This is a genomic window from Crossiella sp. NPDC003009 (assembly GCF_053591555.1).
The window spans coordinates 1-55972 of record NZ_JBSFUA010000015.1 but is presented as its reverse complement, the minus strand read 5'-3'; the positions used below and the strand labels follow the sequence as shown (position 1 = coordinate 55972).

58 protein-coding genes (1 of these 58 cut by a window edge) are annotated in these 55972 nt (G+C 71.6%); 20 read left to right on the top strand and 38 right to left on the bottom strand.

Going from position 1 to position 55972, the window contains the following annotated elements:
- The 4 genes from ACWDY5_RS18500 to ACWDY5_RS18485 form a co-directional block, all read right to left on the bottom strand.
- On the bottom strand, positions 1–1213 hold the 5' portion of the coding sequence (locus tag ACWDY5_RS18500; protein WP_449723399.1) for a DNA polymerase IV. 71 nt of this gene lie to the left of the window's left edge; 1213 of the gene's 1284 nt are visible here — the first part of the coding sequence; its start codon is at positions 1211–1213; the stop codon falls past the left edge of the window.
- 184 nt (positions 1214–1397) lie between these two features.
- A complete protein-coding gene (locus ACWDY5_RS18495; protein ID WP_449723398.1) occupies positions 1398–1937 on the bottom strand; it encodes a hypothetical protein in 540 nt (179 codons plus the stop codon).
- An 858-nt stretch (positions 1938–2795) separates the two neighbouring features.
- Positions 2796–3932: a methyltransferase domain-containing protein gene (locus ACWDY5_RS18490; protein ID WP_449723397.1), complete on the bottom strand. Its 1137-nt coding sequence runs from the start codon at positions 3930–3932 to the stop codon at positions 2796–2798.
- A gap of 33 nt (positions 3933–3965) precedes the next feature.
- Entirely contained in the window at positions 3966–5465 is a 1500-nt protein-coding gene (locus ACWDY5_RS18485; protein ID WP_449723396.1) for a diguanylate cyclase, read from the bottom strand.
- Positions 5466–6064: 599 nt separating this feature from the next.
- On the opposite strand from ACWDY5_RS18485, the gene ACWDY5_RS18480 reads away from it, so the two are divergent.
- From ACWDY5_RS18480 to ACWDY5_RS18460, 5 genes are all read left to right on the top strand, one after another.
- A complete protein-coding gene (locus ACWDY5_RS18480; protein ID WP_449723395.1) occupies positions 6065–7345 on the top strand; it encodes an FAD-dependent oxidoreductase in 1281 nt (426 codons plus the stop codon).
- Positions 7346–7375: 30 nt separating this feature from the next.
- Positions 7376–8182 carry a LytR/AlgR family response regulator transcription factor gene (locus tag ACWDY5_RS18475; RefSeq protein ID WP_449723394.1) on the top strand — a complete coding sequence of 269 codons (807 nt, stop codon included), beginning with the start codon at positions 7376–7378 and terminating at the stop codon, positions 8180–8182.
- 170 nt (positions 8183–8352) lie between these two features.
- Positions 8353–8736 carry a hypothetical protein gene (locus ACWDY5_RS18470; protein WP_252480791.1) on the top strand — a complete coding sequence of 128 codons (384 nt, stop codon included), beginning with the start codon at positions 8353–8355 and terminating at the stop codon, positions 8734–8736.
- Entirely contained in the window at positions 8733–10445 is a 1713-nt protein-coding gene (locus tag ACWDY5_RS18465; RefSeq protein ID WP_449723393.1) for a sodium/solute symporter, read from the top strand. Before ACWDY5_RS18470 ends, ACWDY5_RS18465 begins: the two co-directional genes overlap by 4 nt.
- Positions 10442–11650: a histidine kinase gene (locus tag ACWDY5_RS18460; protein WP_252480789.1), complete on the top strand. Its 1209-nt coding sequence runs from the start codon at positions 10442–10444 to the stop codon at positions 11648–11650. Before ACWDY5_RS18465 ends, ACWDY5_RS18460 begins: the two co-directional genes overlap by 4 nt.
- On the opposite strand, the gene ACWDY5_RS18455 is transcribed toward ACWDY5_RS18460, so the two are convergent.
- Positions 11644–11943, bottom strand: a complete 300-nt coding sequence (locus tag ACWDY5_RS18455) for a hypothetical protein (protein ID WP_449723392.1) — start codon at positions 11941–11943, stop codon at positions 11644–11646. The genes ACWDY5_RS18460 and ACWDY5_RS18455 overlap by 7 nt on opposite strands.
- An 85-nt stretch (positions 11944–12028) precedes the next feature.
- Positions 12029–12748, bottom strand: a complete 720-nt coding sequence (locus ACWDY5_RS18450; RefSeq protein WP_449723391.1) for a class I SAM-dependent methyltransferase — start codon at positions 12746–12748, stop codon at positions 12029–12031.
- An 81-nt stretch (positions 12749–12829) separates the two neighbouring features.
- On the opposite strand from ACWDY5_RS18450, the gene ACWDY5_RS18445 reads away from it, so the two are divergent.
- Genes ACWDY5_RS18445 through ACWDY5_RS18430 form a run of 4 tightly spaced genes read left to right on the top strand, consistent with a single transcriptional unit; the run spans position 12830 to position 15761 of the window.
- On the top strand, positions 12830–13714 hold the full coding sequence (locus ACWDY5_RS18445) for a ParA family protein (protein ID WP_449723390.1): 885 nt from the start codon (positions 12830–12832) through the stop codon (positions 13712–13714).
- Positions 13711–14352: a LysE family translocator gene (locus tag ACWDY5_RS18440; protein WP_449723389.1), complete on the top strand. Its 642-nt coding sequence runs from the start codon at positions 13711–13713 to the stop codon at positions 14350–14352. The genes ACWDY5_RS18445 and ACWDY5_RS18440 overlap by 4 nt, the downstream gene beginning before the upstream one ends.
- Positions 14353–15183, top strand: a complete 831-nt coding sequence (locus ACWDY5_RS18435) for a DNA-formamidopyrimidine glycosylase family protein (protein ID WP_449723388.1) — start codon at positions 14353–14355, stop codon at positions 15181–15183.
- Entirely contained in the window at positions 15180–15761 is a 582-nt protein-coding gene (locus ACWDY5_RS18430) for a Uma2 family endonuclease (protein ID WP_449723387.1), read from the top strand. Before ACWDY5_RS18435 ends, ACWDY5_RS18430 begins: the two co-directional genes overlap by 4 nt.
- A 110-nt stretch (positions 15762–15871) precedes the next feature.
- Here the strand turns inward: ACWDY5_RS18430 and ACWDY5_RS18425 are convergent, their stop codons facing one another.
- The 9 genes from ACWDY5_RS18425 to ACWDY5_RS18385 form a co-directional block, all read right to left on the bottom strand.
- Positions 15872–17320, bottom strand: a complete 1449-nt coding sequence (locus ACWDY5_RS18425; RefSeq protein WP_449723386.1) for a uracil-xanthine permease family protein — start codon at positions 17318–17320, stop codon at positions 15872–15874.
- Between the two features lie 89 nt (positions 17321–17409).
- Entirely contained in the window at positions 17410–18207 is a 798-nt protein-coding gene (gene pspM, locus ACWDY5_RS18420) for a phage shock envelope stress response protein PspM (RefSeq protein ID WP_449723385.1), read from the bottom strand.
- A gap of 8 nt (positions 18208–18215) precedes the next feature.
- Positions 18216–19040 carry a PspA/IM30 family protein gene (locus ACWDY5_RS18415; RefSeq protein WP_252480781.1) on the bottom strand — a complete coding sequence of 275 codons (825 nt, stop codon included), beginning with the start codon at positions 19038–19040 and terminating at the stop codon, positions 18216–18218.
- A 288-nt stretch (positions 19041–19328) separates the two neighbouring features.
- Positions 19329–19784 carry a helix-turn-helix domain-containing protein gene (locus ACWDY5_RS18410; RefSeq protein ID WP_449723384.1) on the bottom strand — a complete coding sequence of 152 codons (456 nt, stop codon included), beginning with the start codon at positions 19782–19784 and terminating at the stop codon, positions 19329–19331.
- Positions 19785–19895: 111 nt separating this feature from the next.
- The gene (locus ACWDY5_RS18405; protein WP_449723383.1) at positions 19896–20387 is read right to left on the bottom strand and encodes a CinA family protein; all 492 of its coding nucleotides are present in this window, start codon (positions 20385–20387) and stop codon (positions 19896–19898) included.
- The gene (pgsA, locus tag ACWDY5_RS18400) at positions 20384–20992 is read right to left on the bottom strand and encodes a CDP-diacylglycerol--glycerol-3-phosphate 3-phosphatidyltransferase (RefSeq protein WP_449723382.1); all 609 of its coding nucleotides are present in this window, start codon (positions 20990–20992) and stop codon (positions 20384–20386) included. Before pgsA ends, ACWDY5_RS18405 begins: the two co-directional genes overlap by 4 nt.
- Complete coding sequence (gene rimO, locus ACWDY5_RS18395; RefSeq protein WP_449723381.1) at positions 20989–22434, bottom strand: 30S ribosomal protein S12 methylthiotransferase RimO; 1446 nt, start codon at positions 22432–22434, stop codon at positions 20989–20991. Before rimO ends, pgsA begins: the two co-directional genes overlap by 4 nt.
- 60 nt (positions 22435–22494) lie before the next feature.
- Entirely contained in the window at positions 22495–23013 is a 519-nt protein-coding gene (locus tag ACWDY5_RS18390) for an RloB family protein (protein ID WP_449723380.1), read from the bottom strand.
- Positions 23014–23073: 60 nt separating this feature from the next.
- Positions 23074–24420, bottom strand: a complete 1347-nt coding sequence (locus tag ACWDY5_RS18385; RefSeq protein WP_449723379.1) for an AAA family ATPase — start codon at positions 24418–24420, stop codon at positions 23074–23076.
- A 226-nt stretch (positions 24421–24646) separates the two neighbouring features.
- On the opposite strand from ACWDY5_RS18385, the gene ACWDY5_RS18380 reads away from it, so the two are divergent.
- A complete protein-coding gene (locus ACWDY5_RS18380; protein WP_252480777.1) occupies positions 24647–25177 on the top strand; it encodes an amino-acid N-acetyltransferase in 531 nt (176 codons plus the stop codon).
- A gap of 141 nt (positions 25178–25318) precedes the next feature.
- Positions 25319–25762, top strand: a complete 444-nt coding sequence (locus ACWDY5_RS18375; protein ID WP_374213065.1) for a phospholipase — start codon at positions 25319–25321, stop codon at positions 25760–25762.
- Between the two features lie 68 nt (positions 25763–25830).
- Here the strand turns inward: ACWDY5_RS18375 and ACWDY5_RS18370 are convergent, their stop codons facing one another.
- On the bottom strand, positions 25831–28302 hold the full coding sequence (locus ACWDY5_RS18370) for a DNA translocase FtsK (RefSeq protein ID WP_449723378.1): 2472 nt from the start codon (positions 28300–28302) through the stop codon (positions 25831–25833).
- A 126-nt stretch (positions 28303–28428) separates the two neighbouring features.
- Here ACWDY5_RS18370 and ACWDY5_RS18365 point away from each other — a divergent pair, with 126 nt between their 5' ends.
- Together ACWDY5_RS18365 and ACWDY5_RS18360 are read left to right on the top strand one after the other, a co-directional pair.
- A complete protein-coding gene (locus ACWDY5_RS18365) occupies positions 28429–29265 on the top strand; it encodes a lysophospholipid acyltransferase family protein (RefSeq protein ID WP_449723377.1) in 837 nt (278 codons plus the stop codon).
- A gap of 81 nt (positions 29266–29346) precedes the next feature.
- Positions 29347–29634 (top strand): hypothetical protein, encoded by a 288-nt coding sequence (locus ACWDY5_RS18360; RefSeq protein ID WP_449723376.1) that lies wholly within the window; start codon positions 29347–29349, stop codon positions 29632–29634.
- Between the two features lie 4 nt (positions 29635–29638).
- On the opposite strand, the gene ACWDY5_RS18355 is transcribed toward ACWDY5_RS18360, so the two are convergent.
- From ACWDY5_RS18355 to thyX, 5 genes are all read right to left on the bottom strand, one after another.
- Positions 29639–31333, bottom strand: a complete 1695-nt coding sequence (locus tag ACWDY5_RS18355) for a ribonuclease J (protein WP_449723375.1) — start codon at positions 31331–31333, stop codon at positions 29639–29641.
- Positions 31333–32244, bottom strand: coding sequence for a 4-hydroxy-tetrahydrodipicolinate synthase (gene dapA / locus ACWDY5_RS18350; RefSeq protein ID WP_449723374.1), 912 nt, complete (start codon positions 32242–32244; stop codon positions 31333–31335). The genes ACWDY5_RS18355 and dapA overlap by 1 nt, the downstream gene beginning before the upstream one ends.
- Before the next feature lie 93 nt (positions 32245–32337).
- Positions 32338–32955 carry a TIGR03085 family metal-binding protein gene (locus tag ACWDY5_RS18345; RefSeq protein WP_449723373.1) on the bottom strand — a complete coding sequence of 206 codons (618 nt, stop codon included), beginning with the start codon at positions 32953–32955 and terminating at the stop codon, positions 32338–32340.
- Between the two features lie 22 nt (positions 32956–32977).
- Positions 32978–33538 carry an N-acetyltransferase family protein gene (locus ACWDY5_RS18340; protein ID WP_449723372.1) on the bottom strand — a complete coding sequence of 187 codons (561 nt, stop codon included), beginning with the start codon at positions 33536–33538 and terminating at the stop codon, positions 32978–32980.
- Between the two features lie 5 nt (positions 33539–33543).
- Positions 33544–34296: an FAD-dependent thymidylate synthase gene (gene thyX / locus ACWDY5_RS18335; protein ID WP_449723371.1), complete on the bottom strand. Its 753-nt coding sequence runs from the start codon at positions 34294–34296 to the stop codon at positions 33544–33546.
- Positions 34297–34395: 99 nt separating this feature from the next.
- Here thyX and ACWDY5_RS18330 point away from each other — a divergent pair, with 99 nt between their 5' ends.
- Positions 34396–34956, top strand: coding sequence for a toxin-antitoxin system HicB family antitoxin (locus tag ACWDY5_RS18330; protein ID WP_449723370.1), 561 nt, complete (start codon positions 34396–34398; stop codon positions 34954–34956).
- Between the two features lie 19 nt (positions 34957–34975).
- A complete protein-coding gene (locus ACWDY5_RS18325) occupies positions 34976–35902 on the top strand; it encodes a DUF4097 family beta strand repeat-containing protein (RefSeq protein WP_449723369.1) in 927 nt (308 codons plus the stop codon).
- 46 nt (positions 35903–35948) lie between these two features.
- On the opposite strand, the gene ACWDY5_RS18320 is transcribed toward ACWDY5_RS18325, so the two are convergent.
- Positions 35949–37184, bottom strand: coding sequence for a winged helix-turn-helix domain-containing protein (locus tag ACWDY5_RS18320; protein WP_449723368.1), 1236 nt, complete (start codon positions 37182–37184; stop codon positions 35949–35951).
- A gap of 202 nt (positions 37185–37386) precedes the next feature.
- On the opposite strand from ACWDY5_RS18320, the gene ACWDY5_RS18315 reads away from it, so the two are divergent.
- Together ACWDY5_RS18315 and ACWDY5_RS18310 are read left to right on the top strand one after the other, a co-directional pair.
- The gene (locus tag ACWDY5_RS18315) at positions 37387–38148 is read left to right on the top strand and encodes a S1 family peptidase (protein ID WP_252480767.1); all 762 of its coding nucleotides are present in this window, start codon (positions 37387–37389) and stop codon (positions 38146–38148) included.
- A gap of 197 nt (positions 38149–38345) precedes the next feature.
- A complete protein-coding gene (locus tag ACWDY5_RS18310) occupies positions 38346–39140 on the top strand; it encodes a S1 family peptidase (RefSeq protein ID WP_449723367.1) in 795 nt (264 codons plus the stop codon).
- 70 nt (positions 39141–39210) lie between these two features.
- Here the strand turns inward: ACWDY5_RS18310 and ACWDY5_RS18305 are convergent, their stop codons facing one another.
- On the bottom strand, positions 39211–40248 hold the full coding sequence (locus tag ACWDY5_RS18305; RefSeq protein ID WP_449723366.1) for a methyltransferase: 1038 nt from the start codon (positions 40246–40248) through the stop codon (positions 39211–39213).
- A gap of 80 nt (positions 40249–40328) precedes the next feature.
- On the opposite strand from ACWDY5_RS18305, the gene ACWDY5_RS18300 reads away from it, so the two are divergent.
- Positions 40329–40889: an N-acetyltransferase family protein gene (locus tag ACWDY5_RS18300; RefSeq protein WP_449723365.1), complete on the top strand. Its 561-nt coding sequence runs from the start codon at positions 40329–40331 to the stop codon at positions 40887–40889.
- A gap of 71 nt (positions 40890–40960) precedes the next feature.
- A complete protein-coding gene (locus tag ACWDY5_RS18295) occupies positions 40961–41440 on the top strand; it encodes a VTT domain-containing protein (RefSeq protein ID WP_283666308.1) in 480 nt (159 codons plus the stop codon).
- Between the two features lie 22 nt (positions 41441–41462).
- Here ACWDY5_RS18295 and ACWDY5_RS18290 read toward each other — a convergent pair whose 3' ends face one another.
- The 11 genes from ACWDY5_RS18290 to ACWDY5_RS18240 all read right to left on the bottom strand — a co-directional run bounded on the left by ACWDY5_RS18290 (position 41463) and on the right by ACWDY5_RS18240 (position 52985).
- A complete protein-coding gene (locus tag ACWDY5_RS18290) occupies positions 41463–41903 on the bottom strand; it encodes a hypothetical protein (protein ID WP_449723364.1) in 441 nt (146 codons plus the stop codon).
- Positions 41904–41913: 10 nt separating this feature from the next.
- Entirely contained in the window at positions 41914–42699 is a 786-nt protein-coding gene (dapB, locus tag ACWDY5_RS18285) for a 4-hydroxy-tetrahydrodipicolinate reductase (protein ID WP_449723363.1), read from the bottom strand.
- Positions 42696–43958 carry a M16 family metallopeptidase gene (locus tag ACWDY5_RS18280; protein WP_449723480.1) on the bottom strand — a complete coding sequence of 421 codons (1263 nt, stop codon included), beginning with the start codon at positions 43956–43958 and terminating at the stop codon, positions 42696–42698. Before ACWDY5_RS18280 ends, dapB begins: the two co-directional genes overlap by 4 nt.
- Positions 43959–44074: 116 nt before the next feature.
- Complete coding sequence (locus ACWDY5_RS18275; RefSeq protein WP_449723362.1) at positions 44075–46324, bottom strand: polyribonucleotide nucleotidyltransferase; 2250 nt, start codon at positions 46322–46324, stop codon at positions 44075–44077.
- A gap of 282 nt (positions 46325–46606) precedes the next feature.
- Positions 46607–46876, bottom strand: a complete 270-nt coding sequence (gene rpsO, locus ACWDY5_RS18270; RefSeq protein ID WP_086785274.1) for a 30S ribosomal protein S15 — start codon at positions 46874–46876, stop codon at positions 46607–46609.
- A 133-nt stretch (positions 46877–47009) separates the two neighbouring features.
- Positions 47010–47447, bottom strand: coding sequence for a 2'-5' RNA ligase family protein (locus ACWDY5_RS18265; protein WP_449723479.1), 438 nt, complete (start codon positions 47445–47447; stop codon positions 47010–47012).
- Between the two features lie 182 nt (positions 47448–47629).
- A complete protein-coding gene (locus tag ACWDY5_RS18260) occupies positions 47630–48109 on the bottom strand; it encodes an XRE family transcriptional regulator (RefSeq protein ID WP_449723361.1) in 480 nt (159 codons plus the stop codon).
- Positions 48110–48235: 126 nt separating this feature from the next.
- Complete coding sequence (locus tag ACWDY5_RS18255) at positions 48236–49195, bottom strand: bifunctional riboflavin kinase/FAD synthetase (protein WP_449723360.1); 960 nt, start codon at positions 49193–49195, stop codon at positions 48236–48238.
- 28 nt (positions 49196–49223) lie between these two features.
- On the bottom strand, positions 49224–50132 hold the full coding sequence (gene truB, locus ACWDY5_RS18250; protein WP_449723359.1) for a tRNA pseudouridine(55) synthase TruB: 909 nt from the start codon (positions 50130–50132) through the stop codon (positions 49224–49226).
- Positions 50133–50143: 11 nt separating this feature from the next.
- Positions 50144–51427, bottom strand: a complete 1284-nt coding sequence (locus ACWDY5_RS18245; protein WP_449723478.1) for an MFS transporter — start codon at positions 51425–51427, stop codon at positions 50144–50146.
- A 199-nt stretch (positions 51428–51626) separates the two neighbouring features.
- Positions 51627–52985 (bottom strand): MATE family efflux transporter, encoded by a 1359-nt coding sequence (locus tag ACWDY5_RS18240; protein WP_449723358.1) that lies wholly within the window; start codon positions 52983–52985, stop codon positions 51627–51629.
- Between the two features lie 27 nt (positions 52986–53012).
- Here ACWDY5_RS18240 and ACWDY5_RS18235 point away from each other — a divergent pair, with 27 nt between their 5' ends.
- A complete protein-coding gene (locus tag ACWDY5_RS18235; RefSeq protein ID WP_449723357.1) occupies positions 53013–53540 on the top strand; it encodes a CGNR zinc finger domain-containing protein in 528 nt (175 codons plus the stop codon).
- Positions 53541–53605: 65 nt separating this feature from the next.
- Here ACWDY5_RS18235 and ACWDY5_RS18230 read toward each other — a convergent pair whose 3' ends face one another.
- The 4 genes from ACWDY5_RS18230 to ACWDY5_RS18215 all read right to left on the bottom strand — a co-directional run bounded on the left by ACWDY5_RS18230 (position 53606) and on the right by ACWDY5_RS18215 (position 55823).
- The gene (locus ACWDY5_RS18230) at positions 53606–53788 is read right to left on the bottom strand and encodes a hypothetical protein (RefSeq protein ID WP_449723356.1); all 183 of its coding nucleotides are present in this window, start codon (positions 53786–53788) and stop codon (positions 53606–53608) included.
- A 94-nt stretch (positions 53789–53882) separates the two neighbouring features.
- A complete protein-coding gene (locus tag ACWDY5_RS18225) occupies positions 53883–54908 on the bottom strand; it encodes a DHH family phosphoesterase (protein WP_449723355.1) in 1026 nt (341 codons plus the stop codon).
- Positions 54909–55004: 96 nt separating this feature from the next.
- A complete protein-coding gene (rbfA, locus tag ACWDY5_RS18220; protein WP_252480753.1) occupies positions 55005–55490 on the bottom strand; it encodes a 30S ribosome-binding factor RbfA in 486 nt (161 codons plus the stop codon).
- A 36-nt stretch (positions 55491–55526) separates the two neighbouring features.
- On the bottom strand, positions 55527–55823 hold the full coding sequence (locus ACWDY5_RS18215) for a DUF503 domain-containing protein (RefSeq protein WP_252480752.1): 297 nt from the start codon (positions 55821–55823) through the stop codon (positions 55527–55529).
- Positions 55824–55972 lie beyond the last annotated feature (149 nt).

Below are 55972 nucleotides of genomic sequence, written 5' to 3'. Positions count from 1 at the left end.
TGATCGCCGCCCCGCCGAACTTGGCGCGGGCGGCGTCGGCGGCTTGGTCAGCCTCGCGCCAGCCGCGTTCGGGTTCGTCGAAGGTCAGCTGGTCGCCCGCGCCGCCGTGGTCGTCCAGCTGCTCCACCCGCACCCCGATCAGCCGGACCGGTCCTGGCGGGGTCTGCTCCTCCAGCAGTTGGCAGGCCAGGCGGTAGATCTCCTGGGTGACGTCGGTGGGCAACGGCAGCGTGCGGGCACGGGTGATCGTGCTGAAGTCGGCGAACCGCACCTTGATCGACACGGTCCGTCCGCGCAGTCCCCGGCTCCGCAGCGAGGCCGCCGTCCGCTCGGAGAGCCGGAGCAGCTCCCGGCGCAACACCGCGCGGTCGTGGTGGTCGACCTCGAAGGTCTCCTCGGCGCCGATCGACTTCTCCGGCGACTCGGGCACCACGGCGCGGGTGTCATGCCCGTTGGCCAGCGTGTGCAGGTGCTCGGCCTGGGCGTTGCCGACGATGCGGCGCAGCCGGGGCAGCGGGGTCTCCGCGAGGTCGGCCACGGTGTGCAGACCACGGTCGACCAGGCGTTCCTCGGTGCGCTTGCCGACGCCCCACAGCGCGGAGACCGGCAGCGGCCGCAGGAACGCCAGCACGTCCGTCTTGGGCACCACCAGCATGCCGTCGGGCTTGCACAGCCCGGAGGCGAGCTTGGCGACGAACTTGGTCGAGCCGACCCCGACCGAGCAGGTGATGCCGTGCTCGGCCTCCACCCTGGCCCGGATCTCCTCGCCAATGCGGCCGGGGGTCATCCGCAGCCTGCGCAGCGCGCCGCGCACGTCGAGGAACGCCTCGTCCAGGCTCAGCGGCTCCACCAGCGGGGTGAAGTCGCGGAAGATCGCCATCACCCCGGCTGAGACCGCCGTGTACAGGGTGAAGTTCGGCGGGATGAACACCGCCTTCGGGCACAGCGCCCTGGCCCGGCTGGTCGGCATCGCCGAGCGGACGCCGAAGGTGCGGGCCAGGTAGTTGGCCGAGGACACCACGCCACGGTTGCCGGTGCCACCGACCACGACCGGCACGTCCTTGAGCTCAGGCCGCTCCCTGATCTCGGCCGAGGCGTAGAAGGCGTCCATGTCCACATGCAGGATCGGACAGCCGGTGTCCTCCGGCCAGGCGCCGTCACGCGCCTTGTACTTGTCGACCAGACCGCGCGGCAGGTCCCCGCTCCGGCCCATCCGGCACCTCCCCACCTGCACCGATCCGGGTCTCGAACGGGCGTTCGAGGCGTGGCTCGAAGTCTAGACAGCCGGTCCGACATCGCCGCTCGGACTGACATGGGACAACACCAGGCAGTTGTGTCGATCGTTCCGGTGACTCCCGAAGCCGGGCGATGCCGAACCTGGCCTGCCCTGCTGAAGTTCAGGACCAAGACTCGCGTTGCCTGGCCCACCGCGTGATCTGACCATGCATATCAGTGACCTCGGCCGGCCTTTGCCCAGCACCGGCAGTGAGCCGAGGGCTGGGCCAGAACTGCACGAGAAAATGCTCCGTATCCTGGTTTGATTCATCACCGGACACGAGCCCGTCAGACCTGGTCCGGAATGCGCGAACCCAATAACGGCCAGGCAAGCTAAGTTCAAGTGGATCACCGGTGGGATACCCTGCGGTCACCCCAAACAACTCTATCGTCGCCGAGGTCAGTAGCACCTCCTCTTCGGTCTGGTCATCCCACATACCGTGCGGATGCGACGGCTCGGCGTCCCACGCCTCCAACCGAACTGTCGAGTACTGACCGCTGACCAACTTGCTGGTCAGCGCAATCGCATCGTCAACGCAATGCAGCAGACCAGGCTCGGCGAACGAGAATCGCGGGGGATCGACAAGCCCCCGCGACCAGATCTCAAAGAAGCCGTGCGATATTCCTATCGTTGCCTCGACGGACCCGTGCATCTTCGCCATGGTTGAACCATAACACTATCCAGCCCGCACATAGAAGGCATCAAGGTCTCCGTACAGAATTCGGTCGGCCGAATCTTCTTTCACCAAAACGGTAGAGCAGATGTGGAATGACGTCGGTGAAGACGCACGCCTTTGGGTTGAACCTAAGTAGTCGGCCGAGTCACACATCGGATGCCGTGCCGGGCACCGCAGGCAGGAACCGTGACTGCCCAGCGATGTCAACGGCTTGACCAGTGAAGGCCCAGAGATTGCGCAGCACCTTCTCCGGCCGCTGAGCAGACTGGGTCTCATCGGAGTTGATGACCCAGTCATGCCACTTTCCGTCTTTCCAGTCGCCGATCTGCTTGGCAACCCATTCGTTGCCGACTGAACAGCCGACAGTTCAGATAGGGTGCACCCGTCAGAGATAAGACACCCCCTGACAGGACCCTTAAATGGATCGGATTGAACTCCTGCGGCATGGCCTTGCATGCTCGCGATGAGCGCAGCTGCGCATACAGAAGCAACTACAGACATTCGTCGAATCGAAGATGATGTCATGCAGCGCCCACTTATTATGTTGTTGTTCCCCCGGCGCCGCTAACGCGCCCAGTTGGCACTGGTAACGAGTCACACAGATGGGCTACTCCGCCGAACGGACTATTTTCCAGCGAACGGGCAGAACCATCAGTCAAGCCTCATGGCAGTCCACCTCGGAGAACCACACGCCTTGTGCGGAGAAAGCGCGACAGGCTGCTCCCCAGCTAAGACGAGATGATCGAGATGTGTTCCTCGAACGTCGGGGCTGGTGACGCCGGTGCTGGGCGGAGTGGGTGCGATGGCCCACGGTGCTGGAGCAGACGGTGGCCGCCGCGGACGTCAGATCGGGTTCGACTCGCGGTCCAGCCACACCGTCTGGCCCTCGGGGGTGACGGTGACGCCGAAGCGGCGCGGCCCCGGCCGCCCCCGTGCCACCCACCAGCGGTGTGCCGCCTCGACCTCGGCCCACAGCGGGCGGGGGCCGGCCTCGCGCACCTCGACCGTGCCGTCCCGCACGTCGGCGATGGCCGCGGAGTCGCTGGCGGCGTGGTGGAGCAGGATCTCGTAGTCGTGTTCGCCGGTGTAGCTGATCTCGCAGCCGACCTCCGGCAGGCGCAGGCCGATGCCGAAGACGCCTTCGCCGAAGGCCACCTCGCCGGGGGGCACCGCGCTGCTGCGCGGGGCGCCGGTGTCGGCGAGCTCGGCGTGGCTGGTCGCGTCGCCGGTGAACAGGCGCTGGCCGCGCAGCTGCATGAAGGCCACGCCGCCGACCACCGGGCCCGCCGCGGTGCCGTCGGGGCGCACGGTCAGTTCCAGCAGCACGCCGTTGTCGAAGGCATTGCCCCACGGAGTGAGGATCATGCCGCCGGGGCGGGTCTGCTCGACCCAGGCGTACGGCAGACCGTCGCCGACCGCGGCGACTGTGGCGACCACGCGGTCGAACGGGGCCCGCTGCGGGCAGCCCAGGGTGCCGTCGGCGCAGGTCACGTACACCGGGTGGCCGGTGCGAGTCAGGTTGGCGGCGGCGATCTCGGCGAGCGTGGGGTCCAGTTCGACCGTGGTCACCTGGTGCGGGCCGACCAGTTCGGCCAGCAGGGCCGCGTTGTAGCCGGTGCCCGCGCCGATCTCCAGCACCCGCTGGCCGGGGATCAGCCGCAACCGGTCCAGCATGTCCACCACCAGGCGGGGCTGGGAGGCGCTGCTGGTGGCCACCCGGCCGACCTCCGGCCAGCGAGTCGCGCCGTCGTCGAACTGGGTCACCACCACGGTGTCGCCGTACACGCACTCCCGCCACAGCTCCGGGTCGGTCAGCAGGTCCACCGGCCGCGGCTGCCTGCCGCGCGGCGAGCACCACATCCGGCGCGGGATGAACCAGCCCCGGTCCACCCGGGCGAAGGCGCCCAGCACGGCCTCCCCTGCCCGGCAGACCGCGCGGATCTCGGCGGTGTGCTCGGCGTGGCTGGTCGGTCCCGGCACGGCGGACTCCCTGGCGTCGGCGGGGCGCCGGTGTCAGCGACGGGCGCCCTTGAGCTCCAGCATGGCGCGGTCGGCCTCGGCCAGCGCGGTGGGCAGCTCCGCGGGATGCGCCAGGTCCGCCCAGCCGATGGTCACCGAGATCGGGGTGCCCGCGACCAGCGCCTCCCAGTCCTCCTCGTCGACCGCGGCGGCCAGCCTGCCGCCGATCTCCACCGCCTCGGCCACGCTGGTCTCCGGCAGCAGCGCGACGAACTCGTCCCCACCGTAGCGGGCCACGAAGTCGCCGCGGCGCACCGTGCGGGACAGGATCGCCGCGACCCGTTCCAGCACCAGGTCGCCGGAGAGGTGGCCGTGCACGGTGTTGACCGTCTTGAAGCCGTCCAGGTCGATCACGCCGATGGCCGCGGTGCCGCGCTGCTCGGCGATCATCGCCAGCCGCTGCTCCAAGTGCCGCCGGTTGGGCAGGCCGGTGAGCGGGTCGGTGAGCGCCTCGGCGGCGTAGCGGCCGACCGCGCGGCGCAGGTCCTCGTGGTCCAGCCGGGCGCCGACGCCCTCGATGAACCGGTCGACCAGCCGGGACGGGTGCTCACCGGCCAGCTTGAACGCCTGCCGGTCGGCGGTGTGCGCGGCCCGGTGGTCTCCGGCCACGGCGTAGGCCAGCGCGCGCAGCCGGAACAGCTCGGCCGGGCCGAGGGTGTTGGCGACCAGGGTCATCGAGTCCAGCCTGGCCAGCGCGTCCAGCGGGCGGCCTGCCGCGATCGCGTCGCACACCTGGGCCAGCGCGCCGAGGTCGGCGGCCTCGTGACCCTCCAGCGACACCTCGGCCATGGTCAGCTGGACCGGTTCGCCGAGCGCGGTCAGCCGGGCGCTGGCGTAGCGGTAGAAGGGGTAGTCGGCCGGGCGCAGCTCGCTGCCCGGCTGGCACTGCCTGGCCAGCGACACCGCGGTGCGCAGCATGTCCCGCGCGCCCTGCTCGTCGCCGCGGTGGTCCAGCGACACCGCGCAGCGCAGCGGGATCTCCGGGGTCAGGTACTCCTCCGGCGGCAGCCCGGCCGCGGCCGCGGTGTTGCGGGCGCGCACCGAGGCCAGCATCGCCTGGTTGTGGAAACCGGCGATGGAGTAGGTGATCGCCAGGTCCGCCCACGCGTCGGCGGCGATGGTGTCCGCCCTGGTCACCAGCTCCATGGTGCGCGAGCCGCGGACCAGGTGCCGGACGCAGCGGTCCACCGAGCCCTCGGTCAGCGCGACGTAGGCGGCCAGCGCGTACAGCTCGCCCATCAGCGCCGGGTCGCCGCTGGCCAGCACCACGTCGAAGGCCTGGTCGGCCACGGAGACGGCCTCCAGCCGGTGGCCGTCCATCATCAGGCAGCCCAGCTTCATCAGCAGCGAGCGGCCGACGATCGCGGGCTCCTCGGCGCGGGCGATCACCGCGTCGGCCAGCGCGAGGGCCTCGCTCAGCGCGCCTTCCCTGATCAGCTCGCGCATCCGGTCCGGCGCGGCCGCGTCGGACGAGGTGACCGCGTCTGCCGACATGTCACGCCTCCTCACCCGCACCGGTCTCAGCTGTGCCGATCCTGCCACGTGCGGTCCACTGTGGTGAGTGACCGGGAAACATCGTTGCCCGCCGGAAGCCACCGCCCGCTTCCGGCACTGAGGCAGGACGCGGGCGGCGGCAGGCGGTCCGCTCCCCCTCCCGTACGGGCCACGGGGCCGCGGCGGCTCGGCCGGATCGATGGGAGAACACCGGCGGCGCCAGCGGGGCGGGGAGCGGATTTCGCACGATAGCGGCTGGAATGACATGTTCCCGCGAGCGCGCCGCCAATGAGCCAAAGCGCCGATGAATGGCCTGAATTTCCCGATGAACGGTCACTCTCGCCGTTCATCGGTCCCATCCACAGATAGTTGAAAGTGAATCGACCTTCGCGGGAGTTGACCTTACTCCACCTGGACCCACCTGCGGCGACGCTCGGCTTCCGCCCGGATTTCCCACCTCGCGAGGACTGCGGTGGAACCGCAATTCCCATCCGACTCACCCGATCGGGTGTGGAACTGGAAAGCGGGCAGACGCTTCCGTCATGCTGACCGCGGAGTCATTCTTCTCCGGCCACCGCGCGAACCCACCGAGGGAACTCATGCCCGCAGACTTCGAGCACGCGCGTTCGGTCGCCGTGCTCGGCGCCGGCGCCAGCGGGCTGGCCGCCGCACGCGAGCTGACCAGGGCCGGGCACCGGGTGACCGTGCTGGAGGCCAGGCACTCGGTGGCCGGGCAGTGCGCCGCGGCAGAGATCGACGGCCGGGCGCACGACCTCGGCGGCCACGGCTACTCCCCCGGCCACCACCGGCTGGCCGCACTGGCCGACGAACTGGGCCTGAGCAGCACCGACACCGGCCCACCACTGGTGTTCGACCCCGCGACCGGCCGGAGTCGCCCCCGATCGCCCGATCCGCTGCGCCGCGAGACCCTGGCCCGCTACCGGCGGATCCGCGCCGAGCAGTTCCCGCGCATCGCCGAACCCGGGCTGGCGCACTCCGCCCGCGCGCTGGCCGTGCCCGCCCGGCGCTGGCTGGCCGAGTACCGGCTCACCGCGCTCGCCGAGGTCTTCGGCCCCGGCTACACCGCGGCGGGCTATGGCCACCTCGACCTGGACCTGCCCGCGCTCTACCTCATCAAGTACGCCGAGCTCACCGGCCTGACCCCCGGCTCGGAGTCGGTGCGCACCATCGACGGCGGCTTCGGCGCGCTGTGGCAGCGGGTGGCCGCTGAGCTGCCGGAGGTCCGCCGCGGTGTCCGGGTCGAGCGCATCACCCGCGGTCCGGACGGCGTGCGGATCACCGTGGACGGCGCGCCGCTGCTGGTCGACGACCTGGTGCTCACCGTGCCGCTGCCGGAGGTGCTGCCGGTGCTGGACGCCACCGAGGAGGAACGCGCGCTGGCCGCGCGGATTCGCCACCTCGACCTCTACACCACCCTGGGCAGCATCACCGGCCTGCCCGAGGGCGCGCACACCCTCATCCGGCCGCACCTGGGCGACTCGGCCAGCACCGGCCGCTGCGTGTCCTTCCACCGCCGCCACCCGGACCGGGACGTGTTGGCCTGCCACGCCTACGGCCGCGCCGGCCTGGACGGACCGGCGGTGGCCGACCTGCTGCGCACCGATGTCAGCGCCTGGGGCGGACACCTGCACCGGCTGCACCTGCAGCGCCGCTGGCGGTTCATGCCGCACTTCGGCTCCACCGACCTGGCCGCGGGCGCGCTGGACCGGCTGGAGGCCCTGCAAGGTCAGCGGCGCACCTACCACCTGGGCGGGCTATCCGCCTTCGAGCTGGTCGAATGCGTGCTCGGTTACGCCCAGGACCTGATCCGGCGGCATTTCGTCAACAGCGGTCACGAACTCCTGGCCACCGGCTACTGATCGTTTGATCAGGTCGATACAGTACCGAAGATGCTACGTGTGCTGGCGGTCGACGATGAGGCTCCGCTGCTGGAGGAGCTGCTGCACATGCTGCGCGCCGACGCCCGCATCGAGCAGGCCGACGGCGCCGAGGGCGCGATGGAGGCGTTGCGCCGGATCGACCAGGTGGCCAAGGAGGGCGAGACCCTCGACGCGGTGTTCCTGGACATCCACATGCCCGGCCTGGACGGCCTGGAGCTGGCCAGGCTGCTGACTCGGTTCAGCACCCCGCCGCTGGTTGTGTTCGTCACCGCCTACGAGGACTTCGCGGTCGAGGCCTTCGAGCTCAAGGCCGTGGACTACGTGCTCAAGCCGATCCGCGCCGCCCGGCTGGCCGAGGCGGTGCGCCGGGTCGCCGAGCGGGTCCGGGCCGAACGCGCCGAGCCCGTCGTGGTCGGGCCACCGGCCACGACCGGCGCCGCGCACCCGGTCGCGCAGGAGCCGCCGGATGAGGTCATCCCGGTCGAGCTGGGCGGCCTGACCCGGTTCGTCCGGCTGGCCGACGTGCACTACGCGCAGGCCTGCGGGGACTACGCGCGACTGCACACCGGGCAGGAGACGCACCTGATCCGCGCCTCGCTCGGCCAGCTGGAGGAGCGCTGGCGGGCCGCCGGGTTCGTCCGGGTGCACCGCAGCCACCTGGTGTCGCTGCGGTTCGTCGACGAGCTGCGACTGGACACCGGGCAGCTCAGCGTGCGGGTCGGCGCCCAGGTGCTGCCGGTGAGCCGGCGGCACGCGCGCGAGCTGCGCGACCTGCTGGTGCGACAGGCCCGGCCCGATCGGCAGCCGCCGAGGTGAACGGCCGCCGATCGGAGGGCTCCCTCGATCCGTTTGGCCTTGATATCGACGAACCCTAGACTCGGCCGTGACCTGGGTCACGTTCACCGGGCTTCCGGCCCGGCATCATCCACCCGGGTCAGCGCCGTGACCGCCTGACCACGCTCCGCGACCACGGGGAGAACCTCGACGTGACCGAGCCGCGCCAGCCACCCCGGCGGGTGGTGGTCACCGGCCCGCGCACCAGGTCGGCCCGGCCGCGCCGGGCCGCCAGGATCGGGCGGGAGGACAAGGCCACCCTGGACGAGGTGTCGCTGCGCGCGCTCATCCGCAGCCAGCTGCGTGCCGGGATCGCGGTCTGCCTGGCCGTCGGCCTGCCGCTCGGCCTGCTGCCGGTGCTGTTCGAGCTGGTCCCGGCCAGCCGCGCGGCCGAGCTGTTCGGTGTGCGGGTGCCGTGGTTGATCCTGGGCGGCGGGGTCTACCCGGTGCTGCTGCTCATCGGCTGGCTGTACGTGCGCGGCGCGGAGCGCATCGAGCGCGACTACCAGGAGTTCGTGGAGGACCCCTCGACGTGAACGCGCTCTCCGGCCTGATCGCGGTCGGCGTGGTGACCGTGGCGACCATCCTCATCGGCGCCTACGGACTGCGCGTCTCGCGCACCACCTCCGACTACTACGTCGCCTCGCGCACCGTCGGCCCGTGGTGGAACGCCTCGGCGATCAGCGGCGAGTACCTGTCCGCGGCCAGCTTCCTCGGCGTGGCCGGGCTGATCCTCAGCTTCGGCGTGGACATGCTGTGGTTCCCGGTCGGCTACACCGCGGGCTACCTGATCATGCTCGCGCTGGTGGCCGCGCCGCTGCGCCGGTCCGGGGCGTACACACTGCCCGACTTCGCGGAGAACCGGCTGGAGTCGGTGGCGGTGCGCCGGGTGGCCAGCCTGCTGGTGGTGGGCATCGGCTGGCTGTACCTGCTGCCGCAGCTGCAGGGCGCGGGGCTGACGCTGAACACGCTGACCAACGCGCCGGTGTGGGTGGGCGGCGTGGTGGTGGCGGTGGTGGTCACGCTGAACCTGGCCTCCGGCGGCATGCGCAGCATCACCTTCGTGCAAGCCTTCCACTACTGGCTCAAGCTCACCGCGATCGCGGTCCCGGCGATCCTGCTGATCATGGTGTGGCAGCGCGATGGCGCGCCGCTGCTGGACGCGGACCGGCCGGCCACCTTCAGCGAGCAGACCACGGTCACCATCCGCACGCCGGTGCGGGTGCAGAACGCCGAGGCGGTGCGGGTCACCGTGCACGGGCGGCTGGACGGCGCCAGCCATGAGGGCGCCGAGGTGGAGCTGACCGTGGGCGCACACGAGCTCGGCCAGGACACCAGGGTGGTGTTCCCGGCCGGCGCCGCGGTGCCGCACCTGGACTCCGCGCGGGTGCTCACCGGCGACCAGTGGGCCAGCCCGCTCTCCGGCGGGCGCGAGGAGTACCCGCTCTACGTCACCTATTCGCTGATCGTGGCCACCTTCCTGGGCACCATGGGCCTGCCGCACGTGCTGGTCCGGTTCTACACCAACCCCACCGGCCGGGCCGCCAGGCGAACAACCCTGGTGGTGCTCGGACTGCTCGGCGTGTTCTACCTGTTCCCGCTGGTCTTCGGCACGCTCGGCCGGCTGTACGCGCCGGAGCTGCTGATGACCGGCGCCACTGACGCGCTGGTGCTGGTGCTGCCGAAGCGGCTCATCCCCGGGTTCGCCGGGGAGCTGCTGGGCGCGCTGGTGGCCGGGGGCGCGTTCGCGGCGTTCCTGTCCACCTCCTCCGGACTGGCCATGTCGGTGGCCGGGGTGCTCTCCCAGGACGTCTTCCGCAAGCGCGGACTGCGCGGGTTCCGGTTGTCCGCGGTGCTGGCCACCGTGGTGCCGGTGGGGCTCGCGCTGATCGGCACCGACCTGCCGATCGCCAGCTCGGTCGGCCTGGCCTTCGCGGTGGCCGCCTCCTCGTTCTGCCCGCTGCTGGTGCTGGGCATCTGGTGGCGCGGGCTCACCTCGGCGGGCGCGGTCGCGGGGCTGGTCACCGGCGGCGGGCTGACCTTGCTGGCGGTGCTGGTCACCATCTCCGGGGAGCTGCGCGCGGGCTGGTTCACCACGCTGCTGAGCTGGCCGGCGGCCTGGTCGGTGCCGCTGGCCTTCGCGGTGATGATCGTGGTCTCGCTGCTGACCAAGGACCGGGTGCCGCGTTCGGTGAACGCGACCATGGCCCGGCTGCACGCCCCGGAAGGAACCACCGGCCGATGACCCGCACCTCCGCGCTGTTCGTGCTCCTGCTGCTGCTCACCGTGCTCACCGTGGCGTTACTGGTGATCGTGCGGCGCTCGCGCGCCAACCGGGACTTCGGCACGCCCACCGACCGGGCCACCTTCGAGACCCTGCACGCCGCCTCGCTGGCCGCGCCGCCGCTGCGCGCCGGGCTGACCGCCGAGGCCGCGCGCAAGGCGATCCGGCGGCTGCGCGACCTGCTCGGCACACCCGCGCTCTGCCTGACCGACCAGGAGTCGGTGCTCGCCTGGTCAGGGGAGTGCGAGACGCACGTGGCCAGCGCGCTCACCCAGGCCGCGGAGACGCTGCGCTCCGGGCGGGTGCAGGTCAGCTCGGCCCGCTGCGCCGACTCGCGCTGCCCGCTGCGGCACGCGGTCATCGCGCCGCTGGTGGTGGACGAGCACGTGCTGGGCACGCTGATCGCCTACAGCGACGCCAGCCCGCCGATCCTGGTGCGGGCCACCAAGGAGGTGGCGAACTGGGTGTCCGCGCAGCTGGAGCTGGCCGAGCTGGACCGCTCGCGGACCAGGCTGGTGGAGGCGGAGATGCAGGCGCTGCGCGCGCAGATCTCGCCGCACTTCATCTACAACTCGCTGGCCACCATCGCCGCGTTCGTGCGCACCGACCCGGAACGCGCCCGCGAGCTGCTGCTGGACTTCGCCGACTTCACCCGGCACTCCTTCCGCAAGCACGGCGAGTTCACCACCCTGGCCGACGAGCTGCGCGCCATCCACCAGTACCTGACGCTGGCGATCGCGCGCAGCGGCGACAAGCTCGCGGTGACCTTCCAGGTCGCGCCCGAGGTGCTGCCGGTGGCGGTGCCGTTCCTGTGCCTGCAACCGCTGGTCGAGAACGCGGTGCAGCACGGGCTCTCCGGCCGGGACATGAGCGGCCGGGTGACCATCCTGGCCAGGGACGCCGGGGCCGAGGCGGAGATCTTGATCGAGGACGACGGCGCGGGCATGGACCCGGAGACCCTGCGCGGCATCCTGGCCGGTGAGGGTGCGCCGTCGGAGGGCATCGGCATGGCCAACGTGGACGAGCGGCTCCGGCAGGTCTACGGCGACGACTACGGGCTGGTGGTGGAGACCGCGGTCGGCGCGGGCACCAAGGTCAGGGTGCGGGTGCCGAAGTACCGGGCGGGCGTGCACGTGACCCCGCCCGCGGTGCACACGCCCTACTGAACCGGGTGCGATTCGCGAAGAAGATCGTGAACCGGTTCACGATGCTTGCGCCCGCGTCCGGCGCCGCCGACATCCGCGATCACGACGCCAACGATCACAGCGCCAACGATCGCCGCCCCGGTGATCGCGGCGTCGGTGATCGCAGCACCCACGATCGCCGCCCTGACGATCGTGACGTCAACGATCGTGACCCCGGCGACCGCGACACCAGCGAACGCGACCCGAACGATCGTGACGCCGACGATCGCCGCCCCGGTGATCGCGACTCGGACGATCGCAACAGCCGTGATCACGAAGCACCACCGGCCTCCGCGAAACACGGTTCTCTAGGCAACCGTGTTTTCCGCGCGCACCGCGCTCAGCGCCGTCCGACCGAACTCAACGCCGCCCGACCGCGTGCAGCCGGGTCGCCAGGTCCCGCAGCGGCGGACGTCCCGCGGCCGCCAGCTCCAGCTCGGCCAGCGCCTCCGCCGCACCCGGCGTCGCGTCCAGCACCGCCCCCGGCACCAGGTCGGCGAGCACGCCGTCGCCCTGCAGCACCTCGACCGCGAGGCCGGCCCCGGCGAGCAGCTCGCCGAGGCTGTCCGCGTCGAAGCGGCGCTGCAGCTGGTCCGCGGGCCCGACCCGGCCGTCCGGGTCGTCCAGCAGCCGCCGTGCCTCGGTCAGCCGCCCGGCCAGCGCCCGCCCGACCAGCGCCGCGTACCGGTTGGCCACCAGCACCGAGACCACCCCGCCCGGCACCGCCGCCGCGGCCAGCGCGGCCATCGCCGCGGTCACGTCGTCCACGTGCTCCAGCAGTCCGTGCCCGAGCACCAGGTCCGCCCCGCCGGGCTCGACCACGTCGCCGAGGAAGTCCACATCGCCCTGCACCGAGGCCACCCGGTCGGCCACCCCGGCCTCCTGCGCGCGGCGCTGCAGGGTGGCCAGCGCGTTGGGGCTGGGCTCGACCACCGTGACCAGGCACCCGGCCGCGGCCAGCGGCACCGCCCACACTCCGCTGCCACCGCCGACATCCAGCACACGGGGCGCGCTGACCCCTCGGTCCCGGACCGCGGCCAGCTCGGCCTCCAGCACACGGTGCACGGCGTCGGATCGCATAGCCGCACCCTAATCGGCCTGGCACAGGAGTCCCGAAACGGGCTACAAGACCTTGATTCGACAAACCCGTAGGCTGCACCCGTGCATACGGTCGCGGTGTTGAGCCTCAAGGGTGGGGTCGGCAAGACGACGGTGGTGCTGGGGCTCGCCTCAGCAGCGATGCGGCGCGGGGTGCGCACCCTGGTGATCGATCTTGATCCCCAGTGCAACGCCACCTCGGCGCTGGAGCCGGAGGAGACCGAGTCCTCCCTCGTCGACGTCCTGAAGAATCCCACCAAGTCGGCCGTGCGGTCCGCGATCGCCCCCAGCGCCTGGGGCGAGGAGGTCGACGTCCTGGTCGGCGCCGAGGAAGCGGAGCTGATCAACCAGCCCAACCCGACCCTGGCCCAGCTGAACCGGCTGGGCGCGGTGCTGGACCGGGTGCAGGAGCTGATGGCCGAGGACGAGCTGCCCTACCAGCTGGTGCTGCTGGACTGCCCGCCCTCGCTTGGTCAGCTGACCCGATCCGCGCTGGTGGCCGCCGACCGCGCGATGCTGGTCACCGAGCCGACCATCTTCGCCGTCTCCGGGGTGCAGCGCGCCTTCGAGGCGGTGCAGAACGAGCGCGAGGAGAACAACCCCGAACTGCAGCCGCTGGGCGTGGTGGTCAACCGGGTGCGGCCTCGCTCGCACGAGCACCAGTTCCGCATCGAGGAGCTGCGCGAGATCTTCGGCCCGCTGGTCATGCCGGTGTCCCTGCCGGACCGGCTGGCCGTGCAGCAGGCGCAGGGCGCGTGCATGCCGATCCACCAGTGGGGCACCCCCGGCGCCCGCGAGGTCGCGCTCGCCTTCAACCTCCTGCTGGCCAGGGTGCTGCGCTCGGCGCGCAGCGCGAACGCCCGCGCCCGTCGCGAACTGGACGCCGAGATCGCCGAGGGCGAGGAGCTAGCCGCCGGTCGTGAGCTGGTGGAGCAGGACGCCGAATGAGCGGCGAGATCCTCCTGGCCTACTGCGTGGCCGCGCTGGTCCTGGTGGTCACCCCCGGCCTGGACACCATGCTGATCCTGCGCTCGGTGCTCGTCGGCGGCCGCCGCACCGGCCTGGCCACCGGCCTGGGCATCACCCTGGGCTGCCTGGTCTGGGGCGCGGCGAGCATCGCGGGCATCACCGCGCTGCTGCGCGCCTCGGAGCTCGGCTACAACCTGCTGCGCCTGGCGGGCGCGGTCTACCTGGTGTGGCTCGGCGGGTCCGCGCTGTGGCGCTCCTGGCGGGACCGCCACCTGGGCCAGGACACCGAGGTCGAACCGCCCCCGGCACCCGTGGCGGGTGGCTGGCGGGCGCTGCGCTCCGGTCTGCTGACCAACCTGCTCAACCCCAAGGTCGGCGTGTTCTACCTGAGCCTGCTGCCCCAGTTCCTGCCCGCGACCGGGCCGAACACCGGCTGGGCCGCGCTGCTCGTGCTCATCCACGTCGGCCTGGGTTTCCTCTGGCAGTTCGTGCTGGTCGGCGTCGCCGGCAGCGCCCGCCGCTGGCTGACCAAACGCCGGGTGCGCACCTGGCTGGACCGGCTGACCGCGACCATCCTGCTCGGCCTCGGCCTGCGGCTGGCGTTGCAGGGACCGTAGGTGCCCGAGGGCGACACGGTCTTCCTGGCCGCCCAGCGCCTCGACGAGGCCCTGCGCGGTCAGGTGCTCACTCGCGGCGAGCTGCGGCACCCGGACTTCGCCGCGGCCGACCTGGGCGGCCGCACGGTGCTCTCGGTGCGTTCGGCAGGCAAGCACCTGCTGTTCCGCTTCGATGACAAGACCACGCTGCACACCCACTTCCGGATGGACGGCAGCTGGCACCTCTACCGCCCCGGCGAGCGCTGGCGCGGCCCCGCGCACCAGGTCCGCGCGCTGCTGACCACCCAGGATCGGGTCGCCGTCGGCTTCCGCCTGCACGACCTGGCCCTGGTGCCCACCGCCGAGGAGCACACCCTCATCGGCCACCTGGGCCCGGACCTGCTGTCCCCGGACTGGGACCAGGCGATGGAGGACGAGGCAGTGCGCCGCCTGACCGCCGACCCGGCCCGCGAGCTGGGCACGGCGCTGCTGGACCAGCGGGTGCTGGCCGGGGTCGGCAACCTGTACAAGGCCGAGGTCTGCTTCCTGCTCGGCGTCTCCCCGTGGTCACCGGTGGGCGCGGTCGACGCGCGGGCCGCGGTCCGGCTGTGCCGCCGCCTGCTCTTCCGCAACCGGCTGCGTCCCGAGCAGTCCACCACCGGCAGGCTCGGCGCGGCCGGCCACTGGGTGTTCGAGCGGGGGCGGGCCGGCTGCCTGCGCTGCGGTGGGCCGGTGCGGGTCGGTGAGCAGGAGAGTTACGGGATGCCCAGGGTCACGTACCACTGTCCCCGCTGCCAGCCTGATGCCACACTGGAGGCAGTCGACCCCGAGCTGGAGGGAGGGAGCCCGTGAGTGTCGCCTTCGTCCGGCATGTCGGTCCGTGGACCATCGAGGACATCGAGGCCCTGCCCGACAGCGGCAACCACACTCGCTACGAGCTGCTCACCCCTGGAGTCCTCACGGTGAGCCCAGCCCCGGGCACCCGCCACCAGCGCGCCTCCCGCGCCTTGGCGAACCTGTTGGAGCGGGCCGCCAGGCAGGCGGGCGCGGACGTGGAGATCCTCGAAGCGGTCAACGTGGTCATCCCCGGCGGGCGGCTGGCCGTGCCGGACATCGTGGTGGTCAACGGCGACTACGCCGACACCGACCCGGCCCGCTATCCCGCGACCGAGGTCCGCGCCGTGGTCGAGATCGTCAGCCCGTCCACGCACCCGCAGGACCGGATCATCAAACCGCAGCTCTACGCCGAGGCCAGCATCCCGGTCTACTGGCGGCTGGAGCTGGAGCGCACCCCGCACCTGATCACCTCGGAACTGCGCCGCGGCCAGTACACGCACACCCTGACCGCGCCGGCGGGCACCGAGACGACGATCTCGCGCCCGTTCCCGCTCACCCTGGATCCGGCCGAACTGGTTCTGCGCGGACGCTGACCGCGGCCCTGACCAACGCCGCTGTTCACACCCGGCGCCCCGGCCTGACCGGCGCTTGTGTCTACCTGCGCTCCTGACTAACCGGCGCTTGTGCCTACCTGCGCTCCTGACTAACCGGCGCTCGTGCCCTCGGCGGTGTCCTGGCCGCCCTTGTCCTTGGCGCCGGGCTGCCTGGTCTCCCTGCTCCCCGGCCGCTTCGTCGCCGGCTGCTCGTTGCGGTGGGTGAGCCCGCGCAGCCAGCGCAGCAGCGGGTGCAGCACCACGATCACGATGGTGCCCCAGGCGATCCCGCCCAGTTCCACGTCGCCGAGCTTGAGCTGCAGCTCGCCGATCCCGGCGACCAGCGCGGCGCCGCCGACCATCAGGTTCACCGGGTCGGTCAGGTCGATCTTGGCGTCCAGCCAGATCCGGACGCCGACCAGGCCGATCAGGCCGTAGAGCACCAGGCTGGCGCCGCCGACCACGCCCGCGGGCACGGTGTTGATCATCGCGCCCAGCTTTGGCGAGAACGACAGCACGATGGCCACCAGCGCGGCCACCACGTGCGCCGCCGTGGAGTACATCCGGGTCGCGGTCATCACGCCGATGTTCTCGGCGTAGGTCGTGGTCGCCGAGCCGCCGCCGATCCCGGCCAGCGCGGTGGCCAGGCCGTTGCCGATGAGCACGTCGCCCGCGGAGCCGTCCAGGTCCCGGCCGGTCACCGCGGCCACCGCCTTGAGGTGGCCGACGTTCTCCGCGACCAGCACCACCACCGCGGGCAGCACCGCGATGACCACCTCGGGCCGGAACTCCGGGGTGTGGAAGTCGGGCAGTCCGAACCAGGGCTCCATCGCCACCCGCTCCAGCCGGACCGGGTGCAGCTCGCCGTTGTAGGCGGCCAGCACCCAGCCGACCAGCAGGCCCACCAGCACCGCGGCGCGGGAGGGCATGCCACGCAGCACCACGCCGACGAACAGGATGGTCAGGAAGGTGACCACGGCCAGGCTCGGCTGGCTCTGGAACGGGGTGGTCGCGTGCCGGGACAGGTTCAGCCCGATCACGATCACCACCGCGCCGGTGACCACCGGCGGCATCAGCGACTCCAGCAGTCGCGCGCCCAGCGCCTTCACCGCGATGCCGATGACCACCATCAGGATGCCGGCGACCAGCACGCCGCCCACGCGCGCGGCCATCGGCACGTTCTGCATCAGCGCCGCCGTCAACGGGGCCACGAACGCGAACGAGGAACCCAGGTAACTGGGCACTCGATTACGGGTGATCAGCAGGAACAGCAGTGTGCCGAACCCGGAAAAGAACAGCGTCGTCGTTGGCGGAAAACCGGTGAACAGCGGCACCAACATGGTCGCGCCGAACATCACCATGACGTGTTGCACGCCAAAGCCGATGGTCAGGAACCAGTTGAGCCGCTCCTCCGGCGCCACCATGGCACCGTCCTGTACCCGACGGCCATCGCCGTGCAGGGTCCACAGCGCCACGATCCCCTCCCAGCGCTCCCGTTCGTGCGAGGGATACTGCCACGCGACGTAGAAGGAATGGTCGAACAGACGCGCCGATATCACACGTTTGCACGAAACATTTCCCAGCTGTGCCGCTTTTCAGCGGAACAAAACTACTCCCCGTGAGGTCCACGGGGAGCCGTGCCGCCGGTTCAGGACCGGCCGCCCGCCAGTTCGCGTAACGCGGCGGCCAGTCCGGCGAGGTGGTCGGTGGCATCTTCCAGCGCCTGTCGCGGCGCGGCCGTGCTGCTCGCGGCAACCGCCCGTCCCGCGGTGGCCACCAGGCCGCAGTAGCCGTCGACACCCTCGTCCAACTCGTTGCGCAGGCGGCGGACCTCATCGGCGAGATGACCGCGCTCCAACGCGGGCGCGGAGTCCCGCGCCAGCTCGACCGCCCGGAGTTGCTGGGCCACCGCACGCACCGCCGAGGCGGCCTCCGCGGCGGTGGCCCTGGAGTACTCGACCGTCTCCAGCGACAGCGGCGCGAGGCCGTTGTGCGGAGCGGACAACTGGCGCAGCAGCTCGTCGAGGTTCGACTCGGCCGTGGCCAGCCGCTGCATGGGTTCGCGCGCCATCGAGCCCGAAGGCGGCAACGGCGGCGGTGGTGGCGCGGCCGCCGCGGGCAGTGGCGTGCGGTGCAGCCGGATCGACTTCACCCCAGCGCTCACCGCGCCCGCGGCGGAGAGCACCGCCACCGAGCCGAAGCCGATCTCCGACCACTCCAGCACGGCAGGGTTGCCGCCGATGAAGAAGGCCACCCCGCCGGTGAGCGCCGCCAGCGTGGAGCGGAAGGCCAGCGAGCGCGAGGCCCGCCGGCGCCGCCGCAGCAACTTCGCGCGCGGATCCTGCCACGCGGCCACCTTGCGCCGGACCTTGTCCATCGGCCCGCTCAGCTGCTGGTTGACCAGTGCGCCTACGTGGCGGCGCAGCTCGTCCCGTGGCGACGTCACCGGCTACCTCAGGCCTGACCCTGCGGGTTCTGGTACGGGGCGGTCTGCTGCTGCGGAGCAGGAGCCGGCGCTGCCGCCTGCTGCCCCGAGGTGACCTCACCCGCGACCGGACCGCCCCGCATGGATGCCCGCAGCTGCTCCAGCCGGGAGGCGCCAGCCATGTCCACAGTGGACTGCTGCACCTCCAGCATCCGGCCCTGGATGGAGTTCTGCGCCAGCTCGGCCGAACCCAGCGCGGTCGCGTAGCGGCGCTCGATCTTCTCGCGCACCTCTTCCAGCGACGGCGTGTTGCTCGGCGCGGCCAGCTCGGTCATCTGCCGCAGCGAGCTGGACACCTGCTCCTGCATCTTCGCCTGCTCCAGCTGGCTGAGCAGCTTGGTCCGCTCGGCGATCTTCTGCTGGAGCACCATGGCGTTGCGCTCCACGGCCTGCTTGGCCTGGCCCGCGGCGCCGATCGCCTGGTCGTGCATGCCCTTGAGGTCCTCCACCGACTGCTCGGCGGTGACCAGCTGGGTGGCGAACGCCTGTGCGGTGTCCTCGTACTCCTGTGCCTTCTTCAGGTCACCGGCGGCGCGGGCCTGGTCGGCGAGGACCAGTGCCTGCCGCGCGGAAGCTTGCAACTTCTCGACCTCGCCCAGCTGGCGGTTCAGCTTCATCTCCAGCTGACGCTGGTTGCCGATCACCGCCGCAGCCTGCTGGGACAGGGCCTGGTGCTGACGCTGCGCTTCCTCGATGGCCTGCTGAATCTGTACCTTCGGGTCGGCGTGTTCGTCGATCTTCGACGAGAACGCCGCCATGAGGTACTTCCAGAACTTCACGAACGCGTTGGCCATCTCCTCCGCCTGCCTTCTCTGTGCGACCCGTCCCCCACACACAGGAGGTGACCGGCGCTCAACCCAGTGCTGGGTTCCATCGTGTCAGGTACCGCCACGCCGTTCCACTGACCCCCGTGGAAGTCAGGGTCCTCCCTGATCAAGTCAAGGGTCCACCTGAGCAGGCCCGGTATCAGGGGCGTACGCCTTTTATACCCTCGTTCGAATGCGCACCGGCCCGACTCAACGCAAATGACACCGCCAGGCTGAGACGGATCTCAGCCTGGCGGATGACTCGGCGTACGCGGTTCAGGCCGCGACCACGACCCCAGCGGAGACGTGCGGCCCGCTGATCGGGGCGTTGAGCTGGTGCCGCAGCAGCGGCTGGAGCCGCAGCTCGGTCAGCTCCTCGCCCAGCGCGGAGGTCACCAGGCGACCACCGCTGAAGCCGGATTCCCCGGCGCCGGCCCGGCTGGGCGCGCGCTCCGCGGCGGCCACGGCGTCGGGCACCGTGTCCGGCACGGTGAACTCGCCGAGGCGGACATCCGCGGCGACCTCGCCCAGTAGGTCGGACAGGGGTAAGTCGAGTGCGTCACAGATCGACGCCAGCAGCTCGCTGGACGCTTCCTTGCGCCCACGTTCCACTTCGGAGAGGTAGCCGAGGCTCACACGCGCGAGCCGGGACACCTCGCGAAGCGTCCGACGTTGGGCGGTGCGGGTACGGCGCAACCGCTCGCCGATCGCCTCACGCAGCAGCACGGTCATCGCGTGCCTCCTTTCGGCCAGGCCCGTGGAGACCACGGTACCGAGCGCGACGCTCCTCAGTGGCGATCACAGGGATACTTCGCCAAGAGCGAACGCCGGTTTCACCATCGATCATTCCCCGACCGGGCCGCCGAGCGCATCCTGGAGCAACTCCAGGGCGGCCTCGACCGCGCCCGCCCGCACCTCGGCACGCTCGCCGGGCAGGGTGATCGTGCGCAGCGTCACACCGTCCGGACCGGCCAAGCCGAGGTGCACGGTGCCCGGCCCGACCCCGTCCTGCGGGTCCGGCCCGGCCACCCCGGTCAGCCCGAGCCCCCAGGTCGCCGCACACCGGTCCCTGGCGCCGACGGCCAGCTGACCGGCCACCTCGGGATGCACCGCGCCGTGCGCGGCCAGCAGCCCGGCGTCGACTCCGGCCAGGGTGTGCTTGAGGTCGGTGGCGTAGACCACCAGCCCGCCGCGCAGCACCGCGCTGGCCCCCGGCACGGTGGCGAGGGTCGCGCTGACCAAGCCCGCGGTCAGCGACTCGGCGGTGGCCACCGTCTGCCCGCGCGCCCGCAACGCGCTGACGAGCGTGCGCGCCAGCGCCTCGGCCGCGGTCACCGACCGGCCCGCAGCCGCACCGCCTGGACCACGTAGTCGACCGCGGTGCCCACGGTCAGCACCAGCGCCAGGCCCATCATGATCCACAGCAGCGGTCCGAACACCGGCGGCAGCGGCAGCACGTACAGCCCGATCGCGACCACCTGGGCCAGCGTCTTGGCCTTGCCGCCGCGGCTGGCCGGGATGACCGCGAACCGGATCACCCAGAACCGCATCAGCGTGATGCCCAGCTCGCGGGCCAGGATGACAATGGTGACCCACCACGGCAGGTCGCCGAGCACGCTCAGCCCGATCAGCGCGGACCCCGTGAGCGCCTTGTCTGCGATCGGGTCGGCGATCTTGCCGAAGTCGGTGACCAGGCCGTGCTTGCGGGCCAGCACCCCGTCGATGCGGTCGGTGATCGCGGCCAGCGCGAAGATCCCCCAGGCCACCCAGCGCCAGCCCGGCTCGTGCCCGCCCCCGGCGAAGAGGGCGACGATGAACACCGGGACCAGCACCAGCCGGGAGATGGTCAGCAGGTTGGCGATGTTGAGGATCGGGACGGCGGGCAGCGCCCGGTCCGCCAGGTGGTCCCCTCGGTCAGCTCCCTGACCGGCAGAGCTCACGTCCCGCTCCGCGGCAGGACCTCGATCTGCTCCACCACCAGGTCCACCCCCTCGGCCGCGATGACCCGGCAGCGCACCAGGTCGCCGATCTTCAGCCCGTCGGGTTCGTGCACCACGCACTCGCCGTCGACCTCGGGGGCCTGGTGCGCGGCCCGGCCGGAGCAGTGCATCTCCTCGGTCTCCTCGTGCTCGATGAGCACCACGACCTCATCGCCCACCCGGTCCTCGGCCCGCTGCGCGATCAGCTCGTCGACCAGCTGGGAGACCCGGTGCACCCGCTCGCCGACCACGTCCGGGTCGACCTTGTCCGGCAGGTTCTCCGCCTCGGTGCCGTCCTCGTCGGAGTAGCCGAACACGCCGACCGCGTCCAGCTGGGCCTCGGTGAGGAAGCGCTCCAGCTCGGCCAGGTCCTGCTCGGTCTCGCCGGGGAAGCCGACGATGACGTTGGTCCGGATGCCCGCCGCCGGGGACAGCGCGCGGATCTGCTTCACCAGGTCCAGGAAGGAGTCGGTGTTGCCGAAGCGCCGCATCCGGCGCAGCACCGACTCGCTGGAGTGCTGGAAGGACAGGTCGAAGTAGTCGGCCACGCCCGGCGTGGTGGCGATCGCCTTGACCAGGCCGGGCCGGGTCTCGGCCGGCTGCAGGTAGGACACCCGCACCCGGTCGATGCCGGGCACCGCGGCCAGCCTCGGCAGCAGCGACTCCAGCGCGCGCAGGTCGCCGAGGTCCTTGCCGTAGGAAGTCGAGTTCTCGCTGACCAGGAAGACCTCGCGGACGCCCTGCTGGGCCAGCCAGGCGGCCTCGCCCAGGATCTCCTCGGCGGTGCGGGAGACGAAGGCGCCGCGGAAGGAGGGGATGGCGCAGAAGGTGCAGCGCCGGTCGCAGCCGGAGGCGATCTTCAGCGCGGCCACCGGCGCGTTGTCCAGGCGGCGCCGCTGCACGTTGGTCGGCAGCCAGCCGTGGCCGGGCACGGAGACCTGGTCCGCGGCCTGCGGGCGCTGCACCGGGGTGATCGGCAGCAGCGTGCGCCGGTCGACCGGCACGTGCGACTCGATGCTGCGCCCGGCCACCACGTCGTCCAGCCGCTCGGCCAGGTCGGGGTAGTGGTCGAAGCCCAGCACCGCGCTGGCCTCGGGCAGCTGGTCGGCCAGCTCCTTGCCATAGCGCTCGGCGAAGCAGCCCACCGCGACCACCTTGGCCCCGGTGTCGGAGGCCGCCAGCAGCATGTCGATGGAGTCCTTCTTGGCGCCCTCGACGAAACCGCAGGTGTTGACCACGATCACGTCGGCGTTCTCAGCCCCGCCGTCGGCCTCGGCGCCGGTGTCGACCAGGTCCCAGCCGCCGGAGGTCAGGCGGCCTGCCAGCTCTTCGGAGTCGACTTCGTTGCGCGCGCAGCCGAGGGTGAGCAGCGCGACCCGGCGGGAGGTGGACGGTGAAGACACGTCGATCAGGGTAACCGCCGGGCGACATGATCAAGTCCACGGCAGGGCCCTGGCACCCGACTAGGTCGGAATCATGCTCCGGACAAGCGGCCAGACCCCGCTGGACGGGTTGCGCCGGTGATCAGCGATGGTCGGGTCGGCGGCCGACGCCCGCCGTACCGCGTCCTCGACTCCGCGGTCGTACCGCGTGAAGTCCAGGGCGGTCTTGTCGTAGTCGGGCACGTGCTTGCGGAGGCACTTGAGCACCTGCTGGTAGTTGGCCAGCGCCGCGGTGTGGTCGGTGAAGTGCAGCAGCAGCCAGTACTCGAAGCAGGGGTTGGACACCGCGATCCTGACCTCCGCCGAGGCCGCCGCCGTGACCGCCGGGTCGATGTCGAAGTCGTCGACGTCGACCACGCACCAGACCTCGTCGAAGGCGCCCGGAGCCTGGTCGCGCAACTTGACCGCGTGGCCGACCAGCTGGGTGGGCGAGACTCCCTTGCCGACGACCTTCACCGTGACCGCTGGGTTGCGCCGGGACCGGCGGAGGCCGTCGAAGTAGCTCTTCTCCGTGCTGCAGCCGCCACAGAGCACGAGCACCCGGCTGACGGGCTGACGGCTCGGCGGCCGTCGGGATCTGGCGTTCTCCCTCCGCATCGATCACTGACTCGCGGGGAGAACGGCATCGATGAAGTCCTGTTCGGACAGCACCGGCACCGCGCCGTAACTGCCGCCCAGATAGCGCCGTTCGGTGTTCTCGTCCTTGCGCGGGTGGAAGTCGGTCAGCGGGTACAGGGTGCTTGCGCCCTCGGAATCCTTCTGCACGAACCAGACCTGGTCCCTGCGCAGGACCTCCTCGCCGAGCATGGTGCCGAGCAGGCTGGTGTCGTGCGTAGTGAAGATCAGCTGCGCCTGGCGGGGGTTGGTCCTGAGGTCTTGGAACAGCGAGACCAGTCGTGCGGTAAGCCGGGGATGCAGGCTGGTGTCGATCTCGTCGACCACCAGCGTGGTGCCCTCGGCCAGCGCCACGAGCACGGTGGGCAGGAGCGCCAGCCAGGAACGGGTCCCCGCGGACTCCTCTTCGAGGTCGAACACCTCGCCGAGTTCGCCGTGGGTCAGCTGGAGGCGGTTCCGTGTCCGATGGTGGAGTTCCCGGAGTTCCCAGAGTTCCGCTTGGCGATGCTGAGCATCGGCCAGCGCGATGGCGAGGTTGCGATACGCGGCGTCGTCGCCCGCCGGACGAGCTGACCTCGCCTTCACAAACGCAGCCAGCGCCACTTCAGTTTCGGCTGCCGCATCCCACGCCGCGTGTTCGGCCTGCTCGTCGAGCGGATCCTCGGCGATGCCCGAGATACCGAGGTCGGCGGCACGCAGCAGGTCCACCAGCTGGTCCCTGCGCTGGGGGTGTGTCCGCAGGAAACGCTTCACCTGGGCAGCCGTGCCGGCCGGGGCCTCGGTGAGCCGGAACGTCAGGTGCTGGGCGAACCAGCGGTGCACCGGCAGCAACGGAGTGATGTTGGACTGCGCCGCGAGGCTCAGGAAGAGCGCGTTGGGTCTGGTCAGCTCCTCCAGCACCGCCAGCTTGCCGCGCAGTTCCGGCACGGTGCTGCCGAAGCGGACGGTGTCCCCGTTCCGCTCGAACAACTTCCGCTTCCGGCCTTCCGGGTAGCTGTACAGCCACTCCTCACGGACCCGTACGTCGTCCACGGTGAATCCGTAGGTGTAGGGCACCCCGCCGGAGATCAGCTCCACCACGAACCCGGAGGGCTTCGCCCGCGCGGCGGGATCAAGCCGGAACGGCCGTCGCGGCACCCCTCCGGCTGCGGGCCAGTCCCCGAACGAACGCGTGACGGCCGCGGCCATGAACCGCAGGCCGCTCAGCAGGTTCGACTTGCCGGAGGCGTTCGCCCCGTAGACCGCCGCCACCGGCACGACCTCGGCCGTGGGCTCGTACGCGGGCAGCAGCGACAACTCGTGCTCGTCCCGGAACGAGCGATGGTTGATCAACCGGAAGCTCCGTAGCACCTGCCCACCCCAATCCAGAACCCAGATGCCTTCTGCTGTGATTTAACCGCACGATACGCCCTCAAAGTGAGTCAGTTCACCTGCTTGCCCGCACCCGACAGGGTCCGATCCACCCTCGAGCTCACTGGCAACAGGCAGGCCCGGCCCCAGTCGGCGGCACTAGTAATGAGAGGAAGAAGACTTCAGGGGAACGCGACGGAGCCTTTTCATGCCGGAACGATTACGTTCATCTGTCGTGAGTGACGCGATCACCGTGCGCCGCGCGCGGACGCGGGACGTGCGGGCCGTGAAGGCCCTCGTGGACCTGTACGCGAGCAAGGACATCCTGCTGGAGAAGGACCTGGTGAACCTGTACGAGACGGTGCAGGAGTTCTGGGTCGCGGAGCTGGACGGGGTGCTGGTCGGCTGTGGCGCCCTGCACGTGCTGTGGGAGGACCTGGCCGAGATCCGCACGGTGGCGGTGGACCCGAGCGTGCGCGGCAAGGGCGTCGGCGGGGCGATCGTGCGCCAGCTGGTGGACGTGGCCAACCAGCTTGGGCTGTTGCGGATCTTCGTGCTGACCTTCGAGTCGCACTTCTTCCAGCGGCACGGTTTCGTCGAGATCCAGGGCACGCCGGTGACCCCGGAGATCTACGAGGAGATCCGGCGTTCGCCGGACGCGGGGGTGGCCGAGTTCCTGGACCTGCCCTACGTCAAGCCGAACACCCTCGGCAACACCCGGATGCTGCTGGAGCTGTGACCGCCCGCCGATGATCATGGAGTGAGCCAGCTCACAGGGCCGTCAAGTCTTCACTCAATCTTCGAACGGAGTGCAGCCAGCGGCCGCTACCGCCCGGTAGGAACCTCACGTGTAGTTCACACCACAGAACTGGGGTACACCGTGAGCAATTCCCCTGCCGGGTTGCGCAAAGTCCTCACCAGCACGCTGGTCACCCTCGCCGCCGTGTTCGGGCTGCTCGCCGGTTCCGGCGTGGCCCAGGCCGTCGACATCCGGGCGGTCACCGACGACTACCTGTTCAGCAAGTCGCTGAGCCAGTTCTCCAGCATTCGCGGGCAGCGCCCGTACAACGGCCAGCTCGACTGGTCCTCCGACGCCTGCTCCTGGTCCCCGGACAAGCCGGTGGGCTTCAACTTCGCTCCCGGCTGCCACCGCCACGACTTCGGCTACCGCAACTACAAGAAGCAGGGCCGCTGGAACGCCACCGCCAAGGCCCGCATCGACAACAAGTTCAAGGCCGACCTGTACGGCATCTGCAAGGGCAACTGGGCGTGCAACCGCATCGCCGACCTGTACTACGCGGCCGTCCGCCGCTGGGGCACCTGAGCCACCGCCCCGCTGACGACGACGGACCCGGGCCGCATTCCCTGCGCGGCCCGGGTCCGTCGCGTTTGTCAGTCCTCTTCCGGCGCGGGACCGCCACCGCCGCGGAGCAGGTACAGCACCGAGTCCAGCTCGTCCGGCTTGATCAGCACCTCCCGGGCCTTGGAGCCCTCGGACGGGCCGACCACGCCGCGGGTCTCCAGCAGGTCCATCAGCCGCCCTGCCTTGGCGAAGCCGACCCGGAGCTTGCGCTGCAGCATCGAGGTCGAGCCGAACTGGCTGGTCACGATCAGCTCGGTGGCCTGCACCAGCAGTTCCAGGTCGTCGCCGATGTCCGGGTCGATCTCCTTGGCCTCGCCGGGCTTGGCCGAGGTGACGTTGTCGGCGTAGTCGGGCTGGGCCTGTTCCTTGGTGAAGTTGACGATCGCGTTGATCTCGCCGTCACCGACGTAGGCGCCCTGCACGCGCACCGGCCTGGAGGCGCCCATCGGCAGGTACAGCCCGTCGCCCATGCCGATCAGCTTCTCCGCGCCCGGCTGGTCCAGGATGACCCTGGAGTCGGTCAGCGAGGAGGTGGCGAAGGCCAGCCGGGACGGCACGTTGGTCTTGATCAGGCCGGTGACCACGTCCACCGAGGGCCGCTGGGTGGCCAGCACCAGGTGGATGCCTGCCGCGCGGGCCTTCTGGGTGATCCGCACGATCGCGTCCTCCACGTCACGCGGCGCGGTCATCATCAGGTCGGCCAGCTCGTCCACGATGGCCAGGATGTAGGGGTAGGGCCGGTACACGCGTTCGCTGCCCAGCGGCGCGGTGATCTCCCCGGAGCGCACCTTGTCGTTGAAGTCGTCGATGTGCCGGACCCGGTTGACCTGCATGTCCTGGTAACGCTGCTCCATCTCCTCGACCAGCCAGGCCAGCGCGGCGGCGGCCTTCTTCGGCTGGGTGATGATGGGCGTGATCAGGTGCGGGATGCCCTCGTACGGGGTCAGCTCCACCATCTTCGGGTCGATCAGGATCATCCTGACCTCCTCCGGGGTGGCCCGCGCGAGCAGCGAGACCAGCATCGAGTTGACGAAGCTGGACTTACCGGAGCCGGTGGAGCCCGCGACCAGCAGGTGCGGCATCTTGGCCAGGTTCGCGGTGACCATGTGGCCCTCGATGTCCTTGCCGAGGCCGATCACCAGCGGGTGCTGGTCGCCGACCGCGGTGGCGGACTTGAGCACATCGCCCAGCCGGACCATCTCGCGGTCGCTGTTGGGCACCTCGATGCCGACCGCGGACTTGCCGGGGATCGGCGCGAGCAGCCGCACGTTGTCAGTGGCCACCGCGTAGGCGATGGTCTTGGTCAGCGCGGTGATCTTCTCGACCTTCACGCCCGGCCCGAGCTCGACCTCGTACCGGGTGACCGTCGGTCCCCTGGTGAACCCGGCGACCTGGGCATCGATGGAGAACTGCTCCAGCACGCCGGTGATGGCCTCGATCATCGAGTCGTTGGCCTTGCTGCGCGCCTTGGGCGGGTCGCCGTCCTTGAGCAGGGTGATCGGCGGCAGCTGGTAGTCGCCGTCGACCTCGCGGACCAGGTCCAGGCGGGTCTGCTGCGGTTTCGCCGGGGGCGGCGGCTCGGCGGCGACCTTGACCGGGCGGGCCGGTTTGGCGGGCGTGGGCGCGACCAGGTCGAGGCCGGAGTCCGGGGCCTCGGCGTCCTCGCTCATCGCGGCCTGGCGGCGGCGGGACGGGCGGCGCAGCCGGACCGCGGCCGGGTCGGCGTTCAGGTCCTGCTCGTCCTCGGGCTCGGTGTCCTCGTCCTCGCGCAGGCCGGTGAGCTCGCGCAGCCGGTTGGGCACCTCGCGCACCGGGGTGCCGTCGAGCACCAGCACGCCGTAGACGGCGATGAGCATCAGCAGCGGCACCGCGACCCAGGCGCTCAGGCCCTGGGCGAGCGGGTTCCCGGCGAGGAAGCCGAGTTCGCCACCGGCCCACCAGCGTTGTTCCAGGGTCTCCGGGCGGCCGGAGAAGATGTGCAGCAGGCCGAGCGCGGGCAGCGTGACCAGCAGCGCGCCGACCACCAGGCCGGGGCGGCGTTCCGGCTGCGGGTCCGAGCGCATCAGCACCACCGCGACCGCGGCCAGCACCAGCGGCAGCACCACCACTCCGGCGCCGACCAGGGTGCGCACGCCGATCTCCACCCACCGGCCGACCGGTCCACCGGCGTGCCAGTAGGCGCCGGCGGCCACGATCACGGCCAGGGCGATGAAGACCAGGGCGAGACCGTCGCGGCGGTGGCCGGGGTCGAGCTCCTTGGTGCGGCCGACCGCGCGGGCCATGCCGCCGACCCCCTTGGCCAGCAGGCCCCATCCGCCGCGGACACCGCGCGTGATCGCGCCGCCGCCGCTGGGCTTCGGCTTGGCCTTGGCCCTGCCCTTGGCCGCGGGACGCCGAGCGGGCGCCTTGGCCGTGGACTTTCCGCGTGACCTAGACGAACTCGCGCGGGCACGGGAGGAGCCGCCGCCTCCCTTTTTTGAGGCCGCTGTTCGGTTCGCCATGCTCCACACGGTAGTCGGATCGCCCCCTGCGTCACAGCCGTCACTCCTGTCACAGGAGTCGCAGGTGTGACGAATTCGGAAGTCGTGGGGTGTCAGGGTCGGGCGGCGTGCGATGCTGCACCTGTCATGGTTGCTCTGCATTCGGTTCCAGACGAGCCGACACGCCGGTCGGCTCCAGCCCGTCGGTCATCCAGGCTCTGGCGGGCCCTGATGGCCGCGGACCGCGCCTTCGTCGCCCTCACCGGAAAACTCGTGGTCACCGGGGAGATCCCGGCTGACCTGCGGGGACAACCGGTGCTGCTGGCCACCAACCACATCGGCGTCTTCGACGGCTTCGTGCTGGTCGCGGCTTGTCACAAGGCCGGGATCGCGCCCTCGCTGATGTCCACCGGCGGCATCTTCGACGCGCCGATCGCCGGCTGGGTGTGGCGGCGCTGCGGACATGTCCGGGTGGACCGCGGCAAGGCCACGGTCACCCAGGCCATGGACAGCGCGGTCAACGCCCTCGGCGAGGGCCACACGCTGCTCATCTACCCGGAGGGCCGGGTCTCCCGCGATCCAGGCCTGTGGCCGGAGCGCGGCAAGACCGGCGCGGCCCGGATCGCGCTCGCCTCGGGCGCGCCGGTGCTGCCGGTGAGCCAGTGGGGCGCGCACGAGGCGGTCATCTGGGGCACGCTGGTGGTCTCCGGCTGGTCGGACTTCAAGCCGCTGATGATGTCCTGGTTCCGCGCGGTGAAGAACCGCCCGACCTTCCGCGTGCACTTCGGCCCGCCGGTGGACCTGTCGGACCTGTCCGCGACCAAGACCGGCGACGCCACCCGCGCGCGGGACCGGATCATGCGCGCGATCGCCAAGGGCATGATCGGCATCCGCCCCGGCGAGCTGGACAAGGACAAGCTGAAGTTCCACGACCCGACCCGGCCCACCGAGACGCGCAGCCCGTGGACGCCGGACCAGCTGTGACCAGCACGCGGTGACCTCCGCCGTACCCTCGGCCGTCAGCTCCAGGAGCGCGGCCGATACTTCCTGCTCTCCGAACACGGCGTGACCGGCCGCGACCCGGTGGCGCCGGCCGCGCTGGGCACCCTGGTCGGCGCGGTGGCGGTGAACCTGGTGTCGCCGCCGTGGGAGCTGCCGTGGGACCAGCTCGCGCTGCCGAGCGCGCTGAAACCGCCGGGCTGGCTGCTGCTCGGCGAGACGCTGAACGCGCCACAGCTGGCCGGCGCGGGCGTCCTGCTGACCGGTGTGGTCCTGGCCCAGCTCCCCGGACGCGCCACGCCCCCGGTGCGCTGGTCAGGGACCAGCGCACCGGGGGCGTGCGTGCGTTGCTAGCCGGTCACACCGGCAGGACGGTGGGCACGATCATCGGGCGGCGGCGGTAGGTCTCGGCGACCCACCGGCCGACCACGCGGCGCACCGACTGGGCGATGCGGTGCGGGTCGGTGATGTTCTCCGCCTCGGTGCGCGCCAGCTCCATCTCCACCAGCGGGACCACCTGGTCCAGCGCCTTCGGGTCGTCGGAGAAGCCGCGCCCGGACACCGTCGGCGGCGCGACCGCGCGGCCGGTGGCCGACTCCACCGCGACCGTGATCGCGATGAACCCGCCCTCGCCCAGCACCAGCCGGTCCGAGAGCGTGGACTCGCCGACATCGCCCACCGACAGGCCGTCCACGTAGACGTTGCCGACCTCGACCCGGCCGACGATGCTGGCCGCGCCGTCCACCAGGTCGACCACCACGCCGTCCTCGGCGATGACCACCCGTTCCGGCGGCACCCCGGTCAGCGTGGCCAGCTCGGCGTTGGCGCGCAGGTGCCGCCACTCGCCGTGCACCGGCATCACGTTGCTCGGCCGGACCGCGTTGTACAGGTACAGCAGCTCACCGGCGGAGGCGTGCCCGGAGACGTGCACCTTCGCCGTGCCTTGGTGCACCACCTGCGCGCCCAGCCGGACCAGGCCGTTGACCACGCCGAAGACCGCGGTCTCGTTGCCGGGGATGAGCGAGCTGGCCAGCACCACCAGGTCACCGGCGCGGATGCTGATGTGCCGGTGCTCGCCGCGGGCCATCCGGGACAGCGCGGACAGCGGCTCGCCCTGCGACCCGGTGGAGACGAACACCACCTGGTCCTCGGGCAGCTGCATCGCCTCGTCCAGGTCGATCAGCAGCCCTTCCGGCACGGTGAGCAGGCCCAGGTCGACGGCGATGCCCATGTTGCGCACCATCGACCGGCCGACCAGCGCGACCCGGCGGCTGTAGGCGGCGGCCACGTCCAGCACCTGCTGCACCCGGTGCACGTGGCTGGCGAAGCAGGCCACGATCACCCGCTGCTTGGCCTTGCCGATCACGCCGTCAAGCACCGGCCCGATCTGGCGTTCCGGGGTGACGAAGCCGGGCACCTCGGCGTTGGTGGAGTCGACCAGGAACAGGTCGACGCCCTCGTCGCCGAGCCGGTGGAACCCGGCCAGGTCGGTGAGCCTGCCGTCCAGCGGCAGCTGGTCCAGCTTGATGTCGCCGGTGTGCAGCACCAGCCCGGCCTCGGTGCGGATGGCCACCGCGAGCGCGTCCGGGATGGAGTGGTTCACCGCGAGGAACTGCAGCTCGAACGGCCCGAAGGTGCGGTGCTCGTTCTCCACCACCTCGATCAGCACCGGGTTCTGCCGGTGTTCCTTGCACTTGGCGGCCAGCAGCGCGAGGGTGAACCGCGAGCCGACCACCGGCAGGTCCGGGCGCAGCCGGAGCAGGAACGGCACCGCGCCGATGTGGTCCTCGTGCCCGTGGGTGAGCACCAGCGCGTCGATGTCGTCCAGCCGGGACTCCAGCGCGCGGAAGTCCGGCAGGATCAGGTCGACCCCCGGCGCGTCGTCCTCGGGGAAGAGCACTCCGCAGTCCACGACGAGCATCCGCCCGGCGTGCTCGAAGACGGTCATGTTCCGGCCGACCTCGCCGATGCCGCCGAGGGCGACCACGCGTAGTCCGCCGTCGGGCAGCGGGCCCGGCTTGTTGGTGGGCAACACTGCCGCGATGTCGATCACTAGCGGGAAACCTCCACATCCGCGGCGCGCATTGCCGCCGCGATCAGCTCGACCTGCTCCGGGGTGGCGGGCGGCAACGGCAACCTGGGGTTGCCGACCTCGATGCCCTGCAGCCGCAGCGCGGCCTTGCTGAAGATCACGCCGCCGAGCTTGGCGAACGCGGCGTAGATCGGCAACAGGCCCACGTGCACGGCGCGCGCCCCGGCCACGTCGCCGGACTCGTAGGCGGTCAGCAGCTGACGCAGCCGGTCCGGCACCACGTGCCCGATCACGCTGGCGAAGCCGATGCCGCCGACGGAGAGCCAGGGCAGGTTGAGCATGTCGTCGCCGGAGTAGTACGCCAGCCCGGTCCCGGCGATCACCTCGGTGCCCGCGGTCAGGTCGCCCTTGGCGTCCTTGACCGCGACGATCCGCGGGTGCTCGGCCAGCCTGCGCAGCGTGTCCACCTCGATCGGCACGATGCTGCGCGGCGGGATGTCGTAGAGCATCACCGGCAGCTCGGTCGCCTCGGCCACCGCGGTGAAGTGCGCGAGCAGGCCGGACTGCGGCGGGCGTGAGTAGTACGGGGTCACCACGAGCAGGCCGTGCGCGCCGGCCTTGGCGGCTTCCTCGGCCAGGCGCACGCTGTGCGCGGTGTCATAGGTGCCGACGCCGCTGATCACCGCGGCGCGGTCGCCGACGGCGTCGGCCACGGCGCGCACCAGCTGCGACTTCTCGGCGTCGGAGGTGGTCGGGGACTCACCGGTGGTGCCGTTGAGGACCAGGCCGTCGCAGCCCTTGGCGACCAGGTGCGCGGCCAGTTTCTGGGCCGCGTCGAGGTCAAGAGCTCCTGCGGCGTCGAAGGGCGTCACCATGGCGACAAGCACCTGGCCGAATGGCCGGCCAGGTTGTGCGGTGGGGCATGCGGTCATGGTCTGAAACGCTACAACGCTTTCCATCCGGCCCTGACCGCGCGGCCCCCGTTCGCGGCAGTTCACATGCCGCGCCGCGAATACTGCGGCGAGTCACATGCTGCGGTCGAGATTCTCCACCACGGCCACCGCGCGGGCCTCGCCCTGGAGTTCCACCCTGGCCTGTTCTCGCCCGAAAGAGTGCATCAGCAGCTCGGCGGGTTCACCCACGATGGTCACCGGGCTGGGCCCCTTCCGGACCACCGCGCGCTGTCCGTCCGGCCGCTGCAGCACCAGCCCGACCGGGCTCTTGCGGTAGGTCAGCCTGGCCGACATCCGGACCGTGCGCCACAGCGGCTCCTGGTCCAGCTCCCTGGGCTCCCAGTCCGGCTGGGCGCGGCGGACGTCCTCGTGGTGGATGAAGTACTCGGCCCCGTTGACCAGGTCTTCCAGGCCGGGCAGGCCGAACGGGGAGTACCAGGGCGGGCCGGTGCGGATCAGTTCGAGCAGCTCGGCCCACGGCTTGGCCGCGAACTCCTCCTGCACCCGCTGGGTGTGCCCGGCGAAGACGCTCAGCGCGATGCCCGGGGCGGCGTCCGGGCGGCGTTCGCGCAGCACCAGGTGCGCGGCCAGGTCCCGGGTGCGCCAGTCGCCGCAGAGGGTCGGCGCGTCCGGCCCGAGGGCGGTGAACAGCTCGATGAGTTCCCGGCGTTCCGTGCGCGCGATGCCCATGCCACCAGCCTACGACCCTGGCTCAGCCACCGTGGTCAGCGTGGTCGTAGGTCAGCACCGCGACCCGCTCGCCGTGCTTGTTCCCGAAGCCGCCGCGCTCCCGCCAGCCCCAGCGCAGGTAGGCCTGGTACGCGGGGGCGGACGGCCAGGCCAGCAGCCAGCCGTCCCGCCCGGCGAGCGCCTCGGCGACCAGCCGCCTGCCCAGCCCCTTGCCCTGGTGCGCGGGCCGGGTGAACAGCTCGACCAGCTCGAACCGGCCGGGCAGCAACGCGCCCGCCACCGCCGCGCCGCCGATCGAGTCGCTGATCTGGGCGTACAGGCCGGCGAACGGGCTGTCCGGCCCGTGCAGCCCCGGCGGCGTCACCCAGCCCCAGGCGGCGCCGGCCACCGCGCCGTCCGGGTCGCTGACCAGCGCGGCGGTCGCCTCCGGCTGGGTCGCGGCGAAGCCGAGCCGCGCCATCGCCCGGTCCACCTGGGCCTGGTCGTAGCCGTAGGGCGGGGCCGCGAAGGCCTCGGCGTAGGCGGTTGTCAGCCGAGGGCCCAGCCCGGCGAGGCCGGACCCGGTGATCCGCTCCACCAGCATCCGGCTCACCCCTCGGTGACCAGCGGGCTGGAGGCGACCTCGGTGCCGTCGGCGAGGGTGGAGATCTCGAAGTCGCTGAAGACGTTGACGGCGACCTTCTGCAGCTGGCGCAGGCAGTCCACGGCCAGCGAGCGGATCTCCACATCGGCGTGCTCGGTGGCCCGCATCGCGATGAAGTGCCGCCAGGCGCGGTAGTTGCCGGTGACCACGATCCGGGTCTCGGTGGCGTTGGGCAGGACCGCGCGCGCCGCCTGCCGGGCCTGCTTGCGGCGCAGGGTGGCGTTCGCGACACCGGCGAACTTGCGCTCCAGCCCGGCCAGCAGCTCGTTGTAGGCGGCCACGCTGGCCTGCGCCGCGGCCAGGAACTTCTGGTGCAACTCCGGGTCCTCAGCGATGATCTCCGGCTCCACCATCGCGGCGTCGTGCTCGGGCACGTAGCGCTGGGAGAGCTGGGAGTAGGAGAAGTGCCGGTGCCGGATCAGCTCGTGGGTGAGCGAGCGGGACAGGCCGGTGAGGTAGAAGCTGACCGAGCCGTGCTCCAGCACGGACAGGTGGCCGACCTCCAGGATGTGCCGCAGGTAGCCGGCGTTGTCGGCGGTGGCCGGGTTCGGCTTGCTCCAGGACTGGTAGCAGGCGCGACCGGCGAACTCCGCGAGCGCCTCGCCGCCGTCGGCGTCGGTGGTCCACGGCACGTCGGCCGGCGGGAAGAACTCGGTCTTCGCGATGAGCTGGACCTTCGGCCGCACCGTCTCCGTCACGCCGAACACAGTAGTTCGCCGTGCCGCCGGAGCCGCTCGACGGCACGGTGCCGCCATCCGGTCCTTGACTGACGTCAGATATGACGGCATGGTGACGTCATGGATCTCACGAGCTACGTCACCAGACTGCGGGAGGACCTGACCACCGCCGCCTCGGCCGGGGACGAGCAGACCCGGCGGACCGCGGCCGTGCTGGCCGCCGCGCTGGAACCGGCGGCTCGGCTGGCCCTGATGAACGCGTTGTCCGACCTGGCGGCCGAGGTCACCGCGAACCTGGACGGACAGGTGGTGGACGTGCGCCTCGACGGCAGGGATGTGCGGGTCGTGGTCACCCCCGCCGCCGGACGGAGCAGCTCCCGACCTGCGGATTCGGTGCCGCCACCGCCTCCGCCGCCCCCACCGCCGCAGCCGGGGCTCGGCGAGGGCGGCGACATCAGCCGGATCACGCTGCGGCTGTTCGAGGAGCTCAAGGGCAAGGCGGAGAAGGCGGCGAACGCGCAGGGCGTCTCGCTGAACTCCTGGCTGTCCCAGGCCGTGCAGGGGGCGTTGCAGGGACAGGGCACGGGTGAGCGGTCGCGACGTCACGAGTGGCGTCAGGAGCGGCAGAGTGAACAGCGCGAGGCGACGAACAGCCGGTTGCGCGGCTGGGTGCAGGGCTGAGAGAGGGGTGGATGCGACCATGACCGAGGACAGCACCGGCACCGGTCACACGGCGAGCCGGACCGAGGAGTTCGCCGCCGAGGGACCGGCCGAACTGCACGTGGAGATCGGCTCCGGCCGGATCGAGGTGCGCCTGTCGGACCAGCCGGGGGTGCACGTGCGGCTCACCCACGACCCCGACTCCGGCACCGGCTTCGGCAACCAGCTCACCGGCCTGCTCACCTGGGTCACCGACCAGTTCGGCGCGGGTGGCATGAGCGGCGCCGCGGACCGCGAGCCCGCCGACATCGGCGCGGAGGTGCTGCGCCGGACCACGGTGGAGTTCACCGGCAACCGGCTGCGCGTGCGCACCCCGTCCGACCTGCCGCTGCGCATGGTCCCGGTGAAGGTGGAGGTGCAGGCGCCCAGCGGCTCGCACGTGACCGCGCACAGCGGCTCCGGCGACGTCACGGTGACCGGCGCGGCGAACCGCCTGGATGTCAACACCGGCACCGGGCAGATCGCGGTGGACCGCGCCGACGGCGCCGCCTCGGTCAACGCGGGCTCCGGCAGCGTCCGGCTCGGCCCGATGCTCGGTGGGCTGCGCGCCCGCAGTGGCAGCGGGGACCTGGAGGTCTCCTCGGTCGGCGGGCCCAGCGAGCTGACCACCAGCCGCGGCAGCGTGTGGCTGGGCGCGGTGCAGGCCGATGTGCGGGTGCGCACCGGCACCGGCGACCTGACCGTGGCCGACGCCGCCGAGGGCAAGCTCGAACTGCGCACCGGCTCCGGCGAGCTGCGCATCGCGATCCGGCCCGGCGTGGCCGCCGAGCTGGACCTGGAGTCCAGCTACGGGCAGGCGCGCAGCGAGCTGGACATCCGCGGCGACAACCCGCCGGATGACCTGACCCTGCGCATCACCGGCCGCACCGGCTACGGCAACGTCGTGGTGACGACCTCCTCCTGGTAGGTCGCGCCCGCACCGGATCGCCCCGGGGGTGGTGGCGGTCGGGGGATCAGCGGAGCGCGGCGGCCAGGTCCACGGCCAGGTCGCCGCGCCCGCCCACCGCCACCCCGGACAACCCCAGCCACTGCGCCATCAGCGTCAGCTCCTCGGCCAGCTCGGCCACCACCCGCGCCCTCGGGTGCTGCCCCGGCCCCTCCTCCAGGAACGCACCGGGCACCCGCAGCAGTCCGGCCGCCCGGTCCGCCTTGAGGTCCACCCGCGCCGCCAGCTGTTCATCGAGCAGGAACGGGAACACGTAGTAGCCGTGCACCCGCTTCGGCGCCGGCACGTAGATCTCGATCCGGTAGTGGAAGCCGAACATCCGCTCGGTGCGGGCCCGTTCCCAGATCAGCGGGTCGAACGGGCACAGCAGCGCCCGCGCGGCCACCTTGCGCGGAGTGCGCGCCCGCACATGCCGATAGGCCTGCCGCCCCCAGCCGAGTACCTCGACCGGTTCCAGCTCGCCCTCCTCGACCAGCTCGGCCACCGCCTGCCGGGCGCCGGCCACCGGCAGCCGGTAGTAGTCGCGCAGGTCGGTCTCGGTGGCCACGCCCAGCGCCACCGCCGAGCGCAGGATGAGCTCGCGGTGCGCCACGTCCACCGGCAGCTCCGGCCGGCCGAGGACCTCCGGCGGGATCACCCGCTCCGGCAGGTCGTAGAGCCGCTCGAACGAGCGCCGGGTGCCGGTGGTCAGCCCGCCGACGGCGAAGAGGTACTCGCAGACCATCTTCACCTCCGAGCGCTCCCACCAGGCCCCCGGCCCGCGTCCCTGCCCGCCGAGCTCCTTCTCGAGCGCGCCCGCGCCGACCGGCCCCAGCTCCTTGACCGCGGCCAGCACGTCGGCCACCAGCTCGGGGGTGTCCACCGCGGCCTTCCAGTGCCTGCCGCGCAACGACTCGTAGTGGTTCATCCGCCACCGGAACAGCGGCCAGTCCGCCACCGGCAGCACGCTCGCCTCATGTCCCCAGTACTCCACCAGCAGCCGCGGCCTGCGCGCGCTGTGCGACCAGGCGGCCTCGTCCAGCAGCTCGGTCGGGTAGGCGCCGAGCCTGCTGAACAGCGGCGCGTAGTGCGCGCGGACCGCCACGTTGACCGAGTCGAGCTGGATCAGCTGGGTCCGGTCCAGCACCCGTTGCAGGTGCCGCCGGGTCGGGGTCGAGGTGGGTCGCGGATCGGCGAATCCCTGGGCGGCCAGGGCGGTGCGCCGGGCCGCGGCGGGGCTCATGGTCTGCACCCGGCCGATCATCGCAGCCGCCCCTGACAAATCCCGGCGAGTCCTGATGATCCCGGCAGGCGAGAACGTTTGTTCAAAACTCCGTGGCCTACCCGCCGTTCGATGGGTTCACCCGTAAGTGTGAGGCCACCCACACTCTGTCCGGTTTCACCATTCCGAACCGCCGCGGCTCCCCTGCCTTGGCCCGGCGGTTCGCCGATCGAGGGGTTTGACCATGCGAGGGAAGAAGACCCTGCGTTCCATCCTGGCCACCATCGCGGTGAGCGGTTCCCTGCTGCTCGGCGCCCTGCCCGCCGCGGCCGCGCCCACGACCACCCAGGACGTGGATCCGCTCATCGTCGGCGGCGGCTTCGTCAGCTCCGCCAAGCCGTGGATCTCCGCCCTGCACCGCAACGGCGGCTTCACCTGCACCTCCAGCATCATCGCGGCCCGCTGGGTGCTCACCGCGGCGCACTGCGTCGAGGCGGCGGGCACCTACTCGGTGCGGGTCGGCTCGCTGACCCGCAGCAGCGGCGGCACCACCGCCACCGCCCGCCGGGTGATCAAGCACCCCAGCTACGCCTGGCCGAACGCCGACATCGCCCTGGTCGAGCTGAACACCAGCATCAACACCACCTACTCGGTGCTGGCCACCAGCGCGGACATCGCCACCAACCAGGCGGCCACCGCCTACGGCTGGGGCTCGGAGAAGGCGGACTGGTCCGGCCCGCTGCCCGAGCGCCTGAAGTACGCCGACGGCAAGGTCTCCGACGCCAACTGCGCCTCGGCCACCCCGAGGGTGCTGTGCACGCAGACCAACGGCAGCATCGCCGGCGGCGACTCCGGCGGCCCGGTGTACGTGCGCAGCCCGCGCACCGGCCAGATGATCCAGGGCGGCGTGTGCGCCATCGGCCACAAGCCGGCCGGCAGTGGCTGGGCCGGCTACACCAACGTCGCGCTCTTCCGCGACTGGATCCGCTCCTACGCGGGCGTCTGACGACCGAGGGGCAGCAAGGAGGGGCGCCATCCGGCCGGGGTGGCGCCCCTCTGCTTGTCTAGAGAACCCGTTTTTCGACGAATTCCACGGTCCCTCCGAAGGGATCCGCCACCGGTGTCCCGCTCGCACACTCGACCCTGCGGCCAGGCTACCGCCGCCGCATCCCTGTGCGCCGCCACCCCTGTGAAGGACACACCATGCGAGGAACAACGAAGCTCCTGCGCGCCACCGTGCTGGCCCTGTTCGTCTGCGCGACCGCCGCCACCGCCCCGGCCGCCACCGCCGCTGACAACACCGCCGTGCCCGAGGCCACCGTCGCCCACCCCCTGGCCCCCGAGACCACCACCCCGGCCGGGGACTCCGGCGCCGAGCCGTTCATCGTGCGCGGCGGCACCGTCACCCAGAACATTCCCTGGATCGTCTCGCTGGCCTACAACGGCAGCCACACCTGCACCGCCACGATCATCGCGCCACGCTGGGTGCTCACCGCCAAGCACTGCACGCAGCGACCGGTCGCGAGCTTCAGCGTCCGGGTCGGCTCGCTCAAGCGCAGCAGCGGCGGCCAGACCGCCAAGGCGACCCGGCTGGTCAACTACAGCGGCCGCAACGACGTGAGCCTGGTGCAGCTCGACCGCGACATCAACACCACCTACTCCCAGCTCGGCGCGGCCGGTTCGGTGCGGGTCGGGTCCGCGGACACCAACTACGGCTGGGGCGCGACCAAGTCCGACTGGTCCGGCCCGCTGCCGGAGAACCTGAAGTACGCCACCGGCTCGGTGGCCTCGCTGGGCTGCCACGGGGACAACACCCTGATCTGCGTGCGCAACAACGGCGAGGTGGCCGGCGGTGACTCCGGCGGCCCGATCATCGTCAACGGCGTGCAGGTCGGCGTCTGCTCGATCGGCCACAAGCCCACCCAGAACGACGGTTTCGGCGGCTACGCCGACATCACCGGCCTGCGCAGCTGGATCAAGCAGGTCGCCGGGGTCTGAGCACCCCGAACGGCCTTTCGTCACGGTGACGGAGGCGGGCGCGCGGGTCCGCCTCCGTCACCGCTCGGGCTCAGACCGGCCGCGCCTCCAGCACGTGCATCTCCGGACGTTCCGGCAGCGGGTACGCCTCGGCGAGGGTGAGCCCGCTGTCGGCGAACACGCGGCTGAACTCGGCCAGGGTGCGCTCCCGGCCCGGGGTGAGCGCGAGCATCTGCATGTCGCTCATCACCGCGCTCAGCGCGCCCTGCTCGCGGAGGTCGACCGGCAGCACGGGCTCGACGACCAGCACCCGCCCCTCCGGTCCCATCGCCGCGCGGCAGTGCCGCAGGATCGTCACCGAGTCCTCATCCGACCAGTCGTGCAGGATGCTCTTGAGCAGGTAGCGGTCCGCCCCCTCGGGCACCCCCGCGAAGAAGTCCCCGCCCAGGGCGATCGCCCGATCGGCCACGCCCGCCGCGGCCAGCAGGGCGGGAGCGGCGCTGACCGCGGCCTGCGTGTCGTAGACCGTGCCGCGCAGGTGCGGGTGCGCGGTGAGCAGCGCGGCGAGCAGGGTGCCGTCCCCGCCGCCGACGTCGACCAGGGTGTGCACCGCGCTGAAGTCGTAGGCCGCGGCCAGTGAGGGCGCGACCATCCGGGTCGAGCCGGCCATGACCCGGTGGAAGGCGGCCGCGGCGGCCGGGTCGCGGTCCAGGTGCTCGAACAGGCCGTGGCCGTGCACGCGGTCGAAGGCGGTCTCGCCGGTGCGCACGGTGTGGGTCAGCTCGGTCCAGGCCTGGCTGAGCACCGGGTCCAGCGCCAGCTCGACCACGCCGCGGATGGAGCCGGGGACCTCCCGGCGCAGGCACTGACCAAGCTCACTCAGGTGCAGCACGCCGTCCCGCTCCTCGACCAGACCGAGCGCGACCAGCGCCCGGACCAGGCGGGACAGCGACGGCGGGTGGGTCTCGGTCGCGGCGGCGAGCTCGGCCAGCTCCCGAGGGCCTTCGGCGAGCAGCTCCGGCAGGCCCAGTTCCAGCGCGACCCGCAGGACGTGGGTGTAGGCGAACCCGAAGGCCAGGCGGGCCAGCTCGGCGGGTGTGCTCGGTGCGGCGGCGGATCCTTCGCTCATGACAACCCCCAAGGAAACGACTGCTTTGGTTAGCCTTACCTAAATTATATCGGGCTGGTCAACCGGATAGGTTGTGTCGCATGGCAGACGCCGCCGTCCGGCCCGCACTCCCCACTGACGCCGCCGAGATCGCCCGCATCCAACGGGTCACCTGGCAGACCGCCTACGCGACGATCCTGCCCGCCGAGGTGCTGGCCGGGCTGGACGTCGAGGAGACCGAGCGGCTGTGGCTGGAGGCGGTGACCTCCGGCCCGGCCACGGTGCTGGTGGCCACCGAGGGCGAGTGGGTGGTCGGCTTCTGCGCCGCTGGCCCGGCACCCGCCGAGGAGATCGCCGCCGCGGACGGCGCGATGCCGGTGGACGCCGAGACCACCGCGCTGGTCAGCGTGCTGCTGGTGGAGCCCCGGTGGGGCCGTCGCGGCCACGCCGGCCGGCTGCTGGGCACGGCCGCGGCCACGCTGCGGGCCGCGGGCGCGCAGCGTGGGGTGACCTGGGTGGCCGAGGCGGACCAGGCGTCGATGAACTTCTTCCGCGCCGCGGGCTGGGACACCGACGGCACGGTCCGCACCCTGGACGCCGGTGGCAGGCCGCTGCGCGAGTTCCGGCTGACGGGGTCGCTGGAGTTGTCCCTGGTGGACTGATCCCGCAGGTCACCGCTTGTCAGCGGCCGCCGGGTAGGCTGACGCGGAGAAGGCGGGAGCGCGGTGTGCTGATGTGGTTGGCGCTGAGCCTGGGCATGGGCATCGCGTCGGCGCTGATCCCCATCATCGTGCTCGAGGCGTACGTGCTCGGCGTGGTCCTGGCCCAGCCGGACCTGCCGTGGTGGGCGATGGGCCTGGTCGTGGCCGTCGGTCAGGTCGCGGGCAAGCTGCTGTACTTCTACGCCGGCCGCGGCGACATCACCCTGCCCAAGTTCCTGCGCCGCGACCGCGACCCGGACCGCCCGCGGGGCAAGTGGGGCGAGCGGCTGGACCGCTTCCGCGAGGTGTGCGCGCGCAGGCCGGGCTGGTCGTACTCGGTGATGCTGCTGAGCGCGACCGCGAGCGTGCCGCCGTACGCGGCGATCGCGGTCATCGCCGGAGTCGCCAGGGTGTCCCTGCTGAACTTCGTCTCGGCCTGCCTGATCGGCCGCTTCGCCCGCTTCGCGGCACTGGCCGCGGCCCCTGCCCTGATCAGCGGCTGGCTGATCTGACCACGCCGACCGCCAGTCGCGGTCAGGCGTTGCCCAGTTCGATGGCCTTGCGCATCGCCTCGCGCGCCCGCCGCCGGTCCCCGGCGAGGTCGTAGGCCTGGGCGAGCTTGAACCAGCCGCGCCAGTCCTCCGGCGCCGCGTCCACCTCGGCCTTGCGCTCGGCGAACCAGGCGTCCGCCGCGTCCCGCTCCACCCGTCCCGACGGCCGTCGCGGCAGGCCGCTGACATCCGGCAGTTCACCCGCCTCATCCAGGCGGCGGGCCAGGGTCTCGGTCCGGCTGCCGAAGCGCAGCTCCGCCAGCACCATCCAGGCGCCCAGGATCGGCAGGATCAGGATGGCCAGGCCCAGCACCGCGCCCACCGCCGTGCCCGAGGTGACCAGGGTGTAGGCGCGTTCGGCCAGCAGCACCAAGTACACCGCGAGCACGGCGGTGAGGATGTAGGCGACTCTGCGTGCGTTCATCGGCGGGCGGTCACAGATCGAGCAGGGATTCCAGGCCGAGGGTCAGCCCCGGCCGGCCGCGCACCGCGCGGATGCCCAGCAGCACCCCCGGCATGAACGAGCTGCGATCCAGCGAGTCGTGCCGGATGGTCAGCGTCTCCCCCGCGGTGCCGAAGAGCACCTCCTGGTGCGCGACCAGGCCGGACAACCGCAGCGAGTGCACCCGGATGCCGTCGACGTCCGCGCCGCGCGCGCCGTCCTGCTCCTGCGTGGTGGCGTCCGGGATGGGCCCCATGCCCGCCTTGACCCTGGCCTCGGCGATGAGCCGGGCGGTGCGGGCCGCGGTGCCGGAGGGCGCGTCGGCCTTGCGCGCGTGGTGCAGCTCGACGATCTCCACCGACTCGTAGTACTTCGCGGCCAGCTCGGCGAACCGCATCGACAGGATCGCGCCGATGGCGAAGTTCGCCGCCACCAGCACGCCCAGCTCCGGCTTGTCCCGCAGCCAGCCGCGGATCTCCGCCAACCGCTGGTCGTCGAACCCGCTGGTGCCCACCACGCTGTGGATGCCCTGCTCGACGCAGTAGCGGATGTTGTCCATCACCACGCTGGGGTGGGTGAAGTCGACGACCACCTCGGCGCCGGCGTCGCCGACACTGGCCAGCCAGTCGCCCTCGTCGACCATGGCGACCAGCTCCATGTCCTGCGCGGCGTCCACCGCGCGGCACACCTCGGCGCCCATCCGGCCGCGCGCGCCGAGCACCCCGACGCGAATCGGCTCGTCGGCGGAATGTGCCTCGGACTGGGCGGGGGCCGTCATGCGATCACCTCGTGCACCTCGTTCGGCAGGTCGTCGGCAGAAGCGTACGGGCCGACCACCGCGGCGCTGAGCGGGCGTTCCAACAACTCCCGCGCGAGCTCGGCCACCTGCTCCGAGGTCACCGAGTCGATCCGCGAGAGGGTCTCCTCCACGGTGAGGTGGTCGCCGTAGTTGAGCTCGCCCTTGCCGATCCGTGACATCCGCGAACTGGTGTCCTCCAGCCCCAGCACCAGGCCACCGCGCAGCTGCCCCTTGCCCCTGGCCACCTCGGCGGGCCGCAGCCCGTCCCTGGCGATGCCGGTGAGCACCGAGCGCACCACGCCCGCTACCGCGCCGAGCCGCTCCGGCTGACAACCCGCGTACACCGCGAGATGCCCGGTGTCGGCGTAGGCGGCGACCGAGGAGTACACCGAGTACGCCAGTCCGCGCCGCTCCCGCACCTCCTGGAACAGCCGCGAGCTCATCCCGCCGCCCAGCGCCGCGTTGAGCACGCCGAGGGCGAAGCGCCGTTCGTCATGCCGGTCCAGCGCGGGCACGCCGAGCATCAGGTGCGCCTGCTCGGTGTCGTCCTCGCAGAGCACCAGCCGCGGCCCCCGGGTGATCTCCGCGACGCCGACCCGCGGCGGCTGCGGCGGCGGACTGCCGACCAGGCGGTCGCCGAGCGCGGTCCGGGCCAGCTCCAGCACCTGCTCGTGCCGCACGTTGCCGGCCGCGGCCAGCACCATCCGGGGCAGGGTGTAGTTGTCCCGGTAGAAGCCGTAGAGCGCGTCCCGGCTCATCGCGGTGATCGACTCCTCGGAGCCGAGCACCGGCCGCCCGAGCGGGTGGTCGCCGAGCATCGCGGTGCAGAAGGCCTCGTGCAGCAGGTCCTCCGGGTCGTCGTCGCGCATGGCGATCTCTTCCAGGACCACGCCGCGTTCCAGCTCCATGTCCGCATCGGCGCACACCGCGTCGAAGACCACGTCCCCGACCAGGTCCACCGCCAGCGGCAGGTCCGCGTCGAGCACGTGCGCGTAGTAGCAGGTGTGCTCCTTGGCGGTGAAGGCGTTCAGCTCACCGCCGACCGCGTCGATCTCCTCCGCGATCTGCACCGCGTCGCGCCGCTTGGTGCCCTTGAACAGCAGGTGTTCCAGGTAGTGCGCGGCGCCGGCGACCTCCGGCGGCTCGTCCCGGGAGCCGATGGCCACCCAGATCCCCACCGACGCCGAGCGCACGCCCGGCAGTTGTTCGGTGATCACCCGGAGGCCGCCCGGCAGCATGGTGCGCTGCACTGCGCAGTCCTCCGAGGTGCGCTCCAACACCTCGGTCACAAAGTCCTCCGATACGGCGCAGGGGGCGCCGGAAGCGCCCCCTGCCCTGTTGTCGTCCCGCGACGTCACGCGTCAGCCGGCTCCGGGGTGGCGTCCGCACCCTCGGTCTTGGCGTCGGCGGCCTTGGCGGCGTCCTCCTCGTTCACCACGACGAGGCTGATCTTGCCGCGCTGGTCGATGTCGGCGATCTCCACGCGGAGCTTGTCACCGACCTTGACCACGTCCTCGACCTTGTTGATCCGCTTGCCGTTGCCCAGCTTGGAGATGTGCACCAGGCCGTCCTTGCCCGGCAGCAGCGAGACGAACGCGCCGAAGGCCGCGGTCTTGACCACGGTGCCCAGGAAGCGCTCGCCGACCTTCGGCAGCTGCGGGTTGGCGATGGCGTTGATCATGTCGATCGCGGCCTGCGCGGACGGACCGTCCGCGGCCCCGACGTAGATGGTGCCGTTGTCCTCGATGGAGATGTCGGCGCCGGTCTGGTCGGTGATCGAGTTGATCATCTTGCCCTTCGGCCCGATCACCTCGCCGATCTTGTCGACCGGGATGGTCACCGAGGTCACGCGCGGCGCGTACGGGCTCATCTCGTCCGGGCGGTCGATGGCCTCGGCCATGACCTCCAGCAGGGTGAGCCGAGCGTCGCGGGCCTGGTCGAGCGCACCGGCGAGCACGTCGGAGGGGATGCCGTCGAGCTTGGTGTCGAGCTGGAGCGCGGTGATGAACTCCTTGGTGCCGGCGACCTTGAAGTCCATGTCACCGAAGGCGTCCTCGGCACCGAGGATGTCGGTCAGCGCGACGTAGCGCGTCTTGCCGTCGACCTCGTCGGAGACCAGGCCCATGGCGATACCCGCGACCGGCGCCTTCAGCGGCACACCGGCGTTGAACAGCGACATGGTGGAGGCGCACACCGAGCCCATCGAGGTGGAGCCGTTGGAGCCCAGCGCCTCGGAGACCTGGCGGATCGCGTAGGGGAACTCCTCGCGGGTGGGCAGCACGGGCATGAGCGCCCGCTCGGCCAGCGCGCCGTGGCCGATCTCGCGCCGCTTCGGGGAGCCGACGCGGCCGGTCTCACCGGTGGAGTACGGCGGGAAGTTGTAGTGGTGCATGTAGCGCTTGTGCGTCTCGGGCGACAGCGAGTCGATCTGCTGCTCGAGGCGCAGCATGTTCAGCGTGGTGACACCCAGGATCTGGGTCTCGCCGCGCTCGAACAGCGCGGAGCCGTGGGTCCGCGGGATGACCGCGACCTCGGCGCCGAGGCTGCGGATGTCGCTGACCCCGCGGCCGTCGATGCGGACCTTGTCGCGCAGGATCCGCTGGCGCACCGACTTCTTGGTCAGCGAGCGGAAGGCCGCGCCGATCTCCTTCTCCCGGCCGGCGAGCTCGGCGTCGGCGTCGGGCACGAGCGTGTCCAGCACCTTGACCTTGAGCTCGTCCAGGCGGGACTCGCGCTCCTGCTTGTCCGCGATGGTGAGCGCCTGCGCCAGGTCGGCGGCCACGGCGGCCTCGACGGCGGCCAGGACGTCGGCCTCGTAGGCCAGGAAGACCGGGTAGTCCGCGGTCTCCTTGGCGGCGTTGCCGGCCAGCTCCTGCTGGGCCTCGCACAGCACCCGGATGAACGGCTTGGCGGCCTCCAGACCAGCGGCCACCACCTGCTCGGTGGGCGCGGCGGCGCCACCGGCGACCAGCTCGATGGTCTTCTCGGTGGCCTCGGCCTCGACCATCATGATCGCGACGTCGTCACCGACGATGCGGCCGGCCACGACCATGTCGAAGACGGCGTTCTCCAGCTGCTCGTGGGTCGGGAAGGCGACCCACTGGCCCTCGATCAGGGCGACCCTGGTGCCACCGATCGGCCCGGAGAAGGGCAGGCCGGCGAGCTGGGTGGAGGCGGAGGCGGCGTTGATCGCCAGCACGTCGTACAGGTCGCTGGGCGCGAGGCTCATCACCGTGACGACGACCTGGATCTCGTTGCGCAGGCCGTCCACGAAGGACGGGCGCAGCGGCCGGTCGATGAGGCGGCAGGTGAGCACCGCGTCGGTGGAGGGACGGCCCTCGCGGCGGAAGAACGAGCCGGGGATGCGGCCCGCGGCGTACATGCGCTCCTCGACGTCCACCGTCAGCGGGAAGAAGTCGAGGTGGTCCTTGGGGTGCTTGGACGCCGTGGTCGCGGAGAGCAGCATGGTCTCGTCGTCCAGGTAGGCGACGACGCTGCCCGCGGCCTGACGGGCCAGGCGGCCGGTCTCGAAGCGAACGGTCCTGGTGCCGAACTTGCCGTTGTCCAGGACAGCGGTCGATTCGTAGATCTCGACATCGGTCACGTGGTTACTCCTCTTTGTTTCTCTCTCATGTAGGGCCACCACGCGGCTGTCCCGGCGGAAGTGTCGCGACGAACGTCTGCCGGTCTTCGATCGAAGCCCCCGGGCGTCCTGCCCGGGAACCACTACCGAGGACCGGCGTCCTCACCTCCGCTGCCTGGGACGGCGCGGGCCCTTGTTCGGTCTGGCTGGCTTTCTACTGCATCCAGCCCATGCGCGCGCCTTGAGCGCGCGGTCGTGATGTACCGAGGGGGAGCGGCCAGGCCACTCCCCCTCGGTCTCAAGTCAGCGGCGCAGGCCGAGACGGGCGATCAGCGAGCGGTAGCGCTCGATGTCGCTCTTCTTGAGGTAGTCCAGCAGGCGACGGCGGCGGCCGACCATCAGCAGCAGTCCGCGACGCGAGTGGTGGTCGTGCTTGTGGGTCTTGAGGTGCTCGGTGAGGCCGCTGATGCGCTTGCTCAGCAGGGCCACCTGGGCCTCCGGCGAACCGGTGTCGCCCTCGTGGGTGGCGTACTCGCCGAGGATGGTCTTCTTCTGGTCAGTGGACAGTGCCACGCGTGTTTCTCCTGTACTTCACTCGTTCCGTGCGGACCCCTCGCCGATCAGGCGGGGGTTGGACGGTGCCGGCCGCCACGGAACGCAGCCGGACCCAAAGATTGAGGGTAGCAGCCGTTCGGCGCAGTGCGTCTCAGCCCGTCAGGGCGAGCCGCGCCACAGAGTGATAGCTGGGCCCGAGCGGGGTCCGGTCACTGCGGACCAGGGCGACCTCCGCTGGTGTCCACCAGGGGCCAGTGTAGTCGGTCAGCCGGGTGGTCAGCGAACGTGTTTCCGGACGGTCGCCGGACCACCGCAGCAGGGTCAGGTGCGGGTGGTAGCGCTCCGGGTCGGCGCCCGCGGCGACGGCGAGGGCGCGCAGCGCCTGCTCGTCGGCCGGGCTCGCGTACTCGATCCCGGCCCACAGCACGCCGCGGAACTCACCCCATCCGCTGACGCACAGCCGTGGCGCGCGCAGTCCGGGCAGCCGTCGCGCCAGGGAGGCGGTGCGGTCCTCGACGGAGTCCGGTCCGTGGAAGCACAGCGTGAGGTGCCAGCGCTCGATCGGCTCGGCCCGCGCGCCCGCGCCCACACCGCTCAAACCGGTGTCCGCACCGGTTGAACCAGTACTACCGGTTGAACCGGTGTCATTAGTCAAACCGGTGTCGTCGGCCGAACCATTCGGGCCAGCCCCCGCACCGGCTCCGATGTGCGCGGCAAGATGACCGGTCACCTCAGGCGGCGGCCAGATCGCGGTGAACAGCCGCGCCTGGCTCAGGACTCCTCCGCGGCCCGGCGCAGCAGGTCGGCCAGCGCCGGGTAGCGGGTGGACAGCAGGTCGGCGGCGCCGCTGAGCTCCTCGGCGACGGCCAGGTCGCGCAGCCGGTTGAGCGTGGCCTGTTCGGCCCGGCCCTCGTCCACCGGCAGAGTGTCCATGCTCACCTTGGGCCGGGAGTCCCGGACCTGCACCAGCGCCTCGGCGATGGCGGCCTTCTCACCAGCGGCGACGCCGGGGGTGAGCACCCGCCGCTCGAGCATGACCATCCGGGCGAGCACCGAGGGGTTGCCGATCTTCGCGCGCCGGCCGCTCATCACCTGGCTGAGCATCGGCGCGCTGATGCCGAGCACGTCGGCCAGCTGCGCCTGGGAGATGTCGTAGGCGACGACCAGCCGCCGGACCCGGTCTCCCAGCGGTTCGCCGTACCACTCACGCTGAAGCGCGAGGTTGCGCTGGACGATCTTCTGTTCCTCCACTGCTATTGCACTCCCAGTTGGCTCGGTCCCCGGCGACCTGCGTTTCAGCGGCTTGAATCCTGCCAGGTCGGACGCCCTGGACCGGCGCGAACCGCCGAGGCGTTCGCAAGTGCACCCGCCGAGGGCTCACTCGTTGGCGAGCAGTTCCCGCGTCCGCGCGACGTCCAGGTGCATCTGTGCGATGAGCGCGTCGACGTTGTCGTAGCGCTCGGTGGCGCGCAGGCGGTGCACGAAGTCCAGCGCGACGCGTTCGCCGTAGAGGTCCTCGTTGATGTCGAGCACGTAGGCCTCGACCCGGCGTTCCCGGCCGGAGAAGGTCGGGTTGGTGCCCACCGAGATGGCCGCGGGCAGCGAGCGGACCTCGCCGGGCACCCCGTGGCTGACGTGCCCGACATGCACCAGACGACCCGCGTACACACCGTCGGCCGGCACCGCGGAATGCAGTTGACTAGAGAGGTTGGCGGTGGGGAAACCGAGCAACCTGCCCCGCTGGTCCCCGCGCACCACGATGCCCTCCAGCCGGTGCGGACGCCCCAGCGCGGCGGCCGCCGCGGCCACGTCACCAGCGTCGATGCAAGCGCGGATGTAGGTGGAGGAGAAGGTGACCGAGTCCTCCGCGAGCAGGCGCACACCCTCGGCGACGAAGCCGAACCGCCCGCCTAGGGAGCGCAGCAGCTCGACGTCCCCGGCGGCGCGGTGACCGAAGCGGAAGTTCTCCCCGACCACCACCGCGGCCACGTGCAGCCGCTCCACCAGCAGCTCGTGCACGAACTCGTCGGCGGGCAGCCTGGAGAGGTCGGGGTTGAACGGCAGCACGCAGAACACGTCGACGCCGAGCTCCTCGACCAGGTCGGCGCGCCTGGCCAGAGTGGTCAGCTGCGCCGGGTGGCTGCCGGCGCGGACGACCTCGGACGGATGCGGGTCGAAGGTCATCACCACGCTGGGCAGGCCGCGTTCCCTGGCCAGCTCGACGGCTCGGGCGATGAGCTGCTGGTGACCGCGGTGCACGCCGTCGAAAACCCCGACGGTCAGCACACAGCGTCCCCAGCCTCCAGGCAGGTTGTCCAGTCCGCGCCACCGTTGCACGAGGCGAGCCTACGGTGCCCCGTGATCGTCAGCCGGACGGGGCGAGCACCACGAGCGGCTTGGCCCGGCCCGCGTTGTCCTTGGCGAGCGCGATCACCTTCCCGGAGGGCGCGAACACCCCGTAGGTGCCGTCGATGCCCGCCGCGGGCAGCGCGCCGCCGTGCGCGAGTGCGGCGGCGGCGCCCGCGTCGACGTCGCAGCGGGGGAAGGCGGTGGCGACCGCGGCGTCCAGGTCCAGGCTCAGCTGCGGCTGCTCCTCCAGCTTCTCCAGCGTGCGCGCCACGGCCAGGCCGAACGGGCCGACCCTGGTGCGGCGCAGCGCGCTGAGGTGCCCGCCCACGCCCAGCTCGCGGCCGATGTCGCGGGCCAGGGCGCGCACGTAGGTGCCGGAGGAGCACTCGACCAGCACGTCGAGGTCGGTGAACTCGCCCTCACGGCGCAGGTTGAGCAGGTCGAAGCGGGCCACGGTGACCGGCCGCGGCTCCAGCACGACCTCTTCGCCCGCGCGCACCCGCGCGTAGGCCCGCTGACCGTCGATCTTGACCGCGCTGACCGAGCTGGGCACCTGCAGGATGTCGCCGGTGAGCTTGGCGATCTCCGCACGTACCGCGTCCTCGGACACCGCGGAGGCGTCGGCGGCCGAGGTCACCTCGCCCTCGGCGTCGTCAGTGGTGGTGGCCGCGCCGAGACGGATGCAGGCCAGGTAGGCCTTGGTGTCCAGGGCGAGATGGCCGAGCAGCTTGGTCGCGCGCTCGATGCCGAGCACGAGCACGCCGGTGGCCATCGGGTCGAGCGTGCCCGCGTGCCCGACCTTGCGGGTGCCCATGATCCGGCGCACCCGCGCCACGACGTCGTGGGAGGTCATCCCGCTCGGCTTGTCCACCACGACAAGACCGGGTGGCACGGGGGGACGTGAGGCGCGTTCAGCTCGGGTCACGAGGCGCGATCCTAAGCAGCGGCCGGCACGGGCACGGCGGCGAGGTCGTCCCAGCGGCGCGCGCGCAGCTGGACCGGCACCTCCTCGCCCCGCGCGGCCGCGGCGAGCACCACCGCGCGAGCACGCCGCCACCACACCGCGGTCCGCCAGGTGCCGAACAGCAGCACCAGCAGGATCGCCGAGAGCGCGACCTGGAACTTGCCGGCGGAGCCGAGCGGCGCGGCGAGCTCGAGCAGCAGCCCGACACTGAGCGCGGCGATCGTGGTCGCGGTGAAGCCACCCACGTTGACCAGGCCGGTCGCCGTGCCGACGGTGCGCAGCGAGTTGTAGTCGCGGGCCAGCGCGAAGGCGACCGTGGAGGCCGGTCCGCCCAGCGAGAGCACCACCAGGGCGAGCGCGACGAGCACGATCGGCGGTTGCCCACCCGGCCAGCCCAGCAGCACCGTCCAGGTCAGCACGGCACCGCCGAGGAAGCCCACCACCAGCGGCATGCGCAGCTCCGGACGGCGGCCGATGAGCGAGCCGAACAGCGGCCCGCCGACGATCGCGCCGAGCACCAGCACCCCGAGCATGGCGCTGGCCACGTGCGGACTCAGCCCCTGCGCCTCGGTCAGGTACGGGTAGCCCCAGAGCAGGCCGAGCACGGCCGGGGCGAACATGGTGGAGAAGTGCACCCAGAACCCCAGCCGGGTGCCCGGGATCCGCCAGGCCGCGGCCACGGACCGGCCGACCGCGCGCAGCGGCACAGGCTCGCCCGCCGGTGCGGGCGCGCCGGCTGGCACATCGCGCAGCCTGGTGCCGGCCAGCACGGCGTAGGCGGTGGTCAGACCGCCCGCGACCAGGAAGGTCAGGGTCCAACCGACGTTGTCGAGCAGCATGGTCAGCGGCACGGTCGAGGCCAGGTTGCCCGCACCGCCGAGCGCGGCGGAGACCGAGACCACCACGGCGTACTTGCGCGCGGGGAAGTGCCCGGCGATCAGGCGGAGCAGGCTGACCCAGGTCATCGCGTCACCGCAGCCGAGCACGGCGCGGGCGGTGAGCGCGAGCGGGTAGGTCTCGGCGAGCGCGAACAGCATCTGCCCGGCGCCGATGAGCAGCGCGGCCGCGGTGAGCACCCGGCGCGGCCCGAACCGGTCGACCAGCAGGCCGGTGGGGATCTGCATGGCGGCGTAGACGCCGATCTGCAGCACGGTGAACACCCCGAGCGCGGCCGGGCCGACGCCGAAGCGCTCGGCGGCCTGGGGTCCGGCGACCCCGAGTGAGGTGCGGTGGAAGACAGCGGCCACGTACACCATTACCGCGATGGACCAGACCAGCCACGCCTGACGGCGGGCACGCTCGGCCGACAAGAAAACCCTCCAGAGAACAGCAGGAATCACGATGCGAAGTCGGGAAAAGAGTGCGGCCGACGCTGGCCCACTCTAGACATCGGATGATCACTCGTTGGCGTTATCAAGCTGAGACGTGTGCTGTCCCACAGACCCACGAGCGCACTCAGTCGCGCACGGCGCCGACCACCGCCCAGCGCCCGTTGCCGGCCCGCCACAGCACCGCGGCCAGCCGCAACAACATGAACGCGGTGAGCCCCGTCCAGATTCCGAGCAGTCCCCAGCCGAAGACCATGGACGCCCACACCAGCGGCAGGAAACCCAGCGCCGCTGACAAGAGGGTCGCGGTGCGCAGGAACGCCGCGTCACCCGCCCCGAGCAGCACCCCGTCCAGCGCGAACACCACCCCCGCCACCGGCTGCAACGCCACGAAGAACCACCAGGCGTGCGGCACCTCGGCGAGCACCCCGGCATCCGGCGTGAACACCTGCGGCAGCACCCCGGACAACGCCGCGAACAGCACCCCGAGCGCGATCCCGAACACCAGCCCGTACCGGGTCATCTGCCCGGCCAGTGCCCGAGCCCGCCCTGCCCGGCCGGCGCCCAGCTCCGCCCCGACCAACGATTGCGCGGCGATGGCCAGCGAGTCGAGCACTAACGCCAGGAACGTCCACAGCTGCAACACCACCTGATGCGCCCCCGCGGTCGCCGCCGAGGTCCGCGCCGCCACCGCGGCCGCCGAGACGAAGCAGGCCTGGAAGGCCAGGCTGCGCAGCACCAGGTCGCGGCCAAGCCCGAGCTGCGCGGCCATGCTCCGCCAGTGCGGCCGCAACGGCACCCGCTCCACCGCCAGCGCGCGCACGAACAGCACCGCGGAGACGGCCTGCGCGAGCACGTTGGCCACCGCGGACCCCTCCAGGCCCCAGCCGTCGAACTCACCAAGACCGTGCACGAACACCGGGCACAGCACGGCGGAGAGCGCGTTGCCGAACAGCACGTAGCGCATCGGCCGCGCGGTGTCCTGCACGCCGCGCATCCAGCCGTTGCCCGACATCGTGACCAGGATCAGTGGTGCCCCGAACAGCGCGATCCGCAACCAGGAGACGGCGGAGTCCGCGATCGGCCCCTCCCCCGCAAGCACCCGCGCCACCGGCCCGGCGAACAGCTGTCCGAGCAGCACCAGCACCGCCCCCAGCAACAACGCCAGCCAGGTCGCCTGCACGCCCTCGGCGACCGCCTCCGCCCGTCGCCCGGCCCCGTGCAGGCGAGCGGCCCGCGCGGTGGTTCCGTAGGAGAGGAAGGTCAGCTGCGTCGACACCTGCGCGAGCACCACGCCGCCCACCGCGAGCGCGGCCAGCGGCACCGCGCCCAGCCGACCGACCACCGCGGTGTCGACCAGCAGGTAGAGCGGTTCCGCGGCGAGCACCAGCAACGCGGGCAGCGCCAACGAGAGCACTCTCCGCAGCGGAACCTGCTCCACGCCAACCTCCCGGTAAGGTGCTGATAGCGATTTGGCCCCTGACATCCGGCAGCGTAGACGTAAGGACCGACAATGGACAACGCCGATTACCTCGACGTGGCCCTCCGCCTCGCCAACGCGAGCTTGGACAACCTGACCGACCTCCGCGCCGCCCTGCACGACGAGCCCTGGTGGGCCGACCGCACCACCGAAGCCGACCTGGACGCCCTCCGCACCGTCGCCACCGCCCTCCGCCAGGCACTGGCAGCCGCCGTCAACAACGACCCCGATGCCGTCCTGAGCAGGGTGAACACCCTCCTGGCCGCGCACCCGCCGCGCCCACGCCTGTCCGGTCACGGCGACGGCGAGGAGGTCCCCAACTGGCACATCCACGTCGCCGAACCCGACGCCCCACCCGCCCAGGAAGTCGCCGCGGCCGCCGCCTGGGGCCTGGCCCAAGCGGTAGTGCGCCACGGCCTGGACCGCTGGGGCCACTGCGCCGCCGAGGACTGCGCCACCTACTTCGTCGACACCTCGACAAACCGCGCCAAACGCTTCTGCTCCGCCCGCTGCGCCAACCGCGTCCATGTGGCGGCCTTCCGCGCCCGCCAACGCACCTGATCAGCAAGGATTCTCCACGAAGGAGCAACTGGACAGCGCGAAACTCCCGTGCACCAAAGTCTCACTCAGCGCCCAGCGACCACGAAACCGCGCCAGCTTGCGGCGCTGGCATGCCCGCCAACCATCAGCTCTGGGCGTCGCCACCAGCCATTGCCATCGGCATCGGCATCGGCATCGGCATCGGCATCGGCATCGGCATCGGCCCAGTGCAGCTCCTGCTGGCGTTCAGCGCAGCTTCGGCCAGGCATCGCACACAATCGCGGTGTTTGCGCGCGAGCCGCATACCGACCGTCGCGGCAAGCCGGTTCCCATCAGGCCCTGCGCCGCGTCGTCTCCGCTCGGCTACAGCAACGGAGCCGCGTTCAATGCCGCGCGAACCTCGTCGAGCACCTGTTCCAGCGATCCGCGCATCGTGCAGCCCGCCGCCAACCGGTGCCCGCCGCCGCCCAACGCCTGCGCTGCCGCACCCACGTTGACCCTGCCGACCGCGCGCATCGACAGCGACCACTCCTGATCGCCGATCTCCTTGATCACGACTGCGACCTCGGCCTCGGCGGTGCTGCGCACCACGTCGACGATGCTGTCCACGTCCTCGCTGCGCAGGCCGGTCACGTCGCGCAACCGCACCACCGCGTGCACCAGCCCGAAGCCGCGCGCGCCGTCCGGTTCCAGCTGGGCGCCGCCCAGCACGGTCGACAGCATGCCCAGCCAGGCGAACGGGTGGTGGTCCATCAGGGGGCGGGCGGTCGCCTCGGCGTCCACGCCCGCCGCGAGCAGGCGCGCGGCCAGTTCGTGGGTCTGGGGGCGGGCCCGGCGGAATGAGCTGGTGTCGGTGACCAGGCCGGCGTACAGGCAGCGGGCGATGTCGGGGTCCAGTTCGACGCCCAGTTCGTCCAGGAGGCGCAGGACCAGGACCGTGGTCGACTCGGCGCGATCGTCGACGATGTGGTGGGTGCCGTAGCGGGTGTTCGAGGCGTGGTGGTCGATGACCACGACGTGTCCGCCCTCGGCGATGATCCGCGGCACCCGTTCGCCCAGCCAGCCCAGGCGAGCAAGGCTGCCGGTGTCCATGGCGACCAGCACCGGCGGCACCTCGGGCACCTGCGACGGCGGGACCAGCAGGTGCGCGGTGTCGAGGGCGACCAATGCCTCGGGCGCCCGGTCCGGTGCGGAGAAGGACACCCGGACGGTCTTGCCCAGGCGATGCAGGGCGAGGCCGAGGGCGAGGGCGCTGCCGAGGGCGTCCGCGTCCGGGTTCACGTGTCCGAGCAGGGTGACGTCGGTGGCGTCGGCCAGCAGCCGGGCAGCCGCCGCCACCTCGAGCTCGGGCGGGGCCACCGCTCCACGTTCGCCGGCCAGGGCGCTCACCTCCGCGACAGTCCTGCTGCTGTAGCTGACCTCAGGGGGTCAGCCTTGCCCACAACCCCAGGTCACGTCCATGCCTTCCGGCGATATCCGCGCTGTTCAGCGGTGGCGAAGCTCACCGTCAGCCGGCTCGTCCGCCTCGTCCTCGTCCGCATCGCGCGGCGCGCGGTACGGGTCGGCGTCACCGGCGGGGCTGGCCCCGGAGGCGATGCGCGCGACCTCGGCGTCGGCCTCCCTGGCCTTGGCCAGCAGCTCGTCCATCTGCCGCGCCGTGTCCGGCACGGTGTCGGCGATGAAGGCCAGCGTCGGGGTGAATCGCACCCCGGTGCCCTGCCCGACCAGTGACCGGAGCACACCGGTCGCGCTGGCGAGTGCGGCCGCGGCACCGGCGAGGTCCGGCGGCGAGTCCACGGTGTCGCCGAGGACGGTGTAGTACACGGTGGCGTCGCGCAGGTCTCCGGTCACCTTGGCGTCGGTGATCGTCACCTTCGCCAGTCGCGGGTCCTTGATCTGGTGCTCGATCGCGGAGGCCACGATCTGGGCGATCCGCTTGGCCAGCCTGCGGGCGCGGGCCTGGTCGGCCACGGCGCTCACTCCCTTTCTCGGGTCTTGCCTTCTCTGTTACTCGTCTTCCGGGCCGTGCACGCGCCGGCGCGCCGACAGCAGCTCCAGCTCGGGCCGTGCGGCGACCAGCCGCTCACAGGCGTCGAGCACGTCCCGGACGTGCCCGGGGTCCGCGGCCACCAGGGCCACCCCGACCAGGGCACGGCGATGCAGGTCCAGATGGCCGGCTTCGGCGGCGGACACCTCGAACTTGCGGCGGATCTCGGCGATCACCGGACGGACCAGCGACCGCTTCTGCTTCAGCGAATGCACGTCGCCGAGCAGGATGTCGAGTTCCAACGACCCGACGTACAAATGGCATCACCAGTGGGTAAGTCGATGGGTACGGGCCCGGGCCCCCCCCGGGGCGCGGCCGGCCCCCCCCCACCACAAAAGCCCCGCCACACCCCCCAAAACAAAAAAACCAAATATTAAACAACCAAAATAACACCAAAGAATACCAC

Excerpts from the sequence above, each read along its gene's own strand:
- ACWDY5_RS18305 (WP_449723366.1), bottom strand. The coding sequence starts at position 40,248 with ATGAGCGAAGGATCCGCCGCCGCACCGAGCACACCCGCCGAGCTGGCC.
- ACWDY5_RS18245 (WP_449723478.1), bottom strand. The coding sequence starts at position 51,427 with ATGGTGTACGTGGCCGCTGTCTTCCACCGCACCTCACTCGGGGTCGCC.
- dapB (WP_449723363.1), bottom strand. The coding sequence starts at position 42,699 with ATGACGGCCCCCGCCCAGTCCGAGGCACATTCCGCCGACGAGCCGATT.
- ACWDY5_RS18475 (WP_449723394.1), top strand. The coding sequence starts at position 7,376 with ATGCTACGTGTGCTGGCGGTCGACGATGAGGCTCCGCTGCTGGAGGAG.
- ACWDY5_RS18460 (WP_252480789.1), top strand. The coding sequence starts at position 10,442 with ATGACCCGCACCTCCGCGCTGTTCGTGCTCCTGCTGCTGCTCACCGTG.
- ACWDY5_RS18345 (WP_449723373.1), bottom strand. The coding sequence starts at position 32,955 with ATGGGCATCGCGCGCACGGAACGCCGGGAACTCATCGAGCTGTTCACC.
- ACWDY5_RS18450 (WP_449723391.1), bottom strand. The coding sequence starts at position 12,748 with ATGCGATCCGACGCCGTGCACCGTGTGCTGGAGGCCGAGCTGGCCGCG.
- ACWDY5_RS18325 (WP_449723369.1), top strand. The coding sequence starts at position 34,976 with ATGACCGAGGACAGCACCGGCACCGGTCACACGGCGAGCCGGACCGAG.
- ACWDY5_RS18310 (WP_449723367.1), top strand. The coding sequence starts at position 38,346 with ATGCGAGGAACAACGAAGCTCCTGCGCGCCACCGTGCTGGCCCTGTTC.
- ACWDY5_RS18380 (WP_252480777.1), top strand. The coding sequence starts at position 24,647 with ATGCCGGAACGATTACGTTCATCTGTCGTGAGTGACGCGATCACCGTG.
- ACWDY5_RS18300 (WP_449723365.1), top strand. The coding sequence starts at position 40,329 with ATGGCAGACGCCGCCGTCCGGCCCGCACTCCCCACTGACGCCGCCGAG.
- ACWDY5_RS18330 (WP_449723370.1), top strand. The coding sequence starts at position 34,396 with ATGGATCTCACGAGCTACGTCACCAGACTGCGGGAGGACCTGACCACC.
- ACWDY5_RS18295 (WP_283666308.1), top strand. The coding sequence starts at position 40,961 with ATGTGGTTGGCGCTGAGCCTGGGCATGGGCATCGCGTCGGCGCTGATC.
- ACWDY5_RS18365 (WP_449723377.1), top strand. The coding sequence starts at position 28,429 with ATGGTTGCTCTGCATTCGGTTCCAGACGAGCCGACACGCCGGTCGGCT.
- ACWDY5_RS18240 (WP_449723358.1), bottom strand. The coding sequence starts at position 52,985 with ATGTCAGGGGCCAAATCGCTATCAGCACCTTACCGGGAGGTTGGCGTG.
- dapA (WP_449723374.1), bottom strand. The coding sequence starts at position 32,244 with ATGACCGCATGCCCCACCGCACAACCTGGCCGGCCATTCGGCCAGGTG.
- ACWDY5_RS18415 (WP_252480781.1), bottom strand. The coding sequence starts at position 19,040 with ATGGCCAACGCGTTCGTGAAGTTCTGGAAGTACCTCATGGCGGCGTTC.
- ACWDY5_RS18230 (WP_449723356.1), bottom strand. The coding sequence starts at position 53,788 with ATGCCTGGCCGAAGCTGCGCTGAACGCCAGCAGGAGCTGCACTGGGCC.
- ACWDY5_RS18290 (WP_449723364.1), bottom strand. The coding sequence starts at position 41,903 with ATGAACGCACGCAGAGTCGCCTACATCCTCACCGCCGTGCTCGCGGTG.
- ACWDY5_RS18480 (WP_449723395.1), top strand. The coding sequence starts at position 6,065 with ATGCCCGCAGACTTCGAGCACGCGCGTTCGGTCGCCGTGCTCGGCGCC.
- ACWDY5_RS18235 (WP_449723357.1), top strand. The coding sequence starts at position 53,013 with ATGGACAACGCCGATTACCTCGACGTGGCCCTCCGCCTCGCCAACGCG.
- ACWDY5_RS18280 (WP_449723480.1), bottom strand. The coding sequence starts at position 43,958 with ATGCTGCCGGGCGGCCTCCGGGTGATCACCGAACAACTGCCGGGCGTG.
- ACWDY5_RS18320 (WP_449723368.1), bottom strand. The coding sequence starts at position 37,184 with ATGATCGGCCGGGTGCAGACCATGAGCCCCGCCGCGGCCCGGCGCACC.
- ACWDY5_RS18440 (WP_449723389.1), top strand. The coding sequence starts at position 13,711 with ATGAGCGGCGAGATCCTCCTGGCCTACTGCGTGGCCGCGCTGGTCCTG.
- ACWDY5_RS18485 (WP_449723396.1), bottom strand. The coding sequence starts at position 5,465 with ATGTCGGCAGACGCGGTCACCTCGTCCGACGCGGCCGCGCCGGACCGG.
- ACWDY5_RS18370 (WP_449723378.1), bottom strand. The coding sequence starts at position 28,302 with ATGGCGAACCGAACAGCGGCCTCAAAAAAGGGAGGCGGCGGCTCCTCC.
- ACWDY5_RS18340 (WP_449723372.1), bottom strand. The coding sequence starts at position 33,538 with ATGCTGGTGGAGCGGATCACCGGGTCCGGCCTCGCCGGGCTGGGCCCT.
- ACWDY5_RS18495 (WP_449723398.1), bottom strand. The coding sequence starts at position 1,937 with ATGGCGAAGATGCACGGGTCCGTCGAGGCAACGATAGGAATATCGCAC.
- ACWDY5_RS18410 (WP_449723384.1), bottom strand. The coding sequence starts at position 19,784 with ATGACCGTGCTGCTGCGTGAGGCGATCGGCGAGCGGTTGCGCCGTACC.
- ACWDY5_RS18315 (WP_252480767.1), top strand. The coding sequence starts at position 37,387 with ATGCGAGGGAAGAAGACCCTGCGTTCCATCCTGGCCACCATCGCGGTG.